Below are 54,541 nucleotides of genomic sequence, written 5' to 3' on the forward strand. Positions count from 1 at the left end.
CGTCGTCGACCCGTCCGTCAACGCCGCAGCGGCCAACTTCGTCGGCTCGGCCTCAGAAATCCACGCGTCCTTCGCCGCGTCATTGTTCGACGGCACCTGCCCAGCCGCCTTGTTGAACTTCGAGTTCTCGTCGTGCGACGTGGCGAACTCGATGAACTTCCAGGCGGCGTCCTTGTTCTTGGAGCTCTTGAACAGCCCCATCCCATCAACGGGGTTGGACACCTGAACCCGCTTGCCGGCGGAGCCGACCGGCTGCGGAATCCCCCGGAACTTGTCCGTACCGAGGGCCTTCACATGGTCCTGGTACGACCCGAGGTTGTGGTTCAGCATCCCGATCGTGCCGGAATCCCACTGGGCGACCATCTTGGTGAAGTCGTTGTTGAGGTCGGCGGCCGGAGTGACCTTCTTGTAGAGCGCGGCGTACTTCTCCAACGCGGCCACGTTCTTGGGGTCGTTGACGGTCGTCTTCGCACCGCTCGGGTCCCAGAAGGACGTGATCCCGGACTGCCCGTACATGGCGTCCAGCGCCTGGGCGATGGAGCCGGCCCCACCACGGATGGTGTACCCGAACTCGTTCTTCCCGGCGTCGGTCAGCTTCTCGGCGGCCTCGTAGAACTTGTCCCAGGTCGCCGGCTCGTCCAGCCCGGCCTTCTTGAACAGGTCGGTGCGGTAGTACAGCACACCGTTGTTGGCGGAGGTCGGCACCGAGTACAGCTTGCCGTCACCACCCCCCGCGGCCTTCAGCGAGGCGACCATGTCCTCGTTGAGCTTGCCGTTCAGGGAGGACCTGGCGAGCCGGCCGTCCAGCGGCTCCAGCGCGTTCTGCGCGGCGAAACCGGCGAGCATCGCCGCGCCGACGCCGCCGACGTCCGGCAGGCCGCCGCCCTGGATGGCGGTGTCCACCTTGGACTGGTAGTCGGTGGACGGGATCCCGACGTACTCGACCTTGATGTCCGGGTTGGCCTTCTCGAAGTCGGCGATGATCTCCTTCCAGATGTCGGTGCGGACACCGCCGTTGTTGTCCCAGAAGACGATCTTTCCGGTGCCGCTGCCCTCGGCGCCCTTGTCCCCGCCCGCGCTGCTCCCGTCGTCACCGCAGGCGGTGGCGGTCAGGGCGAGGACGGAGCCCAGAGCGACGGCCACGGCGGCGCGCCTGCTTCTGCGAATGCTGATCTTCATTGGTCGGCTCTCTTCTTCTGGATCGGACGGAGATGTGAAGTTGTGGGGGTCTTCGCGGCGCGAGCGGAACTCAGCGCCGGGCATGGGGCGCCGAGCCGTCGGCACCCTTGAGGTGGCCGATCCGCTGCTGCGGCCCGGAGAAGCGCGTCACCAGCGCCGGCACGGCGGCCGCGGGGTCCAGCCGGTAGTCGTAGAAGTCCCGCGGATCGAAGGCGGCACCCCACTCGTCGTGCCGGCCGGTCGTGTTCCTGAGGATCGACCCGCGTTGCACCAGCTCCGCGGTGGCGTCGGCCTGGTAGGGGTGCTGCACGTCGCGGTAGTAGCTGTTCTCGATGACCATCTTGGTGCGGCCCCGCGACCAGTTGCCGTACGTCCATACCGGGTCACCCGGATCGGCCTGTGCCGTCAGGTAGTTGTTGTACAGGTGTGCGTAGGCGGCGTTGTCCACGGACGGGTTGCGCTGCTTGGTGTTGGCGAACCAGTTGTGGTCGATCGTTGTCTGCGTTCTGACGTTGACCGTCCAGCCGAGTCCGAAGGTCTTGTTGCTGTTCTCGAACCGGTTGTAGGAGACGGTCACGTACTCGCTGTCCTTGCGCACGTCCAGCTGGCCGTCGCAGATGTTCGAGAAGCGGTTGTGGTCGACCCACACGTGGTGGACGGTGTCCATCTGGATGCCGTCGAAGTCGGTGTCCTTGCAGTCCCAGTTGCCCTCGACCGCCGAGTCGCGGATCGTCAGGTTGCGGATGATGACGTTGTGCGTGCCGGGTTCGAGGTGGAACTCGCCCTGCACCAGCCCGCCGCTCGTGCCGACTCCGACGATGGTCTTGTCCGAGGCGACGGTGATGTTCGCGCCGAAGGGCTGCGCGGTGATGGCGCCCCGCACCCGGATGACGTACGGCTCCTCGGCCGCCGCGTACTTGGCCAGGGAGGCCTGGTCGGTGACGGTGACGACCTCACCGCCCGCGCCACCGGTCGTGCCCCCGGCGAGGGAGGCGAAGCCGTGGGGTCGGTCGGTCCAGCGATCGACGGAAGGTGAAGCCGCCGTCGGACTCGCGGCGTTCGCCTCCCCCATCGTCCCGAGGCTCAGCGCGGCGACAAGGCCCAGCACGGCGGCCAGGACCGTGCCGTAGCCCGGTCTGTGCAAGCGCTTGCTATCAAGGTGCTGCGTCATTGCGGCTCCCAACAGGCTTACGGGTCAGGTGCGTTACAAGGAGTCGATCCTGAAGTGCGAGAAGGTTGCCGCTCCGGCGTGTCCCTGGCCGTCGGGCGCGAGGCCGAAGAGCCCGAGCAGGGCGCCGACCCAGCGCCAGGGCGTGGCGGCGAACACCGGTCCCGAAGGACGGGGGCCGTCGCCGACGTCGTGGAAGAACCGGCAGCGCGCCCCGGCCCCGATCTCGATCCGCAGCCGCACACGCCCCTGAGGCGCGAGCCGCGCGTGTTCGGCGTCCCGTTCCCGCTCCGCCACGGCCTCGGCGAACCGGTGCACGACATGGACCGCCCCGTCCGCGCCGCGCTGAAGCCCGATCCAGCAGAACGCGTCCCCGAGCACCGCGAGCCCTGCCCGCGCCCCCGGCTCCGCGCTGTCCAGCCGCAGTTCGACCTCGACCGCACACGGCATGCCGGGCAGTCGCTGGGTGAGGATGTGCGGCAGTCTGCGCAGATCGTGGGCGACTGCCGTACGGACGCAGGCGAGTCTCAGCCCGTCGCCGGAGTGCTGGGTGGCCCAGCCGTCCCGGGGATTGGCGGTCCACGACCACTGGCGGCCGAAGCGTCCGCCGGGAAAGTCGTCGTCCGTGGCGGGTGCGGCGGGCCGCTGCGGTGGCAGATCGGGCCTGCGGTGCACGGTGACGGGTGCGCCGTCCCGGCCCGGCACCGGCCAGCCGTCGGCGCTCCAGCGCATCGGCTGGAGGTGGACGACCCTGCCGTAGGCGCCCCGCTGCTGGAAATGCAGGAACCAGTCCTCACCGGACCGGGTGCGCACCCAGCCGCCCTGGTGCGGTCCGTTGACGTCGGTGCCCTTCTGTTCGAGGACGATCTTCTCCTCGTACGGCCCGAAGAACTCGCGTGCGCGGAAGGCACCCTGCCAGCCGGTCTCCACTCCCCCGGCGGGGGCGAGGATCCAGAACCAGCCGTCGTGCTTGTAGAGCTTGGGGCCTTCGAGGGTGAACCAGCCGGGTATGCGGTCGCCGTCGACGATCAGCTTGCCGTCGTCGAGGAGTTCGGTGCCGTCGGGATGCATCCGGTGGCCGGTGAGGCGGTTCTTGACGCCGGAGCGGGACTTGGCCCAGGCGTGCACGAGATACGTGTCGCCGGTCTCATCGTCCCAGAGGGGACAGGGGTCGATCAGGCCCTTGCCCGGCTTCACCAGGTGCGGACTGGTCCAGGGGCCGCGGATCTCGGGGGCGTTGACCTGGAAAATGCCCTGGTCGGGGTCGCCCCAGAAGATCCAGAAGCGGTCGTCGTGGTGGCGGAGGGAGGGGGCCCAGACGCCGCAGTCGTGGCGTGGTGAGGTGAACTCCCCGGCCGGTTCGAGGCGTTCCAGGGCATGGCCGACCAGGGTCCAGTTGACCAGGTCGCGGGAGTGGAGGAGGGGCAGGCCCGGGACGCGGCCGAAGCTGGAGGCGGTGAGGTAGAAGTCGTCGCCGACGCGGACGACGTCCGGGTCGGACCAGTCGGCGTTCAGGATGGGGTTCGTGTAGGTCCCGGTCCCGGTCGTCACGGGCTCACCGCCTTCCGGACCAGGGACGCCGCTTCGAGCCGGCTGATACGTCCGTCGGCGACCACGGTCACGATCCGGCGTACGGCGGTCTCGCCGGGCGGGATCGGGAGCCGTTCCCCGGCGGCGAGGGAGGAGCCGACGCCGGGGTACTCCTCGGCGCGTACGAACCACGGGTCCAGGCGGGTCTGTTCGGTGGCTCCGGCGAAGATCAGGGTCCAGGTGGAGCCGGCGAGCGCCACCCAGGGGGCGCGGCTGCCGTGGATCTCCTGCTCGCCCTCGCGGTCGATGCTGAACACGTCGGGCGCCGAGGACTCCTTGCGGGCCCGCCAGAAGAAGCCGCCGTAGGCCGCGCCCGGGCGCCCGTTGGTGGCGGGGCTGCCGATGGACAGCGGGCCGGAGGTGACGTTGGTCAGGGAGAAGGTGAAGTCCAACGCCCACGCGGACGCGGTGAGTTCGGTGGCTGCGACGGTACGGCGCTCGCGCAGCAGCTCGGCCCCTGCCGCCACCCAGCGCAGTTCCTCGACGAAGCCGTCGGGGTCGCGCAGCTGGAAGGCGGCGTGCCGCTGGGCGCCGTGGTTGTCCAGTTCGGTCGGGCCCTGGTCGCGGACGTAGGTGCGTCCGCCCCAGAAGTTGGCCCCCTCGACGTCGGGAACGGCGACACCGACGCCGAGGTGGTGTGCGTGGTCGGCGGGGCTCAGCTCGGTGACCGCCGTGCCGGCCAGGGTGGTGACGGGGTGCAGATACGGGCGCGGGGAGAGCCGGGCCGGCAGTTCGGGCCGGGTGACGTACCGGCCGACCGGGCGGCCCGCGACGCGCAGCACCGCGGTGTCATGGGGGGTCATCAGGTGCTCACCTCTTTCGTTCTCGCCGGGAGCGCCCAGGAAGCGCCCAGTTCGGAGTAGAGGGCGAGGGTGTCGGCGGCGGCCGCGACGAGGCCGTCGATGCCGGGCACGACACGGCGCTGCTCGTCGGGGAGCAACCGCCAGGCCTCGTCCGGCAGCGGGGCCGGGTCCGGGGCCAGTCGAATCGCTTCAACGACCTTCATGAAGGCGCCGGTCGCATCGGGTGTGACCAGCAGGCCGGTGCCGTCGGTGACGTGCTCGACGAGGTTCTCCAGCAGGTCCGTACGGCCGTACTCGTACTCCTCGGGGCCGTGGCCGGCGCGCTGGAGCAGGACGCGGTCCTGCTTGTACCAGAAGGTGATCCGGCCCTGGTCGCCGTGGACGACGACGTACGGCTCGCCGGGGTCCTCGGCGCACAGGGTGGCGCCGACGACGACCTGGCGGTCCTGTGCCGTGGTGACGCGGACGCACGAGGTGTCGTCGGACTCGATGTCGTTGGCGCGCAGCAGTTCGGTCTCGATGGCGGTGACGTCCTCGGCGCGCACCGTCCCGCCCAGCGCGAGCGCGGTGGCGACGGCGTGCGCGAGGGGGTTGGTGAGCACCCCGTCGATGACGTCGACGCCGTGCAGCCTGCGCCGGCCCGCCCAGGGCGCCCGCCGGTAGTACGCCTCGGGGCGCGCCCAGGCACCGGCCCCGCCGATCCCGGCGATCGCGCCGATAGCGCCCTCGGCCATCAGCGTCCGGATGGCCGGCACCGCGTGCGAGCCCAGCGACTGGAAACCGATCTGGCAGGCGACGCCGGCCTCGGCTACCCCGTCGGCCATGCGCCGGAACTCGGCGTACGACGGGGCGGGCGGCTTCTCCAGCAGGATGTGCACGCCACGCCGGGCCGCCGTCAGGGCGAGGTCGGTGTGGGTCGGGATCGGGGTGCAGATCACGGCGATCCGGGCGCCGGTGGAGTCGAGGAGGGCGCCGAAGTCGGCGGACTGTTCGGGCACACCCGAGGGCGTGGCCAGCCCCTCGGGCAGCTCCTCGTCGCTCAGCGGGGTCAGCTCGCAGATCCCCGCCGGCCGCACGATCCCCTTCTCCTGGAGCCGGCGGATGTTGTCGAGGTGCCAGCGGCCGTGGCCGCGGGCGCCCGCCAGCACGACAGGTACGGCAGTGCTCATGGGATCCTCCCTGCGCCAGCGCCGCGTGCCACCGCTCGGTCGGCCGTGGCGGCGCTGTCGATCTTTGTGTGCAGGGTAGGTGTCCAGCCGACGTCGGCCGTGAGGTCGCGCTCGCTGCCGGAGTTGTAGGCGTTGTGGATGGCGAGCAGGTCCACCGGATAGCCGTTGAAGAGGGTGCCGGACTGGTGGAGGGCGGTGCCGTTCCAGCTCGTGACCAGGTCGGCGACCTCGATGTGGCCGGGGGTGTGGAAGGCGTTGTTCTCGGCGTGGAGCGCCGACTCGGTCGATACGCCGACGGAGTAGCGGTAGTCATGGGCGTCGGCCGGGACGACGTACCGGTTGTTGTAGAGGTGCACCTGCCCGAAGCGGACGCGCGGGGCACGCTGGACGACGGACTCGAACTCGTTGTGGTGCAGGGTGACGCGGAGCTTGCCGCGGTCCGCGGTGGCCGTGTCGCCGTTGCCGATGAGCATCGCCTTGTCGTGGTCGGCGAAGCGGCTCCAGGATACGGTGACCAGGTCGGAGGCGTTGGTGATGTCCAGCAGGCCGTCGTGGCGGAGGTAGTTGCGGCCGAAGTAGGTCGGCTCCCGCTCGTCCAGGTGGCCCTTGTCGCTGAGGGTCACATGGTCGATCCACACATGGGTGGCGCCGCGCAGCCAGATGTTGTCGTACGCGGTCTTCCAGTCGCCGAGGCCGCCCGTGTTGGGCTGCCACACGGGGAAGCAGTCGTAGGCGTCGCGGAGTTCGAGGTTGCGGACGATGACGTTGTGCGCGTCCCGGAGCTGGAGGCTGGCGCCTTTGAGGACCGCACTGTCGCCGAGCCCGACGATGGTGGTGTTGGAGCCGACGGCCAGTTCGATCCGCTCGGCCTGCTTCGCCGCCGAGGCCTGGCGGGCCTCCTCCTGCGGGCCGCTCGGCTTGGCGGAGCCCCAGGTTCGGGGGTCGTAGGCGGCCAGGTACTCGCTGGTGCCGTAGCCGTCGGTCGCGTAGTCGGCGCAGTCCAGGTGGTCGCCGTCGTCGTCGGTGTTGGCGTCGATGGTGCCGGCGACCTTGATGATCTTCGGGGTCGCGCTGCCGCCGTCGAGGGCGCGGACGAGCTCAGCTCGGTTGCGTACGGTGAAGACGTGGGCGTCGTCGGCGGTGGAACCCCCTGTGGTACCACCGTCGGCCGCCGCCCACCCGTCGTTGGCGGCGAGCGTGTCGCGGCTGATGTCGCGGGCGTCATCGGCGTGGGCCGGGACGCAGAGCGGCACCATCAAGGCTGCGAGAGGCACAATCTGACGGAGCCTCACCCTTTCACCGCCCCTGCGCTGAAGCCCGTGATCAGCCACTTCTGGATGAAGGCGAACACGATCACCACGGGTACGGCCGCGATGATGCCGCCCGCGGCGAGCGCGCCCAGGTCGACGCTGTCCGCGCCCATCAGGGTGTTGAGGCCGACCGGGATGGTCTGCTTCTCCTGGTTGTTGAGGAACATCAGGGCGAACAGGAAGTGGTTCCAGGAGTGCACGAAGGCGAAGGAGCCGACGGCGATCAGACCGGGCCGCAGCAGCGGCAGGACGACGATCCTGAAGGCCGTCATCCGGTTGCAGCCGTCGACCCAGGCGGCCTCCTCCAGGGAGTACGGCACGTTCTTGATGAAGTTGCTGATCAGGATCATCGACAGCGGCAGTTGGAACACCGTCTCCGCGATGATGACGCTTCCCAGTGAGTTGATCATCTGCAGCTCGGCGAAGATCTCGAACAGCGGCACCAGCAGCAGCGCGCCCGGCACGAACTGGGAGCAGAGCAGGGCCAGCATGAAGGCCCGCTTGATCCTGAAGTTGAACCGCGCGAGGGCGTAGCCGCCGGCCAGCGCCACCAGGGTCGTCATCAGCAGGGTGACGACGCCGACGAGCACGCTGTTCTGGAAGTAGGTGCCGAAGCTCCGCTCCGTCCAGACCTTCTCGAAGTGGTCGAAGGTCATCGGCCAGGGCACGAGCGAGGTCGAGCCGGCCGGGCGCAGGGAGAACAGCAGGATCCAGTAGAAGGGGATCAGGGTGAAGACCAGGTAGATCGACAGCGGCAGGTAGATCTGCCAGCGCGGTACCTCGTCGTAGGCGCGGTGCTTCTTCCTCGGACGGGGCGGTTCGGGGGCGGCCCGCACGGTCGCGGGCGCGACCTGGGTGGCTTCCTTGACGCTCACTTGTCCTCACCTCCGAACTTGCTCAGCCGCAGATAGACCATCGAGCAGAAGAGCAGGATCACGAACGCGACGGTGGTCAGGGCCGACGCGTAGCCGAAGTTGTGCGCGTCGACGCTGGTGTTGGCGATGTAGAGCGGCAGGGTCGTGGTCACGCCCGCCGGGCCGCCGCCCGTCAGCGTGTAGAGCAGGTCGACGTTGTTGAACTCCCACACCGCGCGCAGCAGCGTGGACAGGACGATCGCGTCCTTGAGGTGGGGCAGCGTGATGTGCCAGAACTGCTTGATCCGGCCGGCCCCGTCGACCTCGGCGGCCTCGTACAGGTCCTTGGAGACGGACTGGAGGTCGGCGAGGATGAGGATCGCGAAGAAGGGCACCCCGCGCCACAGGTCGGCGACGACCGCCGCCGGGAACACGGTGGAGGTGTCCGACAGCCAGCTGGTGCCGTAGGAGCCGATGCCGACGTCCGCGAGGTAACGGGTGATGCCGGTCTGGGAGTTGTAGAGCAGCACCCAGATCGCCGAGGTCAGCACGCCGGAGACGGCCCACGGGGAGAACACGAGCGCTCGGCCCAACGCCCGCCCCGCGAACGTCTGGTTGACGATCAGCGCGAGCGCGAGCCCGAACAGCAGCTGCAGCCCGACCTCGACGAACACCCACTTGGCGCTGAAGACCAGCGTGTCCCAGAACAGCGGGTCCGCGGTGAAGGCGTGGACGAAGTTGTCGAAGCCCGTGAAGCCGTTCCGCCATGGCTTGGTGGGGTTGTACTCCTGCAGGCTGTAGTAGAAGACGCTGATCACCGGGTAGGCGATGAAGCCCAGCATGAGCAGGGCCGCCGGGGCGATCAGCAGATACGGGAGCCTGCGCGGGGTGGCGGAGGCACGGCGCCGCCGGGGTGGCGCGGGCGGTTTCGCCACGGCTGCGGCTTGGGCCATGACAGTTCTCCGTTCTCGTACGGCGTGCGTACGGCGTGCCGGAAGCGCTTTCCGATCATCGTTCGGGATCTCGACCAACCAAGGCTGTGGGTCGAGGGTGGTTCAGCCCGCGTACGGGTCCTGCACCTTGCCGGGCCGCGCGAGGAACTCGAAGTCACAGCCGGTGTCGGCCTGGGTGATCTGTTCGTTGTAGAGCGCGCCGTAGCCGCGCCCGTAGCGCGCGGGCCGCGGTGTCCACTCGGCCCGCCGGCGTTCCAACTCCTCGTCGTCCACGTTGAGTTGGAGCGTGCGGGCCTCGACGTCCAGGGTGATGGTGTCCCCTGTCCTGACCAGGGCCAGCGGTCCGCCGATGTACGACTCCGGCGCCACGTGCAGCACGCACGCGCCGTAACTCGTGCCGCTCATCCGGGCGTCGGAGATCCGCACCATGTCCCGTACGCCCTGCTTCAGCAGGTGGTCGGGGATCGGCAGCATGCCGTACTCGGGCATGCCCGGACCGCCCTTGGGCCCGGCGTTGCGGAGCACCAGCACGCTGTCGGCGGTGATGTTCAGCGACGGGTCGTTGATGGTCCGCTGCATCGTCCTGTAGTCGTCGAAGACGACGGCGGAACCGGTGTGCTTGAGCAGGTGCCGCTCGGCCGAGATGTGCTTGATGACGGCGCCGTCCGGGCAGAGGTTGCCACGCAGCACGGCCACGCCGCCCTCGTCGGCGACCGGGTTCTCGCGGGTGCGGATGACGTCGTCGTCGTGGACCACGGCGCCCTGGAGCTGCTCCCGCAGGGTGCCGCCGACCGTCGGTCGGTCCAGGTGCAGCAGGTCGGTGATCCGGGAGAGGAAGGCGGGCAGGCCGCCGGCGAAGTGGAAGTCCTCCATCAGGTACGTCCGTCCGCCGGGACGGACGTTGGCGAGGACCGGCACGGTACGCGCGATGCGGTCGAAGTCGTCGAGGGTGAGCGGCACTTGGGAGCGTCCGGCCATCGCGATCAGATGGATGACCGCGTTGGTGGAGCCGCCGAGCCCGAGCACCGTGGTGACGGCGTCCTCGAAGGCCTCGCGGGTGAGGATCCCGGACGGCCTGAGCCCGGTCCACGCGAGCTCCACGGCGCGGCGCCCGGAGGCGGCGGCCATGCGCTCGTGCCCGGAGTCGACGGCCGGGATCGAGGAGGCACCCGGCAGCGTCATGCCGAGAGCTTCCGCCGCCGCGGTCATCGTGGACGCGGTCCCCATGGTCATGCAGTGACCCGGCGAACGCGCCAACCCGCCCTGGAGTTCCCGCAGTTCGCAGTCCGTCAGGTTGCCCGCACGGTGCTCGTCCCAGTACTTCCACATGTCGGTACCGGACCCTAGGGTCTCACCGCGCCAGTGCCCGGGCAGCATGGGCCCCGCGGGCACGAAGATCGACGGTACGTCGGCCGAGGCCGCGCCCATGAGCAGCGCCGGCGTCGACTTGTCGCAGCCCCCGAGCAGCACGGCCGCGTCGATCGGGTACGACCGCAGCAGCTCCTCCGTCTCCATCGCGAGCAGGTTGCGGTAGAGCATCGGGGTCGGCTTCTGGTACGTCTCCGAGAGCGTGGCGACCGGGAACTCGAGCGGGAAGCCCCCGGCCTGCCACACCCCCCGCTTGACCGCCTCGGCCCGTTCGCGCAGATGGACGTGGCAGGGGTTGATGTCGGACCAGGTGTTGAGGACGGCGATCACCGGCCGGCCCAGGTACTCCTCCGCCTCGTATCCCAGCTGGCGCATGCGGGCGTTGTGCGACCAGGTGCGCAGCTGGCCCTCGGTGCCGTACCACTGGTGGCTTCTGAGTTCCTCGGGGCGTTTTCTGCCGGTCATATCGACCACCCGGCGGCGATGGCGGCGACCTCGGCGCGCTCGTCCTCGGGCAGTTCCCTGCTGGGCGGGCGCACGTCGCGGCGGCACAGGCCGAGGGAGGCGAGAGCCTCCTTGACGACGGTGACGTTGTTGGCGGAGCCGTTCGCGGCACGCAGTTCCTCGAAGCGGCGGATCTGCTCCCAGACCTTCATCGCGCCCGGGTAGTCCCCGGCTCGCAGCGCTTCGATCATGTTCATGGAGACGGCGGGGGCGACGTTCACGAGCCCGGAGGTGAAGCCGGTGGCGCCCGCGGAGAAGTACGAGGGCGCGTACGGCTCGGCGAGACCGGCGACCCACACGAAGCGCTCCAGGCCGGCGTCGCGGGCGAAGGCTGCGAACTTGGCGGCGTCCGGGACGGCGTACTTCACGCCGATGACGTTCGGGCAGTCGTCGGCGAGTTCGGCGAGACGCGCGCCGCTGAGCTGGGCGTTGCGGATGTACGGGACGACTCCCAGCTCGGGCACGGCAGCGGCGATCGCGCGGTGGTAGTCGATCCAGCCGCTCTGGGAGACGTACGGGTGGACCGGCTGGTGGACCATCACCATCCCGGCGCCGAGCTCGCGGGCGTGCCGGGCGGAGGCGATGGCGGTGGGTACGTCGTGGCCGACGCCGACCAGGACGGCGGCGCGGTCGCCCGCTTCCTCGATGGTCAACTCGGTGACGAGGCCGCGCTCTTCGGGGGTGAGGGCGTAGAACTCGCCGGTGTTGCCGTTGGGGGTGAGGGTGGTGACGCCCCCGTCGAGCAGGCGACGCAGCAGGGCCCGGTGGGCGTCCTGGTCGACGCGGCCGTCCTCGGCGAACGGGGTCACCGGGATCGCCACCACGTCGGCCAGGGCCGTCCGCTGGGGCTCGAACGTCGTTGTCATGCCGGACCGTCCTCTCGCTGGGCCTCGACTCCCGTGTCCGGGAAGGCCCGTTGCACGAACGACGCGATGTGGGCGTGCAGGGCGCGCGCGGCGCCGTCGGCGTCGCCTTCGAGGGCCAGCCGCAGGATGTCGCGGTGCTCGCCGGCCTCTCGCTCCCAGGAGGGGGAGGCCGCCCAGGCGACCGCGGAGACGAGGGCGGCCTGATCCCGCACTTCGTCGAGCATCCGGCCGAGCAGCGGGTTGCCGCACGGCAGGTAGAGGGCGCGGTGGAACTCACGGTTGGCGAGCGAGCGTTCGGCGGTGTCGCCGGCCGCGTCGGCGCGGGTCAGCGCATCGCGGGCGGCGTCGAGGGAGGCGCCCCGCTTGACGGCCCGCTTCAGCGCCTCGGGCTCCAGCAGCAGCCGTACGTCGTAGACCTCGCGCGCCATGTCCGCGTCCACCATGCGCACCGTGACGCCCTTGTACTGGTTCATCACGACCAGCCCGGTCCCGGCCAGCGTCTTGAGCGCCTCCCGCACCGGGGTCTTCGACACCCCGAACTGCGCAGCGAGCTCGGTCTCGACCAGGGCCTGACCGGGCGTCAACTGACCGGTGAGGATGCGGCGTTTGATCTCCTCCAGCACGAACTGCGTGCGGGAGGGGATCGGCGTGGGCACAGAGGTCATGCGCGCCTCTCGGATCTTCGCGGGGCCCAGGGGCTGGGTCTCGCGTATCGGATCTCACGTATCGCGTCTCATATATGACGTACGAAGTACGACGCGATGAAGGTAGGAGGGCGCGCATGATTCGTCAACGCTTCTGACAAAGGAAGTTGGGTTGCGGGGTTGCGGAGTTGGGGCCTTCCGGGATGGGTCCCGGCGTCTACGGCCGCCACCCGGGGGCCCGGCCGCTCAGCCCCACCGCCCGGTCCAGCATGGGCGCCTCGTCCGGTACCGGAATCACCGGACCGAAGATGCCGCCGCCGCGGTCGTCGTCGTCGGCAGCTGCGCGCAGGAAGTCGTACGACATCTGGAGGGCGGCCGGGTCCGGTGCGTACGGCTGCCCCGTGGCCACGGCCAGGTCCCAGGCGTGGATCACCAGCTCGTTCACGGCCACCGCACCGGCCACCGCACCGGGCAGGTCCAGGCCGCCCGCGCGGGTCATGCCGGTCCACGCGTCCGGGGCGCGCCACGCCTCGGCGACCTCGTCGAGCACCTTGGGCAGCTCCTCGCGCCAGCCCGGGCCGAGGTCCGGGAGGGCGGATCCGGGATCGGTGTCGGTCGTGGGGCCCAGGTCCTTGCGGCCGGCGTCACGAAAGGCGACGGACAGTCCGAGCAGGTGACCCAGCAGGTTGCGCACCGCCAGGTCCGGGCACGGCGTCGACGCGGAGAGCTGGTCGTCGGTCACGGCGCCGGCAAGCCGGGCGACGACGCGTGTCTGCGGGCCGAGGTCGAGGGTGGTCGTGTCGGTCATGGGCGGGCTCCTCACGGACTTGTTCCTGAGAGGTGGACCGGCGGCGGGGGCGAAACTCATCGGCGACGAGGTGACGGGGTGCCGAGGCGAGGAACCCGGCCCGCCTTCGACGGGGCCGGCCCGACCCACGCCACCAGCTCCCTCGGCGTCTTCCCGCCCGCAAAGCACCACAGGGCGATCACCGGGTCGCAGATCGCGCAGCCCAGGGAGGAGGTGTGGGAGAACGGGATGATCGGGTTGCCCTTGACGTGGTGGACGAGGTCCCACGCGGTGTGCAGCAGCCAGCCGATGCCGATGAAGGTCCACGAGTCCAGGCCGCGATAGGCGACATAGGCGACCACCCCGGTGAACGCGAACTCCCAGCCGCCCATGCCACCACCGCTCAGATAGGCGGCGCCCGCTCCGGCGATCATGACCGCGTTGAAGCGCCGCCGGTGCGGTTCCCGGATGGGGGACATCAGGAGGGCGTAGAGGATGCCGATGCCGATGGGCGCGACGTATTGCATGGATGTGCCTTTGCGCATGGACGACGTGAACGGCTCATCACGCTATGAGCGCTCCCTCATGCGTCCCAGTGGCTGAATCGACAGCTTCCAACGGATTCTCGCCGCGCCGGATTGTCATGGACGGGATGTACATGATCGACGTATCGTGCGTCGGCCCGCGTGTTGTCCGCGGATCTTCTCTCTCTTCTTGCCCGTGGGGGGCCACATCGCCATGTCCGAATCCAGTGATCTGCGTCCGCGTCCCCTGCTGCCCACAGGGGCCCCCGAAGCGTCCCGCGGCCCCCTGATCGCAGCCGTCACCGGGCTCGCTCTGGTTGCCCTCTGTGACGTGTTCAGCCTCTTCGCCGGATTCCGGCTCCGTTCGGTGATCGGCGCGGACGGCGGCTTCGTCGCGGCTCCGCAGCAGGACCTGGACGCCGCTGCCTCGCTGTACGACACGGCCGGGAGAGTCCAGGTCTTCGTGTACCTGCCCGTCGCGATCGTGTTCGTCGTCTGGTTCTTCCGTATGCGCCGCAACACCGGGCTGCTGGCCCCGGACCGGTTCCGCAACGGACCCGGGTGGGCCATCGGGGCCTGGCTCATCCCGCTGGTGAACCTCTGGATGCCGTACCGCGTCGCCTTCGACATGTGGGGGGCCGCGACTCCGCTGCCGGCCGAGGGCGAGCGCCACCGGGCGCGGACCTGGCCGGTGAACCTGTGGTGGGCTCTGTTCGTCTTCTCCGTCCTGTTCAACCGGTACGCCGGGCAGAAGTACAACAACGCCGAGACGCTGTCGGAGGTCAGGGACGCGGTGGTGCGGTACATGGCGGCCGACGTGGTGCACATTGCAGCCGCCGCTGCCGCGATCCATTTCGCCGTCCGGCTGACCGCCATGCAGCGGCGCAAACTGGTTGAGGGGTCGTACGGTCCCGCGGTCGTCAAGGCGACTCCGGCCTAGCATCTCCCGTCGCGTCCAGGCCACTTCTAAGGCACTTCCCGGATCCCCACGCCCCTGCCTCAGCCCCACAGTGCCTGGCATGACGACCACCACCTGGACCCTCCCCCGCGTCCTGCGCGACCGCAATGCCGCCCTCTACCTCACCGGAGCCGTCGTCTCCGGCTTCGGCACCTCGGCGCTGTGGCTGGTGTCCGGCGTGTGGGTCAAGGACCTCACCGGCTCGGACGGCCTGGCCGCGCTGTGCATGCTCGCCATGTGGGCCCCCACCCTGGCCGGCCCGCTCCTGGGCACGCTCGCCGACCGCATCCGCCGCAAGCCCCTGCTGATCAGCGCGAACCTCCTCCTGGCCGCCCTCCTGCTCAGCCTCTTCACCGTCGACTCCCCGGACCGCCTCTGGCTCCTCTTCACGGTCCTGTTCGTCTACGGCGCCGCAGGCGTCGTCCACGACGCCGCCGAGTCCGCCCTCGTCGCGAGCGCCGTGCCCGCGTCCCTGCTCGGCGACTTCAACGGGCTGCGCATGACGGCCTCCGAGGGCATGAAGCTCCTCGCCCCACTGGCCGGCGCGGGCGTCTACGCGGCGTACGGGGGCGCGAGCGTCGCCCTGCTCGACGCCGTGACGTTCGTGGTCGCGACCGGCCTGTACGCGTGCCTGCGCGTGCGCGAGAGCAGGCCCGAGCCGCCGCCCGGTGGCTGGCGGACGCAGACCGCCGAAGGCGCCCGCTTCCTGCGGGCGCACCCACGGCTGCGCCCGCTCGTCCTGGCCGGCGGCAGCACCATGCTGTGCGCCGGGCTCAGCGGGGCGACGATCTACGCCGTGATCGACGGCCTCGGGCACGACCCCGCGTACGCCGGTGTGCTGTACGCCGTCCAGGGCGCCGGTTCGGTCGCGATCGGCCTGCTGTCGGGCCCGCTCCTGCGTCGACTCGGCGAACGCCGTTTCGCCGCGTACGGCATCGTCCTGACGGCCACCGCGGCCGGCCTGCGGGCGATCCCGTCCGACCCGGTGGCCCTGGCCTGCAGCGCGGCGGCCGGCGCGGGGCTGCCCTGTGTGCTGATCGCCGCGCTCACCGCCGTGCAGCGCGAGACGCCGGACGCGCTGCTCGGCCGTACGGCCGCCACGGCCAACACACTCGTCTTCACGCCGAACGCCATCGGGCTGGCGGTGGGTGCGGCCTTGGTCGAACTGCTCGACGTACGGCTGCTGTTGGCGGTCCTCGGCCCGGCGTGGCTGCTGACCGCCCTGCCGCTGCTTCAGAGGGCGGCGAGCGCCTCCCGTACCGCCGCCAGGTCACCGTCGGACGCCAACCCCGCGTGATAGAGCCGGATTTCGGTGGCCCCCAGCTCACGCGCGCGTGCCGCGTCCGACGCCAGCGTGCCCGGGCTGCCGCCCATCCCGGAGACCACACCGAAGTTGGCGGCAACGACCGCGGCCTCACGGCCCTGCGCGGCGAAAGGCGTCAGCAGGCCGGGGCCGCCCGCGCACGGCACGACGACGCCGTCCGCGACGGACAGGATGTGCTCGGGGTCGACACCGGCGTTCGCGCCGACGTGATACGTCACCGGGTCGGCGTGCAGGAGCACCTGGAAGCGGTCGGGGGCGGCGAGGCGCACCGCCCGGACGGCCGACTCCTGGAGCGTGCGGGCGGTTTCGTCACGCCACGCGCGCGTGGCCGCCGCGGTCTGCGGGCCGAGCAGCTTCTCGACGCCGGCCCAGTCGCCGTCGTCCGCCGCTCCCTGCCACAGCGGCTCAAGGGCGGTGCGCACGGCTGCCGCCAGTTCGTCGGCGTCCAGGCCCTGGGCGCCGTAGCCCTCCTTGCACGTCGGGCAGAAGCAGAGCGCCATCAGGTACATTCCGGCGTCCCCGAGCGGCACCCCGCCGGTCTTGTCGTGGGCGTGCAGGTGCTGCAAGCCGTACCAGCCGAGGGACTCCAGTTCGGTGCCGCGCGCCCCGGGCCGTACGGCGGCCTCGGCGGCCAGGTCGACGAGGTACGCGCGCGTGCCGGCCTGGGCGATGCACGGGGCCCAGGGGTAGCGGTCGCCGTAGGCGTTGACGACCGAGGTGTCCGGATGGTCGGCGCCCAGGCGGGAGTTGTGCGCGAGGACCACCCAGGTGTGCACCTCCAGACCCGCGCTCGCCAGCGCTTCGGCCGCCTCGCCGAAGGCGTCGCCGGGTGCCCAGTCCCCGGCCGGGTACGGGCGCAGCTCCCGGCCCTCCCACCGGTCGTCCGCCGGGTAGAGCACGGCCGCGTGCTCGGCGGTGACGATCCGGTGGCGGGGATGGCGGGGGGTGAGGGCGCGGGTGGAGTGGTAGGCGGAAGCGAGTGTCACCTGTTGAACGCCGAGGGCGGCGATCCTCGCGGGTGCCTCCGGGTCCCCGTTGACGTCCCAGGGGTAGACGAACGCCGACGCCTTCACTTGGTGTCCTCCGGCTCCTTCTCCAGCAGCGCGTAGCCGCGCTCGATCACCTCGGCGAGCTGCTTGACATGATCCTCGCTCGGCTCGTGCAGCGGCGGCCGGACCTCCCCCACGTCCAGCCCGCGCAGCCGTACGCCCGCCTTGACGAGGGCGACGGCGTATCCGCGGCCCTGGGCACGCAGTTCGACGAAGGGGCGGTAGAAGCCGTCCAGGAGGCGGCCCACGGACGCGTCGTCGCCGGCCTCGAGCGCGTCGTAGAAGGCGAGGGCGATCTCCGGGGCGAAGCAGAACACGGCGGAGGAGTAGAGCGTGACGCCGATGGCGCGGTAGGAGAGCTGGGTCTGTTCGGCGGTCGGCAGGCCGTTGAAGTAGAGGAAGTCGCCGGGGACCTCGGTGCGTACGGCGCTGACGATCCGCTGCATGAGGTCCAGGTCTCCGAGCCCGTCCTTGAGCCCGATCACGCCGTCCGTGCGGGCCAGTTCGACGACGGCGTCGGGGGTGAACACGGCGTTGTCGCGCTGGTAGACGATGACGGGGAGCGCGGTCGCCGCCGCGATCTCCCTGTAGTGCCGCAGCAGCCCCTCCTGCCCGGCGAGGACGAGATACGGCGGCATGGCGAGCAGCCCGTCCGCCCCGGCCCCTTCGGCGAGCCGCGCGTACCGCACCGCGAGGGCGGTGCCGTATCCGGCGCCCGCGACGACGGGCACACGTCCCGCCGCCGCCTCGACGGCCGCCCGCACGCACGCCTCGTACTCCTCGGGCGTGAGCGCGTGGAACTCCCCGGTACCGCAGCACGCGAACACGGCGGCCGCACCGGCCTCCACGCCCCGGCGGACATGGGTGCGGTACGTGTCGAGGTCGACCGAGCCGTCGGGGCCGTAGGCGGTGACGGGGAAGAACAACGGCCCGCCGGGGACGCTGAGGCGTGCGGCAAGGGGGGCTGGCGTCACGGGCTCTCCCTAGAACGAGGACGTAACGAGGACGGCTGCGCAGGAGCGAGACGGTCGCATGCGGGATTCTGATCAGAGTTTACGTTTATGAACGCATGACGCACCACCCTTGACGGGCAACGTCGATGATCCTTAACTTGTCCATGAGTGTGAATACCGTGCATGCATACGGCCCTGGACTCAAGGAGAACCGAGGATGCCAGCCCCCCGCACCGTTCTGCTCACCGGCGCCGCCGGCGGACTCGGCACCCTGATGCGGGACCTGCTCCCGGCGTACGGCTACGAGCTGCGGCTCCTGGATCTGCGGCCCATCGAGGGCGAGCCGGGCGCGATCGTCGCCGACCTCGCCGACCGGGAGGCCCTGCGCGAGGCCGTGCGGGGCGTCGACGCGATCATCCATCTCGCGGGCATCTCCCTGGAAGCCCCGTTCGAGAAGATTCTCCGGGCGAACATCGAGGGCACGTACAACCTGTACGAGGCCGCCCGCGAGGAGGGCGTCGGACGCGTCGTCTTCGCCTCCTCCAACCACGCGGTGGGTTTCACACCCCGCCCCGAGGGCGCCGCGCCGCACGAGCCGAGCGCACTGATCCCCATCGACACACCGCGCCGCCCGGACACCTTCTACGGCCTGTCCAAGTCCTTCGGCGAGGACCTTGCACAGTTCTACTGGGACAAGCACGGCCTGGAGACGGTGTCCGTGCGCATCGGCTCCTGCTTCCCCGAGCCGACCAGCGTCCGGATGCTCTCGGTCTGGATGAGCCCCGCCGACGGCGCCCGTCTCTTCCACGCGGCCCTGACCGCCGAGGACGTCGAGCACACGGTCGTCCACGGCTCCTCGGCGAACACCCGCCTGTGGTGGGACCTGACCAGCGCCCGCTCCCTCGGCTACGAGCCGCAGGACGACTCCGAACCGTACGCCGAGAAGCTGATCGCCGAGCAGGGCGAGCTCGACCCGGAGAACATCGCGCACGCCTACCTGGGCGGCCACTTCGTCAGCGACCCGCCGATCTGGCCGTACTGACGTCCGGCCGCACCGCGACCGGCGGCCGTACCGAGATCCGGCCTTACTGACCGAAACATTTCGCCGCAAGAGGGCGGGCGGGCACCGAACGGGCCCGCTCGCCGCCGTATTCGGGCACCAGGCGCGCCCGATCTCACGCGCCCCACCACAACCGTGCAGGTCCGAGACGGGCACACCTCACGGTGAACGGGCACACACGGGCAGCATCGAACCTGCAACAGAGCTGGTCAGTGCCGGACACCCGCTGTAGAACTTCCCCCATGGGCCTCACCGGGCCCGAACGGGCAGCAAGGCGGAAGGCAAGGGTCGGCATGAGCACGAGGACGGCGGAAGAACGGCAGCGCGAGATCGTGCTGGCCGCCCGGCGCGACGGCTCGGTCGACGTCACCGCGCTCGCCACCGAGCTGGGCGTGGCCAAGGAGACGGTACGGCGGGACCTGCGCGTCCTGGAGGACCACGGCCTGCTCCGGCGCACCCATGGCGGCGCCTACCCCGTGGAGAGCGCCGGCTTCGAGACGACGCTCGCCTTCCGCGCCACCAGCCACGTCCCCGAGAAGCGCAGGATCGCGGCCGCCGCGGCGGAGCTGCTCGGGGACGCCGAGACGGTCTTCATCGACGAGGGCTTCACCCCGCAGCTCATCGCCGAGGCCCTGCCCACCGACCGGCCGCTGACCGTGGTCACCGCGTCCCTGCCGGTCGCGGGCGCGCTCGCCGAGACGGAGCACGTCTCCGTGCTGCTGCTCGGCGGCCGGGTGCGGTCCGGCACCCTCGCCACCGTCGACCACTGGACGACGAAGATGCTGGCCGGCTTCGTCATCGACCTGGCGTTCATCGGCGCCAACGGCATCTCCCGCGAACACGGCCTGACCACCCCCGACCCGGCCGTCAGCGAGGTCAAGGCACAGGCGATCCGGGCCTCGCGCCGCACGGTCTTCGCGGGCGTGCACACCAAGTTCGGGGCGGTCAGCTTCTGTCGGTTCGCTGACATCGGCGCGCTGGAGACGATCGTCACGAGCACCCTGCTCCCCGCGGCCGAGGCCCACCGCTACTCGCTGCGGGGACCCCAGGTCATCCGCGTCTGAAGTTCCAACTCCCGCTGAAATTCCAACTCACTCCCCCACAGGGCACTTTCACGCCTCGCGACATTCCTTATCTCCCCATACGTCCCCTCTTTTACGTCCAGGAGCGATCCATGCGAACCCAGAGCCGACGGAGGCCGCCGCGAGCCACGCTCGCCATGGCCGCCGCAGGGACGCTGCTCGCCCCGCTGCTCTCCGGCTGCTGGGTCGGAGCCGGCGGGGCGGGGTCGGGCGGCAACTCGATCAACGTCCTCATGGTCAACAACCCCCAGATGACCGAGTTGCAGAAGCTGGCCCCGGCCTTCACCAAGGAGACCGGCATCAAGGTCAACTTCACCGTCCTGCCCGAGAACGACGTCCGCGACAAGATCAGCCAGGACTTCGCCAACCAGGCCGGCCAGTACGACGTCGCCACCCTCTCCAACTACGAGATACCGATCTACGCCCGCAACGGCTGGCTGAAGGAGATGAACTCCTACGTCGCCAAGGACCCGGCGTACGACGAGCAGGACGTCCTCAAGCCGATGCGCCAGTCCCTCACCGGCGACGACGGCAAGCTCTACGGCCAGCCCTTCTACGGCGAGTCGTCCTTCCTGATGTACCGCAAGGACGTGCTCGACAAGGAGGGCCTGACGATGCCGGCGCACCCCACCTGGCAGCAGGTGGCGGACATCGCGGCGAAGGTGGACGGCGCCGAGCCCGGCATGAAGGGCATCTGTCTGCGCGGTCTGCCGGGCTGGGGCGAGGTGATGGCTCCCCTCACCACCGTCGTGAACACCTTCGGCGGCACCTGGTTCGACAAGAACTGGAAGGCGCAGCTGGACTCCCCCGAGTGGGAGAAGGCGACGAAGTTCTATGTCGACCTGGTCCGCGAGCACGGTGAGTCGGGGGCGGCCCAGTCCGGCTTCGCCGAGTGCCTGAACAACATGACCCAGGGCAAGGTCGCCATGTGGTACGACGCGACCTCCGCGGCCGGTTCCCTGGAGGCGGCGAAGTCCCCGGTCAAGGGCAAGCTCGGCTACGCGCCCGCGCCCGTCGACAGGACGGAGTCCTCCGGCTGGCTCTACACCTGGGCCTGGGGCATCCAGCAGGCGTCCCGCAACCCCGACAACGCCTGGAAGTTCGTGTCCTGGGCGTCAAGCAAGCAGTACGAGCAGCTGGTGGGCGACGAGATCGGCTGGTCCAACGTCCCGGCAGGCAAGCGCGCCTCCACCTACGCCAACCCGGCCTACCGCGAGGAGGCGGCCGCCTTCCAGGAGATGACGAAGGAGGCCATCGAGGGCGCCCGCCCGAACGACCCCGGCGTGCAGCCGCGCCCCGCGCCCGGCATCCAGTTCGTCGGCATCCCCGAGTTCACCGACCTCGGCACCAAGGTCTCCCAGGAGATCAGCGCGGCCATCGCCGGACGCCAGTCCGTCGAGTCGGCCCTGAAGAAGTCCCAGCAGCTCGCCGAGAAGATCTCCGAGGAGTACGAGGGGCGATGACAGCGACGACGACGGCCCCCGTGGCCACGACACCTGTGCACACCACCCGCCCACCGTCCGCCCGCCTGCGCGCCTGGGCGACCCGGGCACCCTTGCTGCCCGCCCTGATCTTCATGGTCGTGGTGACCCAGCTGCCGTTCGTGGCCACGCTGGTGATCTCCTTCTTCGACTGGAACTCCCTCTACCCGGACGCCCGCCACTTCACCGGTATCGACAACTACCGGGAGGTCCTCACCGACGCCGACCTGCGCCACTCGGTGTGGACGACCGTGCTGCTGACGGTCGCGGTGGTGCTGGCGAGCCTGGTGCTGGGGCTGGTCCTGGCCCTGCTCCTGGACCGGAAGTTCAAGGGCCGCTCAGTGGTCCGCACCCTGCTGATCGCCCCGTTCCTGGTGGTGCCCGTGGCCGCCGCCCTGCTCTGGAAGCATGTGCTCTACAACCCCGAATACGGCCTGTTCAATGGGCTGTTGCACTATGTGGGCGGCCCACAGCCGGACTGGATCTCCAACACCCCGCTGCTCGCGGTCGAGGCCTCCCTCGTCTGGCAGTGGACGCCGTTCATGATGCTGATCCTGCTGGCGGGCCTGCAGAGCCGCGACCACGAACAGATCGAGGCGGCGCGGGTCGACGGCGCCAGTGACTGGCAGATCTTCCGCCATCTGACACTCCCCCACCTGCGCCGCTACCTCGAACTCGGCGCCCTGCTGGGCTCGATCTACATCGTCCAGAACTTCGACGCGGTCTTCACGATCACCTCGGGCGGCCTGGGCACCGCCAACCTCCCCTACACCGTCTACCAGAGCTTCTACCAGGCCCATGAGAACGGCCTCGCCTCGGCCGCGGGCGTCCTGGTGGTCATCGGCTCGATCATCATCGCGACCTTCGCGCTGCGCGTGGTGTCGTCCCTGTTCCGCGAGGAGGTGTCGCGCGCATGAGTGCAGTGGCCGTACGACTTCGCAGCCGCCGCAAGGGAGTTGGCCTCGGCCTGGTGGCCTGGCTGCTCGGGATCCTGTTCTTCCTGCCGATCGCGTGGATGGCCCTGACGTCCTTCCACTCCGAGGCGGACGCGGCGACCAACCCGCCGTCCTTCGCCGCGTCGCTGACGCTGGACGGCTACCGGGAGTTCTTCGGCGCGGGCGGCGGCGCGAGTCCCTGGCCGGCGCTGATCAACTCGACGGTGGCGTCGGTGGCGTCGACGCTGTTCGTCCTGGTCCTCGCCTTCCCGGCGGCGTACGCGCTGTCGATCCGCCCGGTGAAGAAGTGGACGGACGTCCTGTTCTTCTTCCTCTCCACGAAGATGCTGCCGGCAGTGGCGGGCCTCCTGCCCCTGTACCTGTTCGCGAAGAACACGGACATGCTCGACAACATCTGGCTGCTGGTCATCCTCTACACCTCCATGAACCTGCCGATCGCGGTGTGGATGATGCAGTCCTTCCTCGCCGAGATCCCGGTCGCCGTGATCGAGGCGGCGAGGGTGGACGGCGCGAAGCTGCCGACGATCCTCACGCGCGTGGTGGCCCCCATAGCCCTCCCGGGCATCGCCGCGACCGCCCTGATCTGCTTCATCTTCAGCTGGAACGAGCTGCTGTTCGCCCGAGTACTGACCGGTGTGGTCGCCGAGACCGCCCCCGTCTTCCTGACCGGCTTCATCACCAGCCAGGGCCTGTTCCTGGCGAAGGTGTGCGCCGCGTCGCTCGTCATCTCCCTGCCGGTGCTCGCCGCGGGGTTCGCCGCCCAGGACAAGCTGGTCCAGGGCCTGTCGTTGGGAGCCGTGAAATGAAGGCCGCCGTCATCGAGTCCGTCGGGAAGGCAGTCGTCGCCGAGGTCCCCGACCCGACACCCGGCCCGCGCGAGGTCGTCGTCGAGGTGGCGGCCTGCGGCCTGTGCGGCACCGACCTGCACATCCTGCAGGGCGAGTTCGCCCCCGAGCTGCCCATCGTCCCCGGGCACGAGTTCGCGGGCGAGGTGGTCGGAGTGGGCACCCAGGTCACGGAGCTGTCGGTGGGCGACCGCGTGGCGGTGGACCCGTCGTTGTACTGCTACGAATGCCGCTACTGCCGTACGGGCCACAACAACCTCTGCGAACGCTGGGCGGCGATCGGCGTGACGACGGCGGGCGGCGCGGCGCGCTATGCCGTGGCCCCGGTCGCGAACTGCGTACGGCTCCCCGACCACGTCCGCACCCAGGACGCGGCCCTGGTGGAGCCCCTGTCCTGCGCCGTCCGCGGCTACGACGTCCTGCAGTCCCGCCTCGGCGCCCACGTCCTGATCTACGGGTCGGGCACGATGGGCCTGATGATGCTGGAGCTGGCCAAGCGGACGGGGGCGGCCAGCGTGGACATGGTGGACATCAACCCGGCCCGCCTGGAAACGGCTCGCCGCCTCGGCGTATCGGCCTCCGCGGCCAACCCGGACGAACTGGACCGCCCCCAGGGCTGGGACCTCGTCGTCGACGCCACCGGCAACGCGGCGGCGATCCAGGACGGCCTGGACCGGGTCGCCAAGGCGGGTACGTTCCTGCAGTTCGGGGTCGCGGACTACGCGACGCGCGTCACGATCGACCCGTACCGCATCTACAACCAGGAGATCACCATCACGGGTTCGATGGCCGTCCTGCACAGCTTCGAGCGCGCGGCGGAACTCTTCGCGAACGGCGTCCTCGACCCCGAGATCTTCATCAGCGACCGGATCCCGCTGGAGCGGTACCCGGAGGCGCTGGAGCAGTTCGCTTCCGGGGTGGGCCGGAAGATCGTGGTGGTGCCGTAGGGTTCTCCGCCCGGCGGGGCTTGAGCCCCCTCGACGCCGGTCCAGGCATTCCAGCCCGTCCGGCGTTTGAGGACGAGGCCGTTGCGGCCGACAGCGGGGTCTGGCGGCGGCAGCCCCCAGAGGCCCGGGTCGAAGGGGCAGCAGCCCCTGGAGGACGGGAAGGGAAGGGGCGGCGGGGGCCGAAATCCGCGGCCCCCGCCGAATGGCCGTGGGTAAGGGAACGGTAAAGCGCCCCCGCTCGTTCACGGACCATGACAGCTATGACCCCCGGCTCGAACATCCCTCTCTCCGCCGCGCGCGTGACGGTGGACGTCGCCGCCCCGGTGCGGCTCGACGTATCGGGCCTGCTGCTCACCGCCGACGGCAAGGTGCGCTCCGACGACGACTTCATCTTCTACAACCAACCGTCCGGCCCCGGCGTGACGTACCGCTCGGGCGGCGGCACCAACCCCGACGCGATCATGGTCGACACCTCGGCCGTACCCCCCGGCATCGAGAAGATCGTCGTCACCGCCAGCCCCGACGCCGCCGGCCAGACCTTCCAGGGCATCGAACCGACGGCCACCATCCGCAACGCGGACGACAACAGCGTCCTGGCCACCTTCACGCCCCCGCAGCTCGGCACCGAGACGGCCCTGGTCATCGTCGAGGTCTACCTGCGCAACGGCGCCTGGAAGGCCCGCGCCGTCGGCCAGGGCTACGCCAACGGCCTGGCCGGCATCGCCACCGACTTCGGCGTCACGGTCGAGGAGCCGGCCCCCGCCGCGGCCGCCCCCGTGGCCCCGCCGCAGCCCACGATGCAGCCCCCGGCCACCCCGCCGGCCCCGCCCATGCCCACCCCGGCACCCCAGGCACCCCAGACCCCCGCCGCTCCCCCGGCCCCGCCCGCCCCCGGCGCCGGAAAGATCAACCTGGACAAGGGCCGCGTCAGCCTCCAGAAGAACCAGACGGTCTCCCTCGTCAAGGGCGGCCGCCCCCTGCTCTCCCAGGTCAAGATGGGCCTCGGCTGGGAGCCGGCGTACCGCGGCAAGGACATCGACCTGGACGCCTCCGTCATCGCGTACGGCCCGCAGCGCAACCACATCGACAGCTGCTACTTCGGCAAGCTCCAGATCGTGCAGGGCGCGATCCGCCACTCCGGCGACAACCTCACCGGCGAGGGCGGCGGGGACGACGAGGTCATCACCGTGGACCTCGGGCGCCTGCCCCAGGAGGTCACCGGACTCGTCTTCACGGTGAACTCCTTCTCCGGCCAGAAGTTCACCGAGGTCGCCAAGGCCTACTGCCGGCTGATCGACGCCGCGTCCGGCGAGGAACTCGTCCGCTTCGACCTCACCAACGCCGAAGCGCAGACGGGCGTGATGATGGCGAAGCTGATCAAGCAGTTCTCCGGCGAGTGGGAGATGACGGCCATGGGCGACTTCGTGAAGTCCCGCACGGTGAGGGGGATGGTGAAGCCGGCGGCCCAGGCGCTGTAGGCGGCCGTACTACGTCAGGGCGCCCCCGGTCGAAGGGGGCGCCCGGCGTTGCGGCGCTTCCGGCCCACCGGGCCGTCAGGCCGAGGCGCGCACCACCAGCTCCGGGACCACCCAGGCCTCGGCGCCCCGCAGCGGTTCCTCACCGGCGCGCAGCCGGGCGACCTGTTCGACGGCCAGCCGTCCCAGCCGACGCTTGTCGATGTGCAGGGTGGTCAGCGCGGGCTCCACGAGCTCACCCAGCGACAGTCCGTCGAAGCCCATGACGGCCAGGTCGTCCGGCACCCGCCGGCCGCGCCGCCGGGCGGCACGCATGGCGCCGACCGCGATCAGGTCATTGAAGCCGAAGACGGCCGTGATGTCGGGCCGGGCGTCCAGCAGCCGCTCCATGCCGGCCTCGCCCCCGGCCACGCTGTGCTCGGGACTCAGCGCGATCCAGCTGTCGTCGACCGGCAGACCGTGCCGCCGCGCCAGCTCCAGGAAGGCCTGTCTGCGCGAGGCGGGACCGTGCACACCGTCCAGCATGCCGATCCTGCGGTGCCCCGCGGCGACCAGATGCGCCATGCCCTGTTCGAGGCCGGCGGCGGCGTCGATCCCCACGGCCGCGAAACGGGTCTGCTGCGGCCCGCGTTCCAGCAGCACCAGCGGTACGCCGCCGAGGTGCCGGGCGAGCACGTCCTCCGGGCTCTTGAAGTAGCCCACGATCGCGTCGGCCTGATGGGACAGCGCATCGAGCGCGTCGCGCTCCCGGGCCTCGTCGATGCGGGAGTCCCACATCACCACCTGCCAGCCGCGCTGCTCGGCCGCCTCCAGCACACCGGCGGCCACCTCGGGGAAGAAGGGGTTCATCAGATCCGGGATCACCAGCCCCGCCGTCACGGTCCCCTTCTGCACGAGGCCGCGCGCGAAACGGCTCGGCCGGTAGTCCAGCAGCCGCGCCGCCTCCAGCACCCGTTCCTTCGTCGCCGGACCGATCTCGCCCTTGTCGTTGACCGCACGGGAGACCGTCTGCCGTGACACTCCGGCCAGCTTCGCGACATCGTGGATCGTGGCCCGGCGGCGGGGGCCGTCAGGCCGTTCGACACTCGGCTCCCGCTGCTGATCGTCCGCCCACACGCTGTGCACTTTATCCGGCCAGGTACGCGGCACGGCAGGCCCGGCACCGCAAGGCCGGCCCGGACCCCGCAGCTCGGCGCGTCCGGCCGCCTAGAACAGCGCGCTGTACGCGTTCAGCGCGGGCTGCCCGCCGAGGTGGGCGTAGAGGACGGTGGACTCCGGCGCGATCTCCCCGCGCGAGACCAGGTCGATCATCCCGGCCATCGACTTGCCCTCGTAGACCGGGTCCGTGACCATGCCCTCGCTCCGCGCCGCCAGCCGCATCGCCTCCAGCGTCGTCTCGTCCGGTATCCCGTACGTGCCCGCGTGATAGCGGTCGTCGAGCTCGACGTCGGCCTTGGTCAACTCGCGTTCGACGCCGATGAGCCGGCCGGTGTTGCCGGCGATCCGGGCGATCTGCTCGCGTGTGGTGGCGGGCTTGGCCGAGGCGTCGATACCGAGGACCCGGCGCGGGCGGCCGCCCGCCTCCTCCAGGGCGGCGAATCCGGCGACCATGCCGGCCTGCGTGGAGCCGGTCACCGAGCACACGACCACGGTGTCGAAGAAGACACCCGACTCCCGCTCCTGTGCGGCCACTTCGTACGCCCAACCGGCGAAGCCGAGCCCGCCGAGCGGGTGGTCGGAGGCGCCGGCCGGGATGGCGTACGGCTTTCCGCCCGACTCCTCCACATCGCGCAGCGCCTGCTCCCAGCTCTCCTTGAAGCCGATCCCGAACCCGGCCCGCACCAGGCGTACGTCGGCCCCGGCGAGGCGGCTGACGAGGATGTTGCCGACCTTGTCGTACACGGAGTCGGGCCAGTCCACCCAACTCTCCTGGACCAGCACGCACTTGAGCCCGGCGCGGGCGGCCACCGCGGCGACCTGGCGGGTGTGGTTGGACTGCACCCCGCCGATCGAGACGAGCGTGTCGCAGCCCTTCGCGAGCGCGTCGGCGACCAGGTACTCCAGCTTGCGGGTCTTGTTGCCGCCGTACGCGACGCCGGAGTTGCAGTCCTCGCGCTTGGCCCAGAGGGAGGCTCCGCCGAGGTGGGCGGTCAGGCGTTCCAGGGGGTGCACGGGGGACGGGCCGAAGAGAAGGGGGTAACGGCCGTACGAGGAAAGGGACATGGGGTCCTCCCGAGAGGGGTCAGTCGCTGGCGGCGAGTTCGGCCAGCCCTCGCCAGATCTCCGCCGTGACCCGGACCGCCTCGTCCACGTCACCGGCCGCGCACGCCTCGATCAACCGCTCGTGCAGCCCGGCCGAACGGCAGGTCCCGCCCTCGCCGAAGCGCCGACGCTCCAGACGGCGGATGAGCGGGGTGTAGCGGGCGACGGTGGCGGCGGCCGCGCGGTTGCCGCTCACCCGCACCAGCACGTCGTGCAACTCGTCGTCGGCCCGCAGGGCGAGGTCCACCTCGCCGGCCGCGACGGCGGTGGCGAAGCGCTCGTTGGCGGCGCGCATGATCTCCACGTCCGCGACTGCCAGCCGGGGCACGGCGACCCGTGTCACCAGCTCGTGCATGGCGCCGACGACGGCGGCCGCGTCGCGTACTTCGGCGGCGACGACCGACGTCACGCGCGTGTAGCTCTGCGGCTTGCTCTCCAGCAGCCCCTCGTCCACGAGTCGTGAGAACGCCTCGCGCACCGGCGCCCGGGACAGCCCGAGCCGCTCCGCGAGATCGGCGTCCCGCACCACCGCGCCGGGCTCGATCTCCCCGGCCACGATGGCGTCCCGGATCGCTTCGTAGGCCCGGTCCCTGAGCAGGGTCCGGCTTACGGGTCGTATCGCCTCCACGAACTGAAATGTTAGATGTCAGTCGAGGCGGCGACAAGGGCGTGGACACGAGAGTGGCCCGCACTCCCCACGCGGTGCGGGCCACTCTCGGCTCGGGCGGCTCAGGCCGCCCAGGGCCAGTCGGCGTCCCGAGCGCCCTCCAGCAGCGGCACCATCCGGAAGGCCGCGTCCGAGAGCCCGCCGAAGGTGTGCCGGTTGCCCTTCCCGGACGGACCGTGGCCCGCCCGGTACCCGGCGAGGTTCCAGGTGTAGACCGGCACGTCGGCCGGGACCTGCTCGGTCGGGTCGCCGTGGCTGCTGGGGGCGTACTGCTCGTCGGTGACGATCAGCACCCGGTCGTGCTTGCGGTAGTGCCGACGCACGGCCTCGGTGGTGTTCGTGCCGCCGAGGTCCCCGAAGCGCCCCAGGACCTTCAGCACCGACTCGCCCTTGCGGAAGGCGATCTCGCCGCTGCCCGTACCGAACTGGACGAGGTCCGCGTCCGCCGCCCGCAGTGCGAGCGCCGTGCCGAAGATCGCCGCCGCGTCGGCCCGGTTGAGCTGCGAGCGGTCGGACAGCGGGGACCAGAACATCGAGCCCGAGCGGTCGACGAGCACCAGCGTCCGGCCGGGCAGCGCCGGCACCTGGGCCAGCGAGTGGCCGAGCGCCTGCTCCAGCGGGTACGCCCAGCGCAGCGACGGCGCGTGCTGGTACGCGGCGAGGTACCGGAAGGGGAACTGTCGCGACCGTACGACCTCCCCCGGATCACTGATCCGGGCGGCGACCTGGGCCGCCACCTCGTCCGAGACCCCGGCCTCGTCGAAGTTCCGCAGGTTCCTGACGAGCGCCATGGCGCCCATCGACGGAATCACGGCCTCCCAGGCCTCCTTGTCCATCGGCCCCTGCAGCCAGCCGGCCAGTGCCTCCCACGTCATCCCGGCCGCCGCAAGCCGCTCGGCCCCGCCGTCCGACGTGACCACCGCACGCCGCTGTTCGACGGGCAGTGCCATCAACTCGCGATGCGCGACCAGCGTCCGGTTGGACGCGGGCGGCACAGCGGTGTCCGGGTTGTGCCGGCGGTCGAGGGCGTACTGGAACAGGTCGCCCTGCCCCGGCTTGTCCGGGTCCGGGGCCGCGTGCACCACGTTGAGGATGTCGCCGAAGCGGTAACCCTTGGACGCGGTGTCGTACTTCAGCAGCGACCTGCCGCTGTAGAGCCGGCGTACGGCGTCGGCGACACCGCGCTTGACCGGCTTCGGGACGTTGCGGCCGTACAGGGCGGTCCAGTACGCGAGCAGTTCGCCGGGCTCGTCCGGCCGCTGGAGTACGGAGGCGATGACCTGCCGGTTCGACGGACCGTCGGTGGCCCCCGCGTCCAGGCGGGCCTTCACGTACTCGGCGGCGCCCACGACGGCGGCCGTACGGAGGTTGCCCTCGCCGCGCAGCCAGCCGAGCAGGCCGGCGGTCCACTCGGGATCCGTGACGGCGAGCTCGCCCACGAGCCGCGCGAACCGGTCGTCACGGTCGGCGCCGGACTCGTAGAAGGTCCGCTGCGAGACGAAGTTGGCGACCGCCAGCAGGAAGAGCTCGGAGCGCGCGTCGCGCTCCCGTCCCAGGCCGCCCTCGTAGGTACGGAGCACTCGCCCCGTCGAGGTGACCCGCGAGGTCGGCCGCGCCTTGGCGGCACGCCTGTTGAATCGTGCCATGGTGAATTCCCCCCGAATTCGTTTGCGTTTCGGAGGGAGACGCAGCAAAAGGTGGGAGCCCGAGATCAGGAGTCGGCGACGGACTTTAGTCGGATGCTCTACCCAATTGAGCTACACCGACCCGAAGTCGATGACGGGACTCGAACCCGCAACCCTCTGATCCAATGAAGTAACCGTTGCCTGCGCACCGGGCACCCACCATGAGCTGCGCCTCCCGAGATCAAGTCGGCGGCGGCGTCGGATTCTCTGGAAAAGAAGTAGCCGCTGCCATCGCACCGGGAGGTGCGTGACGTTGTGATCTCACTGTAGGAGGCGCAACTCGGGCCGGGCGACCGAATTAATTACCGCCGCTGCCGCTTCCAGGGCCCCGTGATGGCGAGCATGATGCCCGGCGTCTGGATATTGGCGTACAGCGTCCGGCCGTCGCACGAGAACGTGACGCCGGCGAACTCGCTGTACTCCGGCTCCTCCTCGGTGCCGATGTTCAGCTCGTTGCGGGCGATCGGGTACGTGCGGCCGCTGTCGGTGGCGCCGAAGAGGTGCTGGACGCCCTCGCCGTCCTCGGCGATGACGAGGCCGCCGTACGGGGAGACGGTGATGTTGTCCGGGCCGTCGAAGGCGCCGTCCTTGGACGGGTCGGGGTTGACGCCGAGCAGGACCTTCAGGGTGAGGGTGCGGCGCTTGGGGTCGTAGAACCAGACCTGGCCGTCGTGCCGGCCGGGGCTCTCCTCACGGGCGTACGAGGAGACGACGTAGGCACCGCCGTCGCCCCACCACATGCCTTCCAGCTTGCGGGCGCGGGTGATCTCGCCGTCGGCGAACTGCTTGCGCACGGGCGTGGTCCTGGCGTCGCGGTCCGGGACGTCCACCCAGTCGACGCCGTACACGGTGCCGATCCTGGTGGCCCGGGAGAGGTCGTCGACGAACTTGCCGCCGGAGTCGAAGCACTTGGGCGCCTGGAGGACACCGGCGTCGTCGGCCAGCTTGCGGAACGTGCCGCGGCCGTACTCGAAGCCCTTCGGCGGGGTCCAGCGGAAGAACAGGCCGTTGGGCGAGGCCGCGTCCTCGGTGAGGTAGGCGTGGCCGCGCTTGGGATCGATGACGACGGCCTCGTGGTCGTAGCGGCCGAAGAACTTCAGCGGCTTGGGGTCCTTGTTGGCGCGCCGGTCGATGGGGTCGACCTCGAAGACGTAGCCGTGGTCCTTGGTCATGCCGTTGGTGCCGGCCTTGTCGGAGTTCTCCTCACAGGTCAGCCAGGTGCCCCAAGGGGTGCTGCCGCCCGCGCAGTTGGTGGAGGTGCCCGCGATGCCGACCCATTCGGCGACCTGCCCGCCGGGGCGGACCTCGACGACGGTGCAGCCGCCGGCCGCGGCGGGGTCGTACACGAGGCCCTCGGTGAGCGGGACGGGGTGGTCCCAGCCGGCGCGCGGGCCCTTCAGCTCGTGGTTGTTCACGAGGAGGGTCGTGCCGCGGGGGCCGTCGAAGGCGGCCGTGCCGTCGTGGTTCGAGGGGGTGAACTCGCCCGACTCCAGCTTGGTCCTGCCGCTGTAGGTGATGATCCGGTACTTGAACCCGGCGGGCAGTGCGAGGAGGCCCTTCGGGTCCGGGACGAGGGGTCCGTACCCGACACCGCCAGCGTGGGCGTCCGCGGACTTCTCGCTCGCGGTCTCGGACTCCGTGGACGCGAGCGCGTTCGGCGCGGTGGCGAGAACGCCGGCGCTGCCCGCCAGCGCGACACCGGCCCCGGTGATCGCGGAATTCCTGGCGAAGTCCCTGCGGGTGAGCGACATGCTGGCTCCTGTGACAGTGGGTGCCGTGGAGGGTGGCGGACGTCGAGACGGCGCAACGCTCCCGCCCACGCCTGAACACCGGTTGAACACCAGTCATCCTCAGGGCACACGCTTACCTGATAGAACACCGGGCGCGTGCAACGCGCTGAGGGGGGCGGGGAACCGTGCGAGCAACCGCGACGACGCCGCACCCGCGACTCAGGCTCAGCCCCCCTGTTGCGACCGCGCCTTGAAGGCGGCCTTCCTCGCTTCCTTCGCGATCTTCTTGTCCGGATGCAACCGCCCCATCGCCTCCAGCACATCCGCCGTGGCCGGATGCTCGACCCGCCAGGCCGCCGCGAAGAACCCGCTGTGCTGCGCGGCCAGTCCCTCCACCAGCGCCCGCAGCTCGTCGGAGTTCCCCTCGGCCGCGAGCTGCGCGGCAAGCGTGTCGACGGTCAGCCAGAACACCAGGTCCTGGGAGGGCGGGGGCACGTCGGAGAACCCCGCCTCGGTCAGCCAGACCCGGGCCAGCCCACCCAGCTCCGGATCGTCGAGGACCTCCCGCAGCGCCGGCTCGGCCTCCGCGCCCACCAGGGACAGCGCCTGCTGGCAGCGCAGCCGCCGCAGCGGCGCCCCGGCGTCCAGGCCTCGTGCCGCCGCCAGCAACTCCCGCGCCGCGGCCAGGGGTTCGCGGCGGGCCAGCCACTGCACGGTCTCGGCGTGCGCAGCGGCCTGCGGGAAGGTGGCCGTGCCGTCGAGCAGCGCGTCGGCGCCCTTGTCCGCCAGGTCCCCGACCGCGGGCGACTCGAACCCGGCCTCCAGCAGCCGCGCCCGCAGCCCGTACAGCCCGAGCGGGGTCAGCCGCACCATGCCGTAGCGCGACACGTCGGTGTCGTCGACGGCGGCCGCGGCCTCCTCGGCGCCCTCGACGTCCGCCATCAGTGCCTCGTCCACCGGCTGGTACTCCACCAGGCCGACCGGCTCCAGCAGCCGGAACTGGTCGTCCAGGCGCATCATCGCGTCGGAGACCTGCTCCAGCACGTCGTTCGTGGGCTCGCCCATGTCGCTGGGCACGATCATCGACGCGGCGAGGGCCGGCAGCGGCACGGGGGCGTCGCCGGGCCCGTCCTCGCTGACCGTCAGCAGGTAGAGGTTGCCGAGCACTCCGTCGAGGAACTCCGCCTCGGCCTCGGGGTCCCAGTCCAGCGTGGAGAGGTCGATCTCGTCGCCCGCGTCCATGGCGTCGACCAGGTGGTCGAGGTCGGGCACGCTCGCGTCCGCGAGCACCGTCTCCAGTGCGCCGAGCCACACCCCGAGCACGTCCTGCGGCGAACCGCCGGTCAGCAGCGCCAGATCCGCGCCCGTCGCGACGGTGCCCGCCTCCTCGTCGACGATCTCCACCAGCCCGGTGTCGACGGCCACGCGGAAGGCCTCACTGGCGTACGCGGCGGCGTCGTCCCCGCTCAGCCCGAGCACCTCGGCGGCGGCCGGGAGCTGCTCTTCGAGGAGGCCGCCCCCGGCGTCGACCCGGGTGTCGGGCCCGGCCCAGCGGGCCAGCCGTGCGGCCCGGGCGAGCAACGGCGTGGACAGCGCGTCCCGCGCCAGCTCCGCTTCGGGATGCAGCCGCACCGGCGGCAGGGGGGAGCTGTCTGACATCGGCTGGTTCTCCTCGGGCGTTCCGCAGGGCCGTAGGCGTCACGGCCCAGCCGCTCCACTTCACGGCTCAACCGCTCAGCCTAGACGGGTTTCCACCCATGCCGCCCGGTTCATCTCCCCGTCGGGCGGTGTACATGGCCGAAACCTTGACAACTGGCCCGAGCAGGCAGGAGATTGACGCGCGTAGAAATCGAGCGGACATCTGTTCACTGTATTTTCTACGCGCGTCGCCGCCGCCCCACAGGTCGCGCCTGCACCCACCGTTCCACGCACCACCCTCGTCCCGGCGCCCACGTATGTCCCCGGAGGGATCCCGTTGCCGAGCAAGAAGTCCGCGCGTCTCGCCGCGCTCACCGTCGCCGCCGTCTGTTCCGCGGCGTCCACCGTTGTCCTCACCGCGCCCGCGCACGCCGACTCCGTGCGCATCCATGACATCCAGGGCAGCACCCGCATATCCCCGTACGCCGGCAAGCAGGTCACGGACGTGGCCGGAATCGTCACCGGCGTACGCACCTACGGCTCGTCCAGAGGCTTCTGGATCCAGGATCCGGACGCCGACGCCGACCCGGCCACCAGTGAGGGCGTGTTCGTCTTCACCAGCTCCGCTCCGAAGGTCGCCGTCGGCGACTCGGTCCTGGTCGCCGGCACGGTCGCCGAATACGTCCCCGGCGGCGCGACCTCCGGCAACCAGTCGCTGACCGAGATCACCAAGCCGACGGTCACCGTCGTCTCCAGCGGCAACGCCGTCCCGGCCGCGACGGTCGTCGACGAGGACTCGGTGCCGGACGGGTACACGCCGGCCGGCGACGCGGCCGCGAAGGGCTCGATCGACGGCCTGACGCTGCGGCCGTCGAAGTACGCCCTGGACCACTACGAGTCCCTGGAGGGCATGAACGTCGAGGTCGCCGACGCCCGCGTGGTCACCGCGACCGACGACTTCTACGAGCTGTGGGTGACGGTGAAGCCGTGGGAGCACCGCAACCGCCGCGGCGGCACGGTCTACGGCTCCTACGACTCCCAGAACACCGGCCGGCTGCAGATCCAGTCGCTCGGCCCCGGCGCCGAGTTCCCGGTCGCGAACGTGGGTGACACCCTCACCGGCACCACCACCGGCCCGCTGGACTACAACCAGTTCGGCGGCTACACCCTCGTCGCGAGCGAGCTCGGCACCCTCAAGAGCGGTGGCCTCGAGCGGGAGACGACCCAGAAGCAGCGACGCGACGAGCTGGCGGTCGCGACGTACAACGTCGAGAACCTCGACCCGTCCGACGCCACGTTCGCCGAGCACGCCTCCGCGATCGTGAACAACCTCCAGTCGCCCGACATCGTGTCCCTGGAGGAGATCCAGGACAACAACGGCGCGAAGAACGACGGCACGGTCGCCGCCGACCAGACGGTGGGCAAGCTGATCGACGCGATCGTCGCGGCGGGCGGCCCGGCCTACGACTGGCGTTCCATCGACCCGGTCGACAAGGCCGACGGCGGCGAGCCGGGCGGCAACATCCGCCAGGTGTTCCTGTTCAACCCGAAGCGGGTCTCCTTCACCGACCGCGCGGGCGGCGACGCCACGACCGCCGCCGGTGTGACCAAGGCGCAGGGCAAGGCGGCCCTGACGGTCTCCCCCGGCCGTATCGACCCGGCGAACGCGGCCTGGACGAACAGCCGCAAGCCGCTGGCCGGCGAGTTCGTCTTCCGTGGCCGCACGGTCTTCGTGATCGCCAACCACTTCGCCTCCAAGGGCGGCGACCAGTCGCTGCACGCGCAGTACCAGCCGCCGACCCGCAGCTCGGAGACCCAGCGTCACCTCCAGGCGACCGCGGTCAACACCTTCGTCAAGGACATCCTGGCCGTCCAGAAGAACGCGGACGTCGTCACGCTCGGCGACATCAACGACTTCGAGTTCTCCGGCACCACCAAGCTGCTGGAGGACGACGGCGCGCTGTGGTCGGCGATCAAGTCGCTGCCCAAGAGCGAGCGTTACTCCTACGTCTACCAGGGCAACGCCCAGACGCTGGACCAGATCCTGGTCAGTCCGTCGATCCGGCGCTCCTGCGACTTCGAGTACGACAGCGTGCACGTCAACTCGGAGTTCAACGACCAGATCAGCGACCACGACCCGCAGGTGCTGCGGTTCCGCCCGTAACCTCCGATGAGGTTCAGGACTGGCTGAACACGCCGTTCAGCCAGTCCTGCCAGGCGGCCTCGACCGCCTTGGCGTCGGCGCCCGGGGCGAAGTCGTGCACGGAGATGCCGACCGGGTAGCCCCAGTGGTTGCGGCCGAAGAAGCGGATCATGGCGTCGTCCGTGCGCAGCCCGAGGAAGTACGGGTTGCGGAAGTCCACCACGGCGTCGAGGAGTCGGCCCTCGGGGCCGCGTGCCTGGACCCGCGTCCCCTCGGCGGTGTCGTCCCCGAGGCCGAGCGCGCGGCCCACGGCGACGAAGGCATCCGCCGTCTTGGACGTGTCGGGCCCGTCGAAGGTCGTGAAGGCGACGACCGGGCGTCCGCCGAACTCCGTCAGGTACTGACGCAGCGTGTGCAGATAGAAATCGGTGTGCCGGCCGGCGGCGTCGTACTGGTTGTCCCAGTCCTCGACGAGGATGCCGCTGTGCACGTACCGCACCCAGGCCCGGCGGCCCCCCTCACGCGGCTCGATGGTGTAGTCGAGCTGGTTGAGGCTCTGCTCGGCGATGCCCTCGACGTCCTCCGTGCGGTTGGTGTAGCGGTGCGGCGGGTCCCAGGCGGTGACCGTGGAGCCCATAGCGCCCTTGCCGCCGACACGCGGCTCGGGCGGCTCGGACGGCCACATCCAGCCGCCGGTGTTGTTGGTGATCGCGTCCCACACCTGCTCCGGCGTGGCGTCGACCTCGAACTCGCGGGCGATCTCGAATTCCTTGGACATGGTGGGCTCCTGCTGATTACTGGTCGAGTGCGGGGTTCGGCTGGTCCTTGACCGTGGGGTGTACGGCGACCACGATCCGGTGATCGCGGCCGCCCTCCGCGTCGGGCGCGTCGTACTTGTGGATCAGCGCGCTCACGCCCGCCGTCAACTCCTGGATGAACGCGGCCCGTTCGGCCGCCGAGGCGAACCGGACCTCGCCGTCCAGGGCGTACGTCGCCAGCCGCTTGCGGGCCTTCGCGGCGCCGGTGATCAGCGAGCCGACGTCCCGGACGAGCCGGGCGCCGAGCGCGAGCAGCCAGCGGGCGGAGAGCTGGTCGCGGAAGCGGTCCGGGTCCGGCTGCACGGAGGCGAGCGCGAGCGGCGAGATCACGTACGACGCGGCGGTCGCCTGCATCAGCCGCTCGGTGACATTGCCCTTGCGGCGCTCGCCGGCCAGCTCCACCAGTCCGTGCCGCTCCAGTGCCTTGAGGTGGTAGTTCACCTTCTGCCTGGGCAGTCCGACCTTGCCGGCCAGCATGGCGGCCGACGCGGGGCCGGCCGCCAGCTCGGCGAGCAGCCGGGCCCTTGTGGGGTCCAGGGAGACGGCTGCGGCCTCGGGGTCCTCGATCACGGTGACGTCCAGCATGCGTCCACCGTCTCACCGAAAACTTTTTTTGTCCAGACGGTTGGAGTTTTCGGTGAGGGGACGTCTTTGGCCTGGTCGGTACGGCGACCCCGGCGGCGTCACTCCGGGACGAGGCCGACGGCGTGGCCGTACCGGCTGACCGTGCTGCTCTTCAGTCCCGGCCAGGTCTGGACGCGGTGCCACAGCTCGGTCGCCGAGCCGATGCCGTCGCCCGGGGCGGCGAGGGCGTCGATGTGGTCCGCGGCGCTCTCCCACTCGGCGTAGTTGAGGACGCGGGTGCCGTCGGTGCTCAGGTGGAAGTGGGCGGAGATGCCCCCGGGATGGGGCTCCGGCTCGCTCTCCAGCGCCTCGAAGACGGCGTCCACCCAGGCGCGCTGCCGGTCGGGGTCGGGTCCCTCGAACTCGATGTCGACGATCACGATGCAGCCGGGGACGCGGGTGTCGCCCTCGCGAGTGCCGCTGCGGTAGTGCCGGTACCGGCCGAGTCCGAGCCGCTCGATGCCCGGTACGGCGGTGTCGATCTCGTCGTTGCGCTCCTGGCGGTGCGTCTTCACGAACGCCTCGTAGGCCTGCTCACTGCGCCACTGCGAGTAGTGCAGGAGGGTGGCGGCGTCGTGCCCGGTGTAGACGTGGTAGCCGAGCAGACCATCGGCGGGCCAGGGGCGGCGCTCCCAGGTGCCGGCGATCGCCTCGACGGTCTGCTGCTGCCGCAAGGGGGTGCCGACCCGCCAGGTGCTGAAGAAAGGGGCGCCGATCTCGGGGCGGGTGAGGTCGGGGGGAGCGTCGGTGCGACGGGTCATGGAGGCCTCCGGCGTCGGTGGTCATGCGTGCACTGAACACCTTTCGACCTCAACCGGACTTGAGGTCAAGTGGCCCTGGGAAGGCGGGGTTCACGAGATCGCACGGGGCGGCACGGGAGCGAGTCCACACAGAACGGCGCGGGACCGGTGACCGGTCCCGCGCCGCCTCGCCGTCTCCCTCGATCGGCGTCTCAGCGGTGCCCGTTGTGCCGGCGCCGCAGCATCTGCGCGGCGATCACAGCGCCCACGGCCGCGCCGGCGATCAGCACGGGCCGCGGATTCCGCAGTCCGGCCTGGACGGCGCTGCGCACGGGGCGCGGCACGCTGTGCTCGACCACATGGCCCGCGTGCGTCGCCCTGCCCTGGACGGTGTGCCCGGCCTGGACCGCCCGGTCCTGCACCGTGTGCCCGGCGTGCGTCGCCTTGTCCTGCACGACGTGCCCGGCGCGTGCGGCCTGCTCCTGCACCACGTGCCCGGCCTGGACGGCGCTGCTGCGCAGTTGCACGGTCATCGCGCCCGCCTTGTCCTTGAGGTCGGCAGCACGCGCCAGGGCTCGGCCCTTCACATCCGCCTTCCCGGCCAACTCCGCCACGGTGTCGCCGAGTTCGCTGCGCGTCCGCTCGATCTGGCTGCGCAGTTCCTCGGGCCCCTTGGCCCCTGCGCTCGCCTTCGCTGCCGCGGACTTCCCCGCGGCAGCGGCCTTGGCGGCGCCCTTCTGCGCGGCCTTTCCGCCGCCCGTCGCCCCCGCCTTGCGGTCCGTCATCGGTGTGCCCTTTCCTTGATCTCCTCGACATCGGCCCTGACGCTGTCGATGGCCTCCTCCGGCGTGGGGGGTACGGCGCGCCGCAGCCGGGCGCGGCCGGTCGCGGCCAGCAGACCGGCGAGGGCGAACAGGATCCCCGTCACGATCAGCGCCGCTGCCCACACGGACAGCGTCAGCGAGAGTGCGGCGGTGGCTGCGGCGGCCAGGAACAGCAGACCGGCGTACGCGACGGCGCCCGCCGCGCCGAGCAGCCCGCCGCCCGTGCCGGCGCGTCGGCCCTTCTCGGCCAGCTCCTCCTTGGCGAGGGCGACTTCCTGTCGTACGAGCCGGGAGAGCTGTTCGCCTGCCTGCCCTACGAGTTCGCTCACCGAGTGGTGCCCGTCGGGCACCCGCTCGGGGGTCGTGGACCCGGTCACGGTGTTCCGCCTCCTCTCGATTCGGAACACCCGGGTACCCGGTGCCGGCCCCGCTATCCCTTCTCTCCACTGTCCGGTGCGCGCCCGCCCAGCCGGGCCAGCTGGGCCTGGAACCAGTCGAGGCGGGCCTGCAACAGCGCGGCCTCGGCGGCCAGTTCGGGCACACCCAGCCCGTCGGCCGCGGCGAGGCCGGCCACGGGCGCGACGGACACCCCCTTGGCGGCCACCACCCGCAGCCGCTCCCCGGCCAGCCGTGCGAACCCCGCGAGCGAGACGGACGTACGACCGCGCAGGCAGCCGGCGCAGGACGGGGCGAGTGCCCGCCAGCCGGGGCGGCCCCAGCCGGCGTCGGCCAGTGCGGCGGCGACCGTACCGCAGGCGCACGGGCCGACGGTGGCGGTGCGTACCCGCTGACGGGCGTAGCGGAAGCCGCGCTCGAAGCGCAGGTAGCGGCCCAGCACGGTGACTTCGAGCAGCACGGCCGCCCGGTGCTCGGCCGTGCAGAGCAGCGCCTCGGCGGCCGTACGGTCGTGCACACAGTGGAAGCCGCAGTCGCAGCGGCGGTTCGGCGCCCGGTGCCGCAGACCGTAGACGCAGGACGCGTCGGCCAGCACTCCGTACGGCAGCGCGCCGCCCAGCGACACACCGGTGAACCCGGCCCGGGTGCCGTCCTGGGACAGCATCGGGTGGGCGATCTTGTATCCGGTCGGCGGCTCCGTCGGGCGTTCCTCCGGAAGCCGCAGCCTCATCGGGCGGCCGGGACCTCTTCGGGCGCGGACGCCTCGGCGACCTCGATCTCCCCGATCTCCTGGGCGAGTTCGAGCTGTTCGTCACGGTCCTGCGGCCGCTCTTCCGCGACGCCGGTGGCGAGTGCCTTGCCGAGCTTCATGACGCCTCCATGACCAGGGGTCGTTGACCTTCCCGGCCATGGTGACCCATGACGCCCGACTTTGGACATAGGGCAAGTCCCCCCACGCCGAAGCAACGCTTATCAATACCCGATAGAAGAATTAAGTGGAGCTACGACATGACAGAGCCGACACTACTACCATGACGACCGCCACCGCCTCCGCCCCTCCCTTCGGCCGGGCCCTCTGCGCCATGATCACGCCCTTCACCGAGGCGGGATCCCTCGACCTCGACGGCGCCCAGCGTCTGGCCGACCGGCTGGTGACCGAGGGGTGCGACGGTCTCGTGCTCTCCGGCACGACGGGCGAGTCGCCGACCACCTCGGACGCCGAGAAGTCGGATCTGATCAGGGCCGTCCGGGAAGCGGTGGGCGACCGGGCGACGGTCGTCGCGGGCGTGGGCACCTTCGACACCCGGCACACCGCCGAACTCGCCCTGGCGGCCGAAAAGGCGGGCGCCGACGGCCTGTTGGTGGTCGCGCCGTACTACAGCAAGCCCCCGCAGGACGCCGTCGAGGCGCACTTCCGTGAGATCGCCGACGCGGCCGGACTGCCCCTCGCGCTGTACGACATCCCCGGCCGCACCGGCACGCGGATCGAGCCGGAGACGCTGATCCGGCTCGCCGAGCACCCCCGGATCGTCGCGGTGAAGGACTGTTCCTTCGACTTCCTCGGCACCCAGAAGGTGCTAGCCCGCACGGAGTTGGCGTACTACGCGGGCTGCGACGAGCACAACCTCGCGCTCTACGCGGTCGGCGGCACCGGATACATCAGCACGGTCGCGAACGTCGTGCCGTCCCAACTCCGTGCGGTCCTCGACGCGTTCGAGGCGGGCGACACCCCCGTGTCCGCCCGCCTCCAGCAACGTGCCACCCCGCTCATCGAGTCGATGATGGCGGCCGGCCTGCCCGGCGCGGTCACCGCGAAGGCCCTGCTCAATGAGCTCGGCCTGCCCGCGGGCCCGGTCCGCGCACCGCTGCGGCCCGCCGGCCGCGAGGCGGTCGACGGGCTGCTGGCGGCGTACGAGGAGCTCACCGCGGACTGATCAGCGGCGTGCGAAGACCGGCTCCCACCCCTGTCGTTTCTCGTCCTGGTCCGGCTCACGCACACCGCTCAGGGGTACGACCTTGTCGCTGCCGATCGTGACCAGCACGAGCCGGGGCCGGTACGTCTCCTCCAGGCCGGTCGCCCTCTCCCAGGCGATGAGTCGCCGGTCGTCGGCCCAGGCGAGCAGCTCGGCCCCCCGGACCCGGGTGATCTCCCTGCCGGTCCGGGGATCACTGACCTTGGAGTAGCTCCTGCCCGGGTTGCCGTCGACCTCCTTCGTCAGGCCGCCGGCGGCGAGCCTGCCGTTCGGGGACAGGCGCGCGCCGACGTCCGAGCGCAGATACTTCTCGTCCGCCGGTGGCGCGACCTTGTTGCCCCTCAGGTCGTAGAACTGCTGGAGTCCGTCCTGGCTGCCGATGTACCGCGCGTACACGCCGTCGCCGGTCCGGCTGTACGCGAAGTCCTGCCGGGCGTTGATGTTGGTCTCGGTCGCGACAGCACTCCAGGAACCCTCGCCGGAGGCCACGTCGAGGTCGTAGAAGCCGGACCGGCTCGACCGGCCGTACTTGGACTCCCACTCCCACACCGGCCCGTCGTTGCTGATCATCTTCTCCTTGACGCGCAGATCGGGGTTCTCGCCGTACGTCGTCGCGACGAGCCTGCTCCCGTCGTGCGAGAAGGCAAGCCCGCCGACTCCGCGCTGGACCGGGATCCACCGCTCGACCTTCCCCGTCGCGAGGTCGAGCAGGCCGATCCGGTTCGCTGGCAGGTTGTGCTCCAGCACGGCCGCGGTCTTCAGGCCCGGGGCGACGGCGACGAAGGACCACCGGGTGTCCTTCTCGTACTTCCCGGTCTCCGGATCGATCAGCCAGTAGGTGCGCACCATGGCACCCCGCTTGTCGGTCTGGGCGCGGAATTCCGCCGTGGAGTAGGCGGCCAGCACCGCGTCCCCCGCCCCGATCAGATCGCGCGGCGGCGACTGGTCCGGCCGGGCGTGGACGCCGCGCCCCTCCAGAACGCTCGCGGGACGTATGTCGCCCTTGCCGACGTCCAGCATCGGCACCGCCACGCCGACGGCGACCACGGCCGCGGTGGCAGCGGCGACGGAGGCGATCCGCCGGGTGCGGCGGCGCCGGCGGGTGTTGAGCACCCGGTCGGCGAACCCCGGTCCCGCCGACGGCTGTTCGGTGGCCAGCTCCCGCAGGGAGTCACGCACGAGGTCCTCGACGTTCACGGACGCACCTCCACGGGTGAGAAGTCACGGGACGGCTGCGGTCCGGCGGCCGCCGGGTCCAGGGCTGCCAGTTCCGGCGCGAGCGAACGCAGCCGGGCCAGCGAGCGGTGGGCCGTGGACCGTACGGTCCCCACGGAGCAGCCGAGAATCCGGGCCACGTCGGCCTCGGGCAGGTCCTCGAAGTAGCGCAGCACCAGTACGGTCCGCTGCCGCGCGGTCAGCCGCGCCAGCGCGCCCCGCATCAGCAGCCGCAGGTCGGCGGCGGACGCCGCGTCCGGGCTCGCGCCGCTCTCGGGCAACTCGGCGACGGTGAGTTCACGCCGGGGCCACTTCAGCCGCCAGCGGCTGATCTGCTGCCGGTACAGGATCTGGCGTACGTACGCCTCCGGCTCGTCGATCCGATGCCAGCGGCCGGCCGCCCTGATCAGGGCGTTCTGCAGCAGGTCCTCCGCGGCGTGCCGGTCGCCCCCGGTCAGCAGCACGGCCGTCTTCAACAGCGCTGACGACCGATTCTCCACGAACTCCCGGAAGCTCTCCTGGGCTTCGGCATCCATCGTCACCTTCTCTTCCCCCGGACGGGCCGGGTACCCGCCTCCTACCCCTTGTGACGCGTGCGGTGTGCTTCCGCTATGCCGGCGCACAGAAACAAGTTCGCGCACGCGGCGGGGCCCGTACCGCCACCCTGTGCGCTACGGGCCCCGCCCACCTTCACTGCGTCAGCGCGCGATCAGCCCCACTTGTACCCGTCGCCGAAGAGCAGGAAGTGCTCCAGCACATCCTCCATCGGATCGTCCACCTGCCCCACGTTGACCAGCCCGATGCGGGGCCCGTTGTGCGAGCCCGTGTTGGTCTCGTCGGCATACGCGGCCCCGGCCGGCAGCCAGCACGCCGCCCCCGCGGCCAACGTCCCCACCACCAGGCGCACTACAACCCTGGCCCGCGCCCTCGTCTTCACTCGACCCACCATCGGTCCTCATCTCGTCGGTTCGGCGTGTGATCGGAAACTGCGTCGACCTGTTCATCTGCCCGGACCGCGGTGAGGTCACGTGGAGTAACCCGTACGTGAGCGCGTCGCGTCGGGCCGCCACACGACAAGCGCCCTCCCACGAGCCGGGTCCGGCTGTTGGAGGGCGCTCGGCGACGGGAGTCCGAGGGACGTCGCGGTCAGTTGTGGCTGTGCAGGATCTCGTTCAGACCGCCCCACACCGCGTTGTTCGGGCGGGCCTCGACCGTGCCGGTGACCGAGTTGCGGCGGAAGAGGATGTTGGAGGCGCCGGAGAGTTCGCGGGCCTTGACGATCTGGCCGTCGGGCATCGTGATGCGGGTGCCGGCGGTGACGTACAGCCCGGCCTCGACGACGCACTCGTCGCCCAGTGCGATGCCCACGCCCGCCTCGGCGCCGATCAGGCAGCGCTCGCCGATGGTGATGATCACGTTGCCGCCGCCGGAGAGCGTGCCCATCGTCGACGCGCCGCCGCCGATGTCCGAGCCGTCGCCGACCACGACGCCCGCGGAGATACGGCCCTCGACCATGGACGTGCCGAGGGTGCCGGCGTTGAAGTTGACGAAGCCCTCGTGCATGACGGTGGTGCCCTCGGAGAGGTGGGCGCCCAGGCGGACCCGGTCGGCGTCGGCGATGCGCACGCCCTTGGGAGCGACGTAGTCCGTCATCCGCGGGAACTTGTCGATCGAGGTGACCTGGAGGTGCAGGCCCTCGGCGCGGGCGTTCAGGCGGACCTTCTCGACGTCGTCGACGGCGACCGGGCCGAGGGAGGTCCAGGCGACGTTGGCGAGGAAGCCGAACTGGCCGTCCAGGCTCAGGCCGTGCGGCTTGACCAGGCGGTGGGAGAGCAGGTGCAGGCGCAGGTACACGTCGTGCGCGTCGATCGGCTTCTCGTCGAGCGAGGCGATGACCGTGCGGACCGCGACGACCTCGACGCCCCGGCGTGCATCCGGCCCGATCGCCTTCGCGGCGCCCTCGCCGATCAGCTCGACGGCCCGCTCGGCGGACAGCCGCTCGCTGCCGGAGGGACCGGGCTCGGCGACGAGCTCGGGCGCGGGGAACCAGGTGTCGAGAACAGTGCCGTCAGCAGCGATCGTGGCAAGGCCGGCTGCCACGGCGCCGGTGGTACGAGGAGCAGTCGTGTCGGTCATGAGGGCAACCTAACCGGCAGGGGGCCGCCCGGGCCAACCGACGGGAGGGGCGTCTCAGGGTACGGGCCGCTGGTGGACGTCGCGGCTGCCCGCTCCGGCCAGCGGCCCCCGGGGAGCGCAGCCCGCCTCCGGCAGAGAGACACGCCACCGGCCAGGGCATCGCACCGCCGCCCAGGCATCGCACCCTGCAGAGGGTCACACCCCGTCGAGACTCACCCAACCCGCCCGGGAATCACCCGCCGCAGCACCTCACACGCATACCCCTCGTCATACGGCACCTCAGTCAGCAGCACCTGCAGACAGATCCCGTCCATCAACGCCACCAGCGCCCGCGCGGTGACCGCGTCCGTGCGCCGGGACAGTCGGTCGGCAAGGTCCTGTGCCCACTCGGCGGCGACCGGGCGCAGGGCGGGGCGACGCAGGGCGGCGAGGTAGAGCTCGTACTCCAGCTCCACGCCCGTGCGGTCCCCCGCGAGCCACTCGCCCATCCAGCCGGCGAGTTCGGCGGCCAGGTCGGTGTCCGGGTCCGCCAGGCCGCCGCGCGAGGCGATCACCTTGGCGAAGCCCTCGTTGGCCTGGCGAAGAGCTGCGACCAGGAGATCGTCGAGCGTCTTGAAGTGGTACGTCGTGGAGCCGAGCGGCACGTCCGCCTCGGCGGCGGCGGTGCGGTGGCTGAGCCCCACGATGCCCTTCTCCCCGACGACCCGGATCGCCGCGTCGATGATCCGCTGGCGCCGCTCGGGGTCATAGCGACGGGGCATCAGTGCGCTCCTCCCAGGTTCAGCACCACCACGCCGGCGATGATCAGCGCGATACCCGCGGCCTTGGCGGCCGTCATCCCCTCCCCCATGAACAGGATCCCGATGGTGGCGATGGCCGCGGTGCCGACGCCCGCCCAGATCGCGTAGGCCGTGCCCACGGAGACGGTCCTCAGGGTCTGGGCGAGCAGCGCGAACGAGACGACGTATCCGAGGGCGGTCAGCAGCGACGGCCAGAGCCTGCTGAAGCCTTCGCTGTACTTCATGGATGTGGTGGCGGCCACCTCGGCCGCTATGGCTCCGGCGAGCAGCAGGTATCCCATGTGTACGAGCGTACACAACGACGGCGACAATTGCGTACGGGCGTACACAACACCCTCCGCACACCTACGGTTTCCGCGCCTCGAAGTGCCGCCGGGACGTCTCGATGTCCCCGAGGTACCGGTGGGTCCAGTCGCACATGCCGTCGATGGTCACGCGCAGGGCCTGGCCCGGCTCGGTGAGGGTGTACTCGACGCGTGGCGGCACCGTGGGGTGCACGGTGCGCTCGACCAGGCCGTTGCGCTCCAGCATGCGCAGGTTCTGGGTGAGCATCTTGTGGCTGATCCCGTCGACCTCGCCACGCAACTCGCTGAAGCGCAGGGTCCCCTCCCCCAGGGCCTCGATGATCAGCAGAGCCCATTTGTTGGCTATGTCCGAGAAGATCTCCCGGGCCAGGGAGTCCGCGCGCGTCACGTCCGCCTGGTCCAGCGAGCCGCTGAACTGCTTGGTTCCCATGAGGTTCCCCAGTCACCGAAAAGTGCGTTCTTCCATGTCAGCGTCCACTCTCCTATGGTTCCTGAGTAACCACAAGTGAGCACGAGACGGAACGGACGGACGACATGGCCATCACTCTGGTGAACCCGAGCGGACTGGTGGAGGTCGGCGCCTACCACCAGGTGTCGATCGCGAGCGGCTCGAAGCTGGTCTTCGTCGCCGGGCAGGTCGCATGGGATGCGGAAGGCGTCGGGGTCGGAGCGGGCGACCTCGCCGCGCAGGTCGAGCAGTGCTACCTCAACGTCGGCACCGCCCTGGCGGCGGCGGGCGCATCCTTCGACGACGTCGCGAAGCTGAACGTCCACGTCGTCGACTGGACCCCCGACAAGATGCCCCAGCTCATGGAAGGGATCACCCGGGCGGCCACCAAGCTGGGAGTCACCGCCGCCCCGCCGGCCACGCTGCTGGGCGTCGCGGCACTGGACGTGCCCGAGCATCTGGTCGAGATCGAGGCCACCGCGGTCCTCGACTGACTCACTGAGCCCACGCCTGGACGGGCGCCGTCCGGGGCGAGTGGGCCCCGGTCAGCAGGTACTGCGGCGGTACGCGTCCTCCCCCGCCGGTACGACGTCCAGGTCGCGCAGGACCACCGACAGCTTGTCGCCCCACTCCGCACACGCGGCGGCGAGGCCGTCCCGCCGGTATTCGATGTCGAAGACGCGGTCGTCGTACGCGTCCGCGTAGACGTCGCACTCGTCGTACTGTCCGCATTCCTCGGCCACCGCGAAGTCGAAGCCGATGCCGCGGCCCTGTCCGGCCAGTTCGGCGGCGTTCTTCTGGCCGATCGCCAGGCCGGCGGCGTGGGCCCGGGCGGCGATCAACTTGCCGAAGGCCACGTTGTCGTCGGTGGTCAGCAGACCGTCGGACCGCTCGTGCGAGTCGAGGTTGTCGGCCTCGACCGCCTGGAACCCGGCGGCGGCACAGCCGTCGATCCACTCCCCCACGACATCGGCGAGCCGTTCACGCTTGGCGGGTGTCGAGATGTCCAGGACGACCTCGTCCCAGTCCCGGTCGACGACCAGCGAGTCGTCGGCGTCCCGCAGCAGCAGGTCGGGATGGCGGTCCTCCCACCAGTCCTCGGTGTCCGGCTGGGCCTGGAAGGCGTTGACGTAACAGATGTTGTAGACCCCCGGCGCCGGTCTCGCCGCACGGTCGCGGGAGACCGCTCGTACGCCGGCGGGCGGCCGGTAGGCCCCGCCGATCTGGTAGTCGAAGGCGACCCCCGGCTCGGGCAGGACCACCTTCCCCGAACCGCCGGTACCGGGCGCCGTCGGGGCGGTGGAGCTGCCCGGCTCGTCGGCGTCCCCACCGCCGGACGACGTACATCCGCCCGCGGCCGCGGCGAGCGCACCGCACAGAAGTGCGGCCGCGAGCGCGCGGCGGAGGGCACGGGGTGCGCGGTGGGCGCGGTGGGCCATGATCGGAGGGCTCCTGTCGGTGTGTGCTCGTGCGCGGTGTGTGCACATGTGCCGCCCGGCCATGATGCCCTGCTGCGGGCCCGAGCCCCGTGGTGGGGGCTACGACGGCTTGGCTGCACTCATGGCCATTGCGGACCTGACCGGAACACCAACACACCGTCACCCAGGCAGAGTTGATTGCCCATCAGCAACCACGCGCCAGGGCCGCCGACGCCTGCAACCCCACCCCCCTCCCCCCTGAAACCGACTTAGAAATCAATCTGGATACGGGCCGTTCCAAACAGCTGCTCCAGGGTCACCTGGTCCACTAGTGTTTTACCGTTCACATACCGGGCCTTCGCAGCCGCGGTCGTCGCCCCATGACGCCGCTGGGGGGAACAGCGCATGCCAGAAAACAAGTCCCGGCCGCCTCAGGACCAACCTTGGGAGAACGGCTGGGCTCCGGACACCTCCCGGGCGCCGGGGACGCGCCGCCTGTGGCTGGCGGGCGGGATGGCGGTGGCGACGATCGTCGCGTGCGCCACGGCAATCGTCGTGATGGAGAGGGCACCTGACGCGCAGACACGCTCGGCACCGGCCGACGACAACACGACGCTCCCCGGCCTGATCTCCTTCGCCACACCCTCGGAGACTCCCCCGAAGGGCAAGAGCGGCCTGTCGACAGCCGAGGCCACGACCAGAGCCCCCCGCCAACAGGACGTCGGCACCCCCAAGCCCGCGCCGAAGCCGTCCAAGTCGCCCTCCCGCGAGGCCGGTTCATCGGCCGCCCCGAAGCCCCCGACCGCCACGACCTGGCGATCCTTCCGCTCGGTCAACTACCCCGACCGCTACTGGCACGTGAGCGGCGGTCAGGTGGCCCTGGACCCGGTCCGCGGTTCCGAATCCCGCGAGGACTCCACCTTCAAGCAGGTGAAGGGGCTGGCCGACAGCTCCTGTTACTCCTTCGCCACGCACGACGGCGCCTACCTGCGCCACCGCAACTTCGTGCTGCGCGCCGAACGCCACGACGGCTCCGCCCAGTTCAAGCACGACGCCACCTTCTGCCCCCGCGACTCGTCCCACTCCGGCGCGACCATGCTGGAGTCGGTCAACTACCCGGGCTACTTCCTCCGCCACAAGAACTTCGTCGTCCGCCTCGAGCGCTTCGAGTACAGCTCCCTGTACCTGGCGGACTCGTCGTTCCGGATGGTCGGCGGGCCGGCCTGAGCCACCCCCGGGTACGAGCACAGGAAAGCGGCGGCACCCGGAAGGTGCCGCCGCTTTGTCCGTGAGGGGGGAGTCTCGGACCCTGGATCAGACGTTGAACCCGAGCGCCCGAAGCTGCTCCCGCCCATCATCCGTGATCTTGTCCGGTCCCCACGGCGGCATCCAGACCCAGTTGATGCGCAGCTCGTTGACGAGGCCGTCCGTGGCGGACTTGGCCTGGTCCTCGATGACGTCCGTCAGCGGGCACGCCGCCGAGGTCAGGGTCATGTCGAGCGTCGCGATGTTCGCGTCGTCGATGTGGATGCCGTAGATGAGGCCGAGATTGACGACGTCGATGCCCAGCTCGGGGTCGACGACGTCGTACAGCGCCTCACGGACCTCTTCCTCCGAGGCCGGCTTCATCTCCACGGTGTCACTCATGCCGTCTTCCTTTCGGCGTCGGCGTCGCCCAGCGCCTGGGCCGTCGCGTCCTTCCACGCCATCCAGCTCAGGAGGGCGCACTTGACCCGGGCGGGGTACTTGGAGACTCCGGAGAAAGCGACCGCGTCCTCCAGAACCTCCTCCATCGCGTCGTCGGGCTCGAGCTTCCCCTTGGACTGCATCAGCTCCAGGAAGGTCTCCTGGATCTTCTGCGCGTCGGAGAGGTCCTTGCCGACGAGGAGTTCGTTCAGTACGGACGCGCTCGCCTGGCTGATGGAACAGCCCTGGCCCTCGTACGAGACGTCCTCGATCTTCGTGCCGTCGTACTTCACGCGCAGGGTGATCTCATCGCCGCACGTCGGGTTGACGTGGTGCACCTCGGCGTCGCCATCCCGCAAGCCCCGCCCGTGCGGGTTCTTGTAGTGGTCCAGGATGACTTCCTGGTACATCGAATCCAGCTTCATGCGATCGCTCGTCCCGTCAGCCGAAGAAGTTCCGTACGTGCTCCAAGCCGTCCACCAGAGCGTCGATCTCGGCCGGCGTGGAGTACAGATAGAACGACGCTCGCGTGGTCGCAGGAATTCCGTAGCGCAGGCAGACCGGCCGCGCGCAGTGGTGGCCGACCCGGACCGCGATGCCCTGCTCGTCGAGGACCTGGCCCACGTCGTGCGGGTGGATGTCGCCGAGCGTGAAGGAGATCGCGGCGCCCCGGTCCTCGGCCGTGGTGGGGCCGATGATCCTGAGGTCCGGCACCTCCGCGAACCGCTTCACCGCGTACTCGGTGAGGGCGTGCTCGTGGGCGAGGATCTTGTCCATGCCGATCGAGTTGAGGTAGTCGATCGCCGCACCGAGGCCGATCGCCTGGGAGATCGGGGGCGTGCCCGCCTCGAACTTGTGCGGGGCGGGAGCGTACGTCGACGAGTGCATCGACACGGTCTCGATCATCTCGCCGCCACCGAGGAACGGGGGCAGGTCCTCCAGCAGCTCCTGGCGTCCCCACAGGACACCGATGCCGGTCGGGCCGCACATCTTGTGGCCGGTGAAGGCCACGAAGTCGGCCTGGAGCGACTGCACGTCCAGCGGCATGTGGGGAGCGGCCTGCGAGGCGTCGATGCACACGAGCGCGCCGACCTCCTGCGCGCGGCGCACTATCGCCTCGACCGGGTTCAGCGTGCCCAGGATGTTCGACACCAGCACGAAGGAGACGATCTTCGTCTTCTCCGTGATGATCTCGTCGATGTTGGACAGGTCGAGACGTCCGTCGTCGGTCAGGCCGAACCACTTCAGCTTCGCGCCCGTGCGCTGCGCGAGCAGCTGCCACGGCACGATGTTGGAGTGGTGCTCCATCTCCGTGATGACGATCTCGGTCTCGTGGTCCACCCGGTAGGGCTCGTCGGCCCAGCCGAGCATGTTGGCCACGAGGTTCAGCGACTCGGAGGCGTTCTTGGTGAAGATCACCTCGTCGCGGCTGGGCGCGTTGATGAACTCCGCGACCTTGTCGCGCGCGCCCTCGTACAGCGCCGTGGCCTCCTCGGCGAGGACGTGCACGCCACGGTGGACGTTGGCGTTGTGCTGCTCGTAGTACTCGGAGAGCACGTCGAGCACCTGGCGCGGCGTCTGCGAGGTCGCCGCGTTGTCCAGGTACACGAGCTTCTTGTCGCCGTGGACGACGCGGTCCAGGATCGGGAAGTCCTTGCGGAGCGCCTCGGTGTCGAGGAGGCCCGGCAGCTGTGTCACGCGGATGCGCCACCCTTCACGTACTTGTCGTAGCCCTCGGCCTCGAGCTGGTCGGCGAGCTCCGCTCCGCCGGACTCGGCGATACGGCCGTTCGCGAACACGTGGACGTAGTCGGGCTTGATGTAGCGCAGGATGCGCGTGTAGTGCGTGATCAGCAGGGTGCCGACCTCGCCGGTCTCGCGGACCCGGTTCACGCCCTCGGAGACGACGCGCAGGGCGTCGACGTCGAGGCCGGAGTCGGTCTCGTCGAGGATGGCGACCTTCGGCTTGAGCAGCTCCAGCTGAAGGATCTCGTGGCGCTTCTTCTCACCGCCGGAGAAGCCCTCGTTGACGTTGCGCTCGGCGAAGGCGGGGTCCATGTTGAGGCGCTCCATGGCCTCCTTGACCTCCTTCACCCAGGTGCGCAGCTTGGGGGCCTCGCCGCGGATGGCCGTGGCGGAGGTGCGAAGGAAGTTCGACACGGACACACCCGGGACCTCGACCGGGTACTGCATCGCCAGGAACAGGCCCGCGCGGGCGCGCTCGTCGACGGACATCTCCAGGACGTCCTCGCCGTCGAGGGTGACGGTGCCGGAAGTGATCGTGTACTTCGGGTGACCCGCGAGGGAGTAGGCGAGGGTCGACTTGCCCGAGCCGTTGGGGCCCATGATGGCGTGCGTCTCGCCCTGCTTCACGGTGAGGTCGACGCCCTTGAGGATCTCCTTCGTGGCGTTGTCGGCCTCGACGGTGACGTGCAGGTCTCGGATTTCAAGCGTTGCCATGGGTGCCTCAGGACTCCTGGGTGAGGGAGACGAGAACGTCGTCCCCTTCGATCTTTACGGGGTATACGGGGACGGGGCGCGTCGCGGGAAGGCCGGACGGCTTGCCGGTGCGGAGGTCGAAGCTGGAGCCGTGCAGCCAGCACTCGATCTGGCAGTCCTCCACCTCGCCCTCGGAGAGCGAGACGTTCGCGTGGGAGCAGATGTCGTGGATCGCGAACACCTCACCCTCGGTCTGCACGACCGAGACCGGCGTGCCGTCGAGTTCCACCCTCTTCGGGGTGTCCTCCTCCAGCTCGCTCAGCCCGCAGGCGCGTACGAAAGCCATCAGACCGTGGCCTCCAGCTCCTCGTCGATCTTCACGAGGAGGCGCTCTTGGATGTCGTCGACGCCGATCTGCTGGACGAGCTCGGCGAAGAAGCCGCGGACGACCAGGCGACGGGCCTCGTCGGCCGGGATGCCGCGGGCCATCAGGTAGAAGAGCTGCTCGTCGTCGAAGCGGCCGGTCGCCGAGGCGTGGCCGGCGCCGACGATCTCGCCGGTCTCGATCTCCAGGTTCGGCACGGAGTCGACGCGGGCGCCGTCGGTCAGAACCAGGTTGCGGTTCATCTCGTACGTGTCCGTGCCCTCGGCCTTGGCCTCGATCAGCACGTCGCCGATCCACACCGCGTGCGCGTCCTCGCCCTGGAGCGCGCCCTTGTAGGCGACGTTCGACTTGCAGTGCGGGGTGTTGTGGTCGACCAGGAGGCGGTGCTCCTGGTGCTGGCCGGCGTCCGTGAAGTAGAGGCCGAAGAGTTCGGCCTCGCCGCCGGTGCCGGCGTAGGCGACGCGCGGGTGGAGGCGTACGAGGTCGCCGCCGAAGGTGACCACGAACGACTTGAAGGTGGCGTCCCGGCCGATCAGCGCGTTGTGCTGGCCCACGTGCACGGCCTTGTCGTCCCAGTCCTGGACGGAGACGACGGTGAGCTTGGCGCCGTCGCCCAGGATGTAGTCGACGTTGGCGGCGAGCACCGCGTCGCCGGTGTGGTCGATGACGACGACGGCCTCGGCGAAGGCTCCGAGCTCCACGACCTGGTGGCCGTAGGCGACCCCGCCCTCGCCGTGCACGGCGATGCGGATCGGCTCGGTGAGGACCGTCTCCTTGGGGACGGTGATCACGCCGGCCTTCTCGAACGCCGAGTACGCCTGGGCGGCGACGCGGTCCACGGGCATGCCCGCCTTGCCGAGGCGGGCGTCGTCACGGCCGACGGTCTCGACGGTGACGCCCTCGGGGGCCTCGACGGTGACCTGGAGGCCGTCGCCGGTCGCCACGGCGGTGCCGTCGTGCAGCCCGCGCAGGCGCTCCAGCGGGGTGAACCGCCACTCCTCCTCACGGCCGTGCGGGACCGGGAAGTCCGCCACGTCGAAGGACGGGGGCGCGCTCATGCGCGTGGCGACGGTCGACTCGGCGGCCACCGCGATCTGGCCCGCGGTGGTGGAGCCCACGGGGATGTTCTGAGCCTCAGCCATGGCTGTCGGTCTGCTCTCTTTCCTACGTCAGATTTCGCTAGCTGCTTGTACGGAGACCGGTCTTAACCGACCGCGCCTTCCATCTGCAGCTCGATCAGCCGGTTGAGCTCGAGCGCGTACTCCATGGGCAGCTCCTTGGCGATCGGCTCGACGAAGCCGCGCACGATCATCGCCATCGCCTCGAACTCGCTCAGACCGCGGCTCATCAGGTAGAAGAGCTGGTCCTCGGAGACCTTGGAGACGGTCGCCTCGTGGCCCATGGACACGTCGTCCTCACGGACGTCCACGTAGGGGTACGTGTCGGAGCGGGAGATGGTGTCGACGAGCAGCGCGTCGCACAGCACGTTGGACTTCGAGCCGTGGGCGCCCTCTCCGATCTCGACCAGACCGCGGTACGAGGTACGGCCGCCACCACGCGCCACGGACTTCGACACGATGTTGGAGGAGGTGTTCGGCGCCATGTGGACCATCTTGGAGCCGGCGTCCTGGTGCTGCCCCTCGCCCGCGAAGGCGATGGACAGGGTCTCGCCCTTGGCGTGCTCGCCCATCAGGTAGACGGCCGGGTACTTCATCGTCACCTTGGAGCCGATGTTGCCGTCGATCCACTCCATGGTCGCGCCCTCGTAGGCGACGGCGCGCTTGGTGACCAGGTTGTAGACGTTGTTCGACCAGTTCTGGATGGTCGTGTAGCGGCAGCGGGCGTTCTTCTTGACGATGATCTCGACGACCGCGGAGTGCAGCGAGTCCGACTTGTAGATCGGGGCGGTGCAACCCTCGACGTAGTGCACGTAGGCACCCTCGTCGACGATGATCAGGGTCCGCTCGAACTGGCCCATGTTCTCGGTGTTGATCCGGAAGTAGGCCTGGAGCGGGATCTCGACGTGCACGCCCTTCGGCACGTAGATGAAGGAGCCGCCCGACCACACGGCGGTGTTCAGCGACGCGAACTTGTTGTCGCCGACCGGGATGACGGTGCCGAAGTACTCCTTGAAGAGCTCCGGGTGCTCCTTCAGGGCCGTGTCGGTGTCCAGGAAGATGACGCCCTGCTCCTCCAGGTCCTCGCGGATCTGGTGGTAGACGACCTCGGACTCGTACTGGGCCGCGACACCGGCGACGAGGCGCTGCTTCTCCGCCTCGGGGATGCCGAGCTTGTCGTACGTGTTCTTGATGTCCTCGGGCAGGTCCTCCCAGGACTCCGCCTGCTTCTCCGTGGAACGCA

General features: G+C 70.4%; 56 protein-coding genes (2 of these 56 running past the window's edge). 13 read left to right on the forward strand and 43 right to left on the reverse strand.

The window, feature by feature from the left end; translation table 11 throughout:
* The 13 genes from AB5J55_RS09590 to AB5J55_RS09650 form a co-directional block, all read right to left on the reverse strand.
* Positions 1 to 1,179 carry the 5' portion of a sugar ABC transporter substrate-binding protein gene (locus AB5J55_RS09590; protein WP_369270238.1) on the reverse strand. 171 nt of this gene lie to the left of the window's left edge, so only the first 1,179 of its 1,350 coding nucleotides appear in the window; it begins with the start codon at positions 1,177 to 1,179; its stop codon lies beyond the left edge, outside the window.
* 70 nt (positions 1,180 to 1,249) lie between these two features.
* Entirely contained in the window at positions 1,250 to 2,350 is a 1,101-nt protein-coding gene (locus tag AB5J55_RS09595; protein WP_369270239.1) for a polysaccharide lyase family 1 protein, read from the reverse strand.
* Positions 2,351 to 2,383: 33 nt separating this feature from the next.
* The gene (locus tag AB5J55_RS09600) at positions 2,384 to 3,898 is read right to left on the reverse strand and encodes a family 43 glycosylhydrolase (RefSeq protein WP_369270240.1); all 1,515 of its coding nucleotides are present in this window, start codon (positions 3,896 to 3,898) and stop codon (positions 2,384 to 2,386) included.
* Positions 3,895 to 4,740, reverse strand: a complete 846-nt coding sequence (locus AB5J55_RS09605) for a PmoA family protein (RefSeq protein WP_369270241.1) — start codon at positions 4,738 to 4,740, stop codon at positions 3,895 to 3,897. Before AB5J55_RS09605 ends, AB5J55_RS09600 begins: the two co-directional genes overlap by 4 nt.
* The gene (locus AB5J55_RS09610; protein ID WP_369270242.1) at positions 4,740 to 5,909 is read right to left on the reverse strand and encodes a Gfo/Idh/MocA family protein; all 1,170 of its coding nucleotides are present in this window, start codon (positions 5,907 to 5,909) and stop codon (positions 4,740 to 4,742) included. Before AB5J55_RS09610 ends, AB5J55_RS09605 begins: the two co-directional genes overlap by 1 nt.
* Positions 5,906 to 7,165 carry a polysaccharide lyase family 1 protein gene (locus tag AB5J55_RS09615; protein WP_369276140.1) on the reverse strand — a complete coding sequence of 420 codons (1,260 nt, stop codon included), beginning with the start codon at positions 7,163 to 7,165 and terminating at the stop codon, positions 5,906 to 5,908. The genes AB5J55_RS09610 and AB5J55_RS09615 overlap by 4 nt, the downstream gene beginning before the upstream one ends.
* Before the next feature lie 32 nt (positions 7,166 to 7,197).
* Complete coding sequence (locus AB5J55_RS09620) at positions 7,198 to 8,094, reverse strand: carbohydrate ABC transporter permease (RefSeq protein WP_369270243.1); 897 nt, start codon at positions 8,092 to 8,094, stop codon at positions 7,198 to 7,200.
* On the reverse strand, positions 8,091 to 9,026 hold the full coding sequence (locus AB5J55_RS09625) for a carbohydrate ABC transporter permease (RefSeq protein WP_369270244.1): 936 nt from the start codon (positions 9,024 to 9,026) through the stop codon (positions 8,091 to 8,093). Before AB5J55_RS09625 ends, AB5J55_RS09620 begins: the two co-directional genes overlap by 4 nt.
* A 102-nt stretch (positions 9,027 to 9,128) precedes the next feature.
* Positions 9,129 to 10,859, reverse strand: a complete 1,731-nt coding sequence (gene araD, locus AB5J55_RS09630) for an L-arabinonate dehydratase (RefSeq protein WP_369270245.1) — start codon at positions 10,857 to 10,859, stop codon at positions 9,129 to 9,131.
* A complete protein-coding gene (locus tag AB5J55_RS09635) occupies positions 10,856 to 11,764 on the reverse strand; it encodes a dihydrodipicolinate synthase family protein (protein WP_369270246.1) in 909 nt (302 codons plus the stop codon). Before AB5J55_RS09635 ends, araD begins: the two co-directional genes overlap by 4 nt.
* Positions 11,761 to 12,429 (reverse strand): GntR family transcriptional regulator, encoded by a 669-nt coding sequence (locus tag AB5J55_RS09640; protein ID WP_369270247.1) that lies wholly within the window; start codon positions 12,427 to 12,429, stop codon positions 11,761 to 11,763. Before AB5J55_RS09640 ends, AB5J55_RS09635 begins: the two co-directional genes overlap by 4 nt.
* A 196-nt stretch (positions 12,430 to 12,625) precedes the next feature.
* Positions 12,626 to 13,216, reverse strand: coding sequence for a TIGR03086 family metal-binding protein (locus AB5J55_RS09645; RefSeq protein ID WP_369270248.1), 591 nt, complete (start codon positions 13,214 to 13,216; stop codon positions 12,626 to 12,628).
* 56 nt (positions 13,217 to 13,272) lie between these two features.
* The gene (locus AB5J55_RS09650) at positions 13,273 to 13,722 is read right to left on the reverse strand and encodes a DUF6010 family protein (protein ID WP_369270249.1); all 450 of its coding nucleotides are present in this window, start codon (positions 13,720 to 13,722) and stop codon (positions 13,273 to 13,275) included.
* A 211-nt stretch (positions 13,723 to 13,933) separates the two neighbouring features.
* On the opposite strand from AB5J55_RS09650, the gene AB5J55_RS09655 reads away from it, so the two are divergent.
* Positions 13,934 to 14,659: a DUF4328 domain-containing protein gene (locus AB5J55_RS09655; protein ID WP_369270250.1), complete on the forward strand. Its 726-nt coding sequence runs from the start codon at positions 13,934 to 13,936 to the stop codon at positions 14,657 to 14,659.
* Between the two features lie 79 nt (positions 14,660 to 14,738).
* On the forward strand, positions 14,739 to 15,974 hold the full coding sequence (locus AB5J55_RS09660; protein ID WP_369270251.1) for an MFS transporter: 1,236 nt from the start codon (positions 14,739 to 14,741) through the stop codon (positions 15,972 to 15,974).
* Here the strand turns inward: AB5J55_RS09660 and AB5J55_RS09665 are convergent.
* On the reverse strand, positions 15,911 to 17,074 hold the full coding sequence (locus AB5J55_RS09665) for a hypothetical protein (protein ID WP_369270252.1): 1,164 nt from the start codon (positions 17,072 to 17,074) through the stop codon (positions 15,911 to 15,913). The genes AB5J55_RS09660 and AB5J55_RS09665 overlap by 64 nt on opposite strands.
* Positions 17,071 to 18,024, reverse strand: a complete 954-nt coding sequence (locus AB5J55_RS09670) for a 5-dehydro-4-deoxyglucarate dehydratase (protein WP_369270253.1) — start codon at positions 18,022 to 18,024, stop codon at positions 17,071 to 17,073. Before AB5J55_RS09670 ends, AB5J55_RS09665 begins: the two co-directional genes overlap by 4 nt.
* 196 nt (positions 18,025 to 18,220) lie before the next feature.
* Between AB5J55_RS09670 and AB5J55_RS09675 the strand changes: the two genes are divergently transcribed.
* The 7 genes from AB5J55_RS09675 to AB5J55_RS09705 all read left to right on the forward strand — a co-directional run bounded on the left by AB5J55_RS09675 (position 18,221) and on the right by AB5J55_RS09705 (position 25,852).
* On the forward strand, positions 18,221 to 19,045 hold the full coding sequence (locus tag AB5J55_RS09675; protein ID WP_369270254.1) for an NAD-dependent epimerase/dehydratase family protein: 825 nt from the start codon (positions 18,221 to 18,223) through the stop codon (positions 19,043 to 19,045).
* 311 nt (positions 19,046 to 19,356) lie between these two features.
* Complete coding sequence (locus tag AB5J55_RS09680) at positions 19,357 to 20,127, forward strand: DeoR/GlpR family DNA-binding transcription regulator (RefSeq protein WP_369270255.1); 771 nt, start codon at positions 19,357 to 19,359, stop codon at positions 20,125 to 20,127.
* A 110-nt stretch (positions 20,128 to 20,237) separates the two neighbouring features.
* Positions 20,238 to 21,608: a sugar ABC transporter substrate-binding protein gene (locus AB5J55_RS09685; protein WP_369270256.1), complete on the forward strand. Its 1,371-nt coding sequence runs from the start codon at positions 20,238 to 20,240 to the stop codon at positions 21,606 to 21,608.
* Positions 21,605 to 22,543 (forward strand): carbohydrate ABC transporter permease, encoded by a 939-nt coding sequence (locus AB5J55_RS09690; RefSeq protein ID WP_369270257.1) that lies wholly within the window; start codon positions 21,605 to 21,607, stop codon positions 22,541 to 22,543. The genes AB5J55_RS09685 and AB5J55_RS09690 overlap by 4 nt, the downstream gene beginning before the upstream one ends.
* On the forward strand, positions 22,540 to 23,388 hold the full coding sequence (locus AB5J55_RS09695) for a carbohydrate ABC transporter permease (RefSeq protein WP_328882452.1): 849 nt from the start codon (positions 22,540 to 22,542) through the stop codon (positions 23,386 to 23,388). The genes AB5J55_RS09690 and AB5J55_RS09695 overlap by 4 nt, the downstream gene beginning before the upstream one ends.
* Entirely contained in the window at positions 23,385 to 24,374 is a 990-nt protein-coding gene (locus AB5J55_RS09700; protein WP_369270258.1) for a zinc-dependent alcohol dehydrogenase family protein, read from the forward strand. Before AB5J55_RS09695 ends, AB5J55_RS09700 begins: the two co-directional genes overlap by 4 nt.
* A gap of 260 nt (positions 24,375 to 24,634) precedes the next feature.
* Complete coding sequence (locus tag AB5J55_RS09705) at positions 24,635 to 25,852, forward strand: TerD family protein (RefSeq protein WP_369270259.1); 1,218 nt, start codon at positions 24,635 to 24,637, stop codon at positions 25,850 to 25,852.
* Positions 25,853 to 25,927: 75 nt separating this feature from the next.
* On the opposite strand, the gene AB5J55_RS09710 is transcribed toward AB5J55_RS09705, so the two are convergent.
* The 6 genes from AB5J55_RS09710 to AB5J55_RS09735 all read right to left on the reverse strand — a co-directional run bounded on the left by AB5J55_RS09710 (position 25,928) and on the right by AB5J55_RS09735 (position 33,852).
* The gene (locus AB5J55_RS09710; protein WP_369270260.1) at positions 25,928 to 26,965 is read right to left on the reverse strand and encodes a LacI family DNA-binding transcriptional regulator; all 1,038 of its coding nucleotides are present in this window, start codon (positions 26,963 to 26,965) and stop codon (positions 25,928 to 25,930) included.
* 90 nt (positions 26,966 to 27,055) lie between these two features.
* The gene (locus AB5J55_RS09715) at positions 27,056 to 28,072 is read right to left on the reverse strand and encodes a 1-aminocyclopropane-1-carboxylate deaminase (protein ID WP_369270261.1); all 1,017 of its coding nucleotides are present in this window, start codon (positions 28,070 to 28,072) and stop codon (positions 27,056 to 27,058) included.
* Positions 28,073 to 28,091: 19 nt separating this feature from the next.
* Entirely contained in the window at positions 28,092 to 28,739 is a 648-nt protein-coding gene (locus AB5J55_RS09720) for a GntR family transcriptional regulator (RefSeq protein ID WP_369270262.1), read from the reverse strand.
* Positions 28,740 to 28,840: 101 nt separating this feature from the next.
* Entirely contained in the window at positions 28,841 to 30,424 is a 1,584-nt protein-coding gene (locus AB5J55_RS09725) for a TROVE domain-containing protein (protein WP_369270263.1), read from the reverse strand.
* Positions 30,425 to 30,765: 341 nt separating this feature from the next.
* Complete coding sequence (locus tag AB5J55_RS09730) at positions 30,766 to 32,214, reverse strand: alkaline phosphatase PhoX (RefSeq protein WP_369270264.1); 1,449 nt, start codon at positions 32,212 to 32,214, stop codon at positions 30,766 to 30,768.
* Positions 32,215 to 32,418: 204 nt separating this feature from the next.
* On the reverse strand, positions 32,419 to 33,852 hold the full coding sequence (locus tag AB5J55_RS09735; RefSeq protein WP_369270265.1) for a hypothetical protein: 1,434 nt from the start codon (positions 33,850 to 33,852) through the stop codon (positions 32,419 to 32,421).
* 316 nt (positions 33,853 to 34,168) lie between these two features.
* Between AB5J55_RS09735 and AB5J55_RS09740 the strand changes: the two genes are divergently transcribed.
* A complete protein-coding gene (locus tag AB5J55_RS09740; protein ID WP_369270266.1) occupies positions 34,169 to 35,995 on the forward strand; it encodes an endonuclease/exonuclease/phosphatase family protein in 1,827 nt (608 codons plus the stop codon).
* Positions 35,996 to 36,008: 13 nt separating this feature from the next.
* On the opposite strand, the gene AB5J55_RS09745 is transcribed toward AB5J55_RS09740, so the two are convergent.
* The 7 genes from AB5J55_RS09745 to AB5J55_RS09775 form a co-directional block, all read right to left on the reverse strand.
* Entirely contained in the window at positions 36,009 to 36,752 is a 744-nt protein-coding gene (locus AB5J55_RS09745) for an SRPBCC domain-containing protein (protein WP_369270267.1), read from the reverse strand.
* Between the two features lie 16 nt (positions 36,753 to 36,768).
* Positions 36,769 to 37,377 carry an ArsR/SmtB family transcription factor gene (locus AB5J55_RS09750; protein ID WP_369270268.1) on the reverse strand — a complete coding sequence of 203 codons (609 nt, stop codon included), beginning with the start codon at positions 37,375 to 37,377 and terminating at the stop codon, positions 36,769 to 36,771.
* A 98-nt stretch (positions 37,378 to 37,475) separates the two neighbouring features.
* Positions 37,476 to 38,177, reverse strand: coding sequence for an antibiotic biosynthesis monooxygenase (locus AB5J55_RS09755; protein ID WP_369270269.1), 702 nt, complete (start codon positions 38,175 to 38,177; stop codon positions 37,476 to 37,478).
* 191 nt (positions 38,178 to 38,368) lie between these two features.
* Complete coding sequence (locus AB5J55_RS09760; protein ID WP_369270270.1) at positions 38,369 to 38,941, reverse strand: DUF3618 domain-containing protein; 573 nt, start codon at positions 38,939 to 38,941, stop codon at positions 38,369 to 38,371.
* Positions 38,938 to 39,357 carry a phage holin family protein gene (locus AB5J55_RS09765; RefSeq protein ID WP_369270271.1) on the reverse strand — a complete coding sequence of 140 codons (420 nt, stop codon included), beginning with the start codon at positions 39,355 to 39,357 and terminating at the stop codon, positions 38,938 to 38,940. The genes AB5J55_RS09760 and AB5J55_RS09765 overlap by 4 nt, the downstream gene beginning before the upstream one ends.
* Before the next feature lie 53 nt (positions 39,358 to 39,410).
* Positions 39,411 to 40,106, reverse strand: a complete 696-nt coding sequence (locus tag AB5J55_RS09770; protein WP_369270272.1) for a hypothetical protein — start codon at positions 40,104 to 40,106, stop codon at positions 39,411 to 39,413.
* Positions 40,103 to 40,246 carry a hypothetical protein gene (locus AB5J55_RS09775; protein ID WP_369270273.1) on the reverse strand — a complete coding sequence of 48 codons (144 nt, stop codon included), beginning with the start codon at positions 40,244 to 40,246 and terminating at the stop codon, positions 40,103 to 40,105. The genes AB5J55_RS09770 and AB5J55_RS09775 overlap by 4 nt, the downstream gene beginning before the upstream one ends.
* 161 nt (positions 40,247 to 40,407) lie before the next feature.
* On the opposite strand from AB5J55_RS09775, the gene dapA reads away from it, so the two are divergent.
* Positions 40,408 to 41,310, forward strand: a complete 903-nt coding sequence (dapA, locus tag AB5J55_RS09780; protein WP_369270274.1) for a 4-hydroxy-tetrahydrodipicolinate synthase — start codon at positions 40,408 to 40,410, stop codon at positions 41,308 to 41,310.
* On the opposite strand, the gene AB5J55_RS09785 is transcribed toward dapA, so the two are convergent.
* From AB5J55_RS09785 to AB5J55_RS09815, 7 genes are all read right to left on the reverse strand, one after another.
* Entirely contained in the window at positions 41,311 to 42,546 is a 1,236-nt protein-coding gene (locus AB5J55_RS09785; protein WP_369270275.1) for a WD40 repeat domain-containing protein, read from the reverse strand.
* On the reverse strand, positions 42,543 to 43,100 hold the full coding sequence (locus AB5J55_RS09790; protein ID WP_369270276.1) for a SigE family RNA polymerase sigma factor: 558 nt from the start codon (positions 43,098 to 43,100) through the stop codon (positions 42,543 to 42,545). The genes AB5J55_RS09785 and AB5J55_RS09790 overlap by 4 nt, the downstream gene beginning before the upstream one ends.
* Before the next feature lie 173 nt (positions 43,101 to 43,273).
* On the reverse strand, positions 43,274 to 43,471 hold the full coding sequence (locus AB5J55_RS09795; RefSeq protein ID WP_363034196.1) for a hypothetical protein: 198 nt from the start codon (positions 43,469 to 43,471) through the stop codon (positions 43,274 to 43,276).
* Between the two features lie 239 nt (positions 43,472 to 43,710).
* The gene (gene dapD, locus AB5J55_RS09800) at positions 43,711 to 44,700 is read right to left on the reverse strand and encodes a 2,3,4,5-tetrahydropyridine-2,6-dicarboxylate N-succinyltransferase (RefSeq protein ID WP_369270277.1); all 990 of its coding nucleotides are present in this window, start codon (positions 44,698 to 44,700) and stop codon (positions 43,711 to 43,713) included.
* Between the two features lie 212 nt (positions 44,701 to 44,912).
* Positions 44,913 to 45,461 carry a TetR/AcrR family transcriptional regulator gene (locus AB5J55_RS09805; RefSeq protein WP_369270278.1) on the reverse strand — a complete coding sequence of 183 codons (549 nt, stop codon included), beginning with the start codon at positions 45,459 to 45,461 and terminating at the stop codon, positions 44,913 to 44,915.
* Positions 45,461 to 45,781 (reverse strand): multidrug efflux SMR transporter, encoded by a 321-nt coding sequence (locus tag AB5J55_RS09810; protein ID WP_369270279.1) that lies wholly within the window; start codon positions 45,779 to 45,781, stop codon positions 45,461 to 45,463. The genes AB5J55_RS09805 and AB5J55_RS09810 overlap by 1 nt, the downstream gene beginning before the upstream one ends.
* 64 nt (positions 45,782 to 45,845) lie before the next feature.
* Complete coding sequence (locus AB5J55_RS09815) at positions 45,846 to 46,235, reverse strand: winged helix-turn-helix transcriptional regulator (protein ID WP_369270280.1); 390 nt, start codon at positions 46,233 to 46,235, stop codon at positions 45,846 to 45,848.
* Positions 46,236 to 46,339: 104 nt separating this feature from the next.
* On the opposite strand from AB5J55_RS09815, the gene AB5J55_RS09820 reads away from it, so the two are divergent.
* A complete protein-coding gene (locus AB5J55_RS09820) occupies positions 46,340 to 46,747 on the forward strand; it encodes a RidA family protein (protein ID WP_369270281.1) in 408 nt (135 codons plus the stop codon).
* A gap of 51 nt (positions 46,748 to 46,798) precedes the next feature.
* Here the strand turns inward: AB5J55_RS09820 and AB5J55_RS09825 are convergent, their stop codons facing one another.
* Positions 46,799 to 47,692, reverse strand: coding sequence for an endo alpha-1,4 polygalactosaminidase (locus AB5J55_RS09825; RefSeq protein ID WP_369270282.1), 894 nt, complete (start codon positions 47,690 to 47,692; stop codon positions 46,799 to 46,801).
* A gap of 384 nt (positions 47,693 to 48,076) precedes the next feature.
* Here AB5J55_RS09825 and AB5J55_RS09830 point away from each other — a divergent pair, with 384 nt between their 5' ends.
* A complete protein-coding gene (locus AB5J55_RS09830) occupies positions 48,077 to 48,898 on the forward strand; it encodes an AbfB domain-containing protein (protein WP_369270283.1) in 822 nt (273 codons plus the stop codon).
* Between the two features lie 87 nt (positions 48,899 to 48,985).
* On the opposite strand, the gene AB5J55_RS09835 is transcribed toward AB5J55_RS09830, so the two are convergent.
* The 7 genes from AB5J55_RS09835 to sufB form a co-directional block, all read right to left on the reverse strand.
* Positions 48,986 to 49,318 (reverse strand): metal-sulfur cluster assembly factor, encoded by a 333-nt coding sequence (locus AB5J55_RS09835; RefSeq protein ID WP_328428541.1) that lies wholly within the window; start codon positions 49,316 to 49,318, stop codon positions 48,986 to 48,988.
* Positions 49,315 to 49,782, reverse strand: coding sequence for a Fe-S cluster assembly sulfur transfer protein SufU (gene sufU, locus AB5J55_RS09840; RefSeq protein WP_328882426.1), 468 nt, complete (start codon positions 49,780 to 49,782; stop codon positions 49,315 to 49,317). Before sufU ends, AB5J55_RS09835 begins: the two co-directional genes overlap by 4 nt.
* Before the next feature lie 16 nt (positions 49,783 to 49,798).
* On the reverse strand, positions 49,799 to 51,055 hold the full coding sequence (locus tag AB5J55_RS09845; protein ID WP_328882425.1) for a cysteine desulfurase: 1,257 nt from the start codon (positions 51,053 to 51,055) through the stop codon (positions 49,799 to 49,801).
* Positions 51,052 to 51,816, reverse strand: a complete 765-nt coding sequence (gene sufC, locus AB5J55_RS09850; protein WP_369270284.1) for a Fe-S cluster assembly ATPase SufC — start codon at positions 51,814 to 51,816, stop codon at positions 51,052 to 51,054. The genes AB5J55_RS09845 and sufC overlap by 4 nt, the downstream gene beginning before the upstream one ends.
* 7 nt (positions 51,817 to 51,823) lie before the next feature.
* Positions 51,824 to 52,141, reverse strand: a complete 318-nt coding sequence (locus AB5J55_RS09855; protein WP_031057580.1) for a non-heme iron oxygenase ferredoxin subunit — start codon at positions 52,139 to 52,141, stop codon at positions 51,824 to 51,826.
* Positions 52,141 to 53,322 carry a Fe-S cluster assembly protein SufD gene (sufD, locus tag AB5J55_RS09860; RefSeq protein WP_369270285.1) on the reverse strand — a complete coding sequence of 394 codons (1,182 nt, stop codon included), beginning with the start codon at positions 53,320 to 53,322 and terminating at the stop codon, positions 52,141 to 52,143. Before sufD ends, AB5J55_RS09855 begins: the two co-directional genes overlap by 1 nt.
* A gap of 62 nt (positions 53,323 to 53,384) precedes the next feature.
* Positions 53,385 to 54,541, reverse strand: partial view of a Fe-S cluster assembly protein SufB gene (gene sufB / locus AB5J55_RS09865; RefSeq protein WP_369270286.1) — the 3' portion only. Its footprint extends 268 nt past the window's final position; only the last 1,157 of its 1,425 coding nucleotides appear in the window; its start codon lies beyond the right edge, outside the window; its stop codon occupies positions 53,385 to 53,387.

Source organism: Streptomyces sp. R11, from assembly GCF_041051905.1.
GTDB lineage: Bacteria > Actinomycetota > Actinomycetes > Streptomycetales > Streptomycetaceae > Streptomyces.

What these genes read in the sequence shown, in the direction of transcription:
- AB5J55_RS09655 (WP_369270250.1), top strand. Translation starts at nt 13,934, where the DNA reads ATGTCCGAATCCAGTGATCTGCGTCCGCGTCCCCTGCTGCCCACAGGG.
- AB5J55_RS09675 (WP_369270254.1), top strand. Translation starts at nt 18,221, where the DNA reads ATGCCAGCCCCCCGCACCGTTCTGCTCACCGGCGCCGCCGGCGGACTC.
- AB5J55_RS09700 (WP_369270258.1), top strand. Translation starts at nt 23,385, where the DNA reads ATGAAGGCCGCCGTCATCGAGTCCGTCGGGAAGGCAGTCGTCGCCGAG.
- sufC (WP_369270284.1), bottom strand. Translation starts at nt 51,816, where the DNA reads ATGGCAACGCTTGAAATCCGAGACCTGCACGTCACCGTCGAGGCCGAC.
- AB5J55_RS09815 (WP_369270280.1), bottom strand. Translation starts at nt 46,235, where the DNA reads ATGGGAACCAAGCAGTTCAGCGGCTCGCTGGACCAGGCGGACGTGACG.
- AB5J55_RS09825 (WP_369270282.1), bottom strand. Translation starts at nt 47,692, where the DNA reads ATGGCCCACCGCGCCCACCGCGCACCCCGTGCCCTCCGCCGCGCGCTC.
- AB5J55_RS09650 (WP_369270249.1), bottom strand. Translation starts at nt 13,722, where the DNA reads ATGCAATACGTCGCGCCCATCGGCATCGGCATCCTCTACGCCCTCCTG.
- AB5J55_RS09640 (WP_369270247.1), bottom strand. Translation starts at nt 12,429, where the DNA reads ATGACCTCTGTGCCCACGCCGATCCCCTCCCGCACGCAGTTCGTGCTG.
- AB5J55_RS09660 (WP_369270251.1), top strand. Translation starts at nt 14,739, where the DNA reads ATGACGACCACCACCTGGACCCTCCCCCGCGTCCTGCGCGACCGCAAT.
- AB5J55_RS09690 (WP_369270257.1), top strand. Translation starts at nt 21,605, where the DNA reads ATGACAGCGACGACGACGGCCCCCGTGGCCACGACACCTGTGCACACC.
- AB5J55_RS09755 (WP_369270269.1), bottom strand. Translation starts at nt 38,177, where the DNA reads ATGACCCGTCGCACCGACGCTCCCCCCGACCTCACCCGCCCCGAGATC.
- AB5J55_RS09635 (WP_369270246.1), bottom strand. Translation starts at nt 11,764, where the DNA reads ATGACAACGACGTTCGAGCCCCAGCGGACGGCCCTGGCCGACGTGGTG.
- AB5J55_RS09805 (WP_369270278.1), bottom strand. Translation starts at nt 45,461, where the DNA reads ATGCCCCGTCGCTATGACCCCGAGCGGCGCCAGCGGATCATCGACGCG.
- AB5J55_RS09605 (WP_369270241.1), bottom strand. Translation starts at nt 4,740, where the DNA reads ATGACCCCCCATGACACCGCGGTGCTGCGCGTCGCGGGCCGCCCGGTC.
- AB5J55_RS09615 (WP_369276140.1), bottom strand. Translation starts at nt 7,165, where the DNA reads ATGGTGCCGCTCTGCGTCCCGGCCCACGCCGATGACGCCCGCGACATC.
- sufU (WP_328882426.1), bottom strand. Translation starts at nt 49,782, where the DNA reads ATGAAGCTGGATTCGATGTACCAGGAAGTCATCCTGGACCACTACAAG.
- AB5J55_RS09735 (WP_369270265.1), bottom strand. Translation starts at nt 33,852, where the DNA reads ATGTCAGACAGCTCCCCCCTGCCGCCGGTGCGGCTGCATCCCGAAGCG.
- AB5J55_RS09745 (WP_369270267.1), bottom strand. Translation starts at nt 36,752, where the DNA reads ATGTCCAAGGAATTCGAGATCGCCCGCGAGTTCGAGGTCGACGCCACG.
- dapD (WP_369270277.1), bottom strand. Translation starts at nt 44,700, where the DNA reads ATGACCGACACGACTGCTCCTCGTACCACCGGCGCCGTGGCAGCCGGC.
- AB5J55_RS09775 (WP_369270273.1), bottom strand. Translation starts at nt 40,246, where the DNA reads ATGAAGCTCGGCAAGGCACTCGCCACCGGCGTCGCGGAAGAGCGGCCG.
- AB5J55_RS09770 (WP_369270272.1), bottom strand. Translation starts at nt 40,106, where the DNA reads ATGAGGCTGCGGCTTCCGGAGGAACGCCCGACGGAGCCGCCGACCGGA.
- AB5J55_RS09830 (WP_369270283.1), top strand. Translation starts at nt 48,077, where the DNA reads ATGCCAGAAAACAAGTCCCGGCCGCCTCAGGACCAACCTTGGGAGAAC.
- AB5J55_RS09610 (WP_369270242.1), bottom strand. Translation starts at nt 5,909, where the DNA reads ATGAGCACTGCCGTACCTGTCGTGCTGGCGGGCGCCCGCGGCCACGGC.
- AB5J55_RS09855 (WP_031057580.1), bottom strand. Translation starts at nt 52,141, where the DNA reads ATGGCTTTCGTACGCGCCTGCGGGCTGAGCGAGCTGGAGGAGGACACC.
- AB5J55_RS09820 (WP_369270281.1), top strand. Translation starts at nt 46,340, where the DNA reads ATGGCCATCACTCTGGTGAACCCGAGCGGACTGGTGGAGGTCGGCGCC.
- AB5J55_RS09645 (WP_369270248.1), bottom strand. Translation starts at nt 13,216, where the DNA reads ATGACCGACACGACCACCCTCGACCTCGGCCCGCAGACACGCGTCGTC.
- AB5J55_RS09730 (WP_369270264.1), bottom strand. Translation starts at nt 32,214, where the DNA reads ATGTCGCTCACCCGCAGGGACTTCGCCAGGAATTCCGCGATCACCGGG.
- AB5J55_RS09725 (WP_369270263.1), bottom strand. Translation starts at nt 30,424, where the DNA reads ATGGCACGATTCAACAGGCGTGCCGCCAAGGCGCGGCCGACCTCGCGG.
- AB5J55_RS09790 (WP_369270276.1), bottom strand. Translation starts at nt 43,100, where the DNA reads ATGGATGCCGAAGCCCAGGAGAGCTTCCGGGAGTTCGTGGAGAATCGG.
- araD (WP_369270245.1), bottom strand. Translation starts at nt 10,859, where the DNA reads ATGACCGGCAGAAAACGCCCCGAGGAACTCAGAAGCCACCAGTGGTAC.
- AB5J55_RS09750 (WP_369270268.1), bottom strand. Translation starts at nt 37,377, where the DNA reads ATGCTGGACGTCACCGTGATCGAGGACCCCGAGGCCGCAGCCGTCTCC.
- AB5J55_RS09680 (WP_369270255.1), top strand. Translation starts at nt 19,357, where the DNA reads ATGAGCACGAGGACGGCGGAAGAACGGCAGCGCGAGATCGTGCTGGCC.
- AB5J55_RS09715 (WP_369270261.1), bottom strand. Translation starts at nt 28,072, where the DNA reads ATGTCCCTTTCCTCGTACGGCCGTTACCCCCTTCTCTTCGGCCCGTCC.
- AB5J55_RS09625 (WP_369270244.1), bottom strand. Translation starts at nt 9,026, where the DNA reads ATGGCCCAAGCCGCAGCCGTGGCGAAACCGCCCGCGCCACCCCGGCGG.
- AB5J55_RS09760 (WP_369270270.1), bottom strand. Translation starts at nt 38,941, where the DNA reads ATGACGGACCGCAAGGCGGGGGCGACGGGCGGCGGAAAGGCCGCGCAG.
- AB5J55_RS09705 (WP_369270259.1), top strand. Translation starts at nt 24,635, where the DNA reads ATGACCCCCGGCTCGAACATCCCTCTCTCCGCCGCGCGCGTGACGGTG.
- dapA (WP_369270274.1), top strand. Translation starts at nt 40,408, where the DNA reads ATGACGACCGCCACCGCCTCCGCCCCTCCCTTCGGCCGGGCCCTCTGC.
- AB5J55_RS09695 (WP_328882452.1), top strand. Translation starts at nt 22,540, where the DNA reads ATGAGTGCAGTGGCCGTACGACTTCGCAGCCGCCGCAAGGGAGTTGGC.
- AB5J55_RS09595 (WP_369270239.1), bottom strand. Translation starts at nt 2,350, where the DNA reads ATGACGCAGCACCTTGATAGCAAGCGCTTGCACAGACCGGGCTACGGC.
- AB5J55_RS09835 (WP_328428541.1), bottom strand. Translation starts at nt 49,318, where the DNA reads ATGAGTGACACCGTGGAGATGAAGCCGGCCTCGGAGGAAGAGGTCCGT.
- AB5J55_RS09810 (WP_369270279.1), bottom strand. Translation starts at nt 45,781, where the DNA reads ATGGGATACCTGCTGCTCGCCGGAGCCATAGCGGCCGAGGTGGCCGCC.
- sufD (WP_369270285.1), bottom strand. Translation starts at nt 53,322, where the DNA reads ATGGCTGAGGCTCAGAACATCCCCGTGGGCTCCACCACCGCGGGCCAG.
- AB5J55_RS09685 (WP_369270256.1), top strand. Translation starts at nt 20,238, where the DNA reads ATGCGAACCCAGAGCCGACGGAGGCCGCCGCGAGCCACGCTCGCCATG.